This is a genomic window from Pseudoalteromonas maricaloris (genome assembly GCF_024746855.1).
In the GTDB taxonomy this organism is placed as follows: Bacteria; Pseudomonadota; Gammaproteobacteria; order Enterobacterales; family Alteromonadaceae; genus Pseudoalteromonas; species Pseudoalteromonas maricaloris.
In genome coordinates this window covers 3,797,501-3,855,171 of the sequence record NZ_CP024625.1, presented here as the reverse complement: position 1 = coordinate 3,855,171, position 57,671 = coordinate 3,797,501, and the positions used below count along the sequence as shown (strand labels likewise).

Annotated in this window: 47 protein-coding genes (2 of these 47 running past the window's edge); 35 read left to right on the top strand and 12 right to left on the bottom strand. The window is 45.1% G+C overall.

The features are described 5' to 3' along the window. Positions 1-793: the 5' portion of a polyamine aminopropyltransferase gene (speE, locus tag CTT31_RS17140; RefSeq protein WP_010378188.1), read on the bottom strand. The gene continues 68 nt to the left of window position 1, outside the view; only the first 793 of its 861 coding nucleotides appear in the window; the start codon lies at positions 791-793; its stop codon lies off the left edge, out of view. A 220-nt stretch (positions 794-1,013) separates the two neighbouring features. Between speE and speA the strand changes: the two genes are divergently transcribed. From speA to CTT31_RS17120, 4 genes are all read left to right on the top strand, one after another. Beyond that, positions 1,014-2,894: a biosynthetic arginine decarboxylase gene (gene speA, locus CTT31_RS17135; protein ID WP_130165100.1), complete on the top strand. Its 1,881-nt coding sequence runs from the start codon at positions 1,014-1,016 to the stop codon at positions 2,892-2,894. Positions 2,895-3,004: 110 nt separating this feature from the next. Next, a complete protein-coding gene (locus CTT31_RS17130; protein WP_010378193.1) occupies positions 3,005-3,880 on the top strand; it encodes an acyltransferase in 876 nt (291 codons plus the stop codon). Positions 3,881-3,895: 15 nt separating this feature from the next. Next, complete coding sequence (locus CTT31_RS17125) at positions 3,896-4,816, top strand: acetyltransferase (RefSeq protein ID WP_069023587.1); 921 nt, start codon at positions 3,896-3,898, stop codon at positions 4,814-4,816. Continuing rightward, positions 4,813-6,042, top strand: coding sequence for a mechanosensitive ion channel family protein (locus CTT31_RS17120; RefSeq protein ID WP_211858813.1), 1,230 nt, complete (start codon positions 4,813-4,815; stop codon positions 6,040-6,042). The genes CTT31_RS17125 and CTT31_RS17120 overlap by 4 nt, the downstream gene beginning before the upstream one ends. Positions 6,043-6,066: 24 nt before the next feature. Here the strand turns inward: CTT31_RS17120 and chrA are convergent, their stop codons facing one another. Continuing rightward, on the bottom strand, positions 6,067-7,197 hold the full coding sequence (gene chrA / locus CTT31_RS17115) for a chromate efflux transporter (protein WP_260491633.1): 1,131 nt from the start codon (positions 7,195-7,197) through the stop codon (positions 6,067-6,069). A gap of 102 nt (positions 7,198-7,299) precedes the next feature. Here chrA and CTT31_RS17110 point away from each other — a divergent pair, with 102 nt between their 5' ends. Both CTT31_RS17110 and CTT31_RS17105 read left to right on the top strand, forming a co-directional pair. Next, the gene (locus tag CTT31_RS17110; RefSeq protein ID WP_260491632.1) at positions 7,300-8,091 is read left to right on the top strand and encodes a substrate-binding periplasmic protein; all 792 of its coding nucleotides are present in this window, start codon (positions 7,300-7,302) and stop codon (positions 8,089-8,091) included. A gap of 83 nt (positions 8,092-8,174) precedes the next feature. Then, positions 8,175-8,801 (top strand): YiaD family glycine zipper/OmpA-like lipoprotein, encoded by a 627-nt coding sequence (locus CTT31_RS17105; protein ID WP_039493461.1) that lies wholly within the window; start codon positions 8,175-8,177, stop codon positions 8,799-8,801. Between the two features lie 35 nt (positions 8,802-8,836). On the opposite strand, the gene CTT31_RS17100 is transcribed toward CTT31_RS17105, so the two are convergent. After that, on the bottom strand, positions 8,837-9,181 hold the full coding sequence (locus tag CTT31_RS17100; RefSeq protein ID WP_010378206.1) for a rhodanese-like domain-containing protein: 345 nt from the start codon (positions 9,179-9,181) through the stop codon (positions 8,837-8,839). A 37-nt stretch (positions 9,182-9,218) separates the two neighbouring features. Next, positions 9,219-9,410: a YgaP family membrane protein gene (locus CTT31_RS17095; RefSeq protein WP_045987806.1), complete on the bottom strand. Its 192-nt coding sequence runs from the start codon at positions 9,408-9,410 to the stop codon at positions 9,219-9,221. A gap of 95 nt (positions 9,411-9,505) precedes the next feature. On the opposite strand from CTT31_RS17095, the gene CTT31_RS17090 reads away from it, so the two are divergent. From CTT31_RS17090 to CTT31_RS17080, 3 genes are read left to right on the top strand one after another with little or no spacing between them, the layout of a single operon-like run. Beyond that, positions 9,506-9,811, top strand: coding sequence for an ArsR/SmtB family transcription factor (locus CTT31_RS17090; RefSeq protein ID WP_010378211.1), 306 nt, complete (start codon positions 9,506-9,508; stop codon positions 9,809-9,811). Positions 9,812-9,826: 15 nt separating this feature from the next. Then, positions 9,827-13,132 carry an efflux RND transporter permease subunit gene (locus CTT31_RS17085; protein WP_260491631.1) on the top strand — a complete coding sequence of 1,102 codons (3,306 nt, stop codon included), beginning with the start codon at positions 9,827-9,829 and terminating at the stop codon, positions 13,130-13,132. Further along, a complete protein-coding gene (locus CTT31_RS17080) occupies positions 13,122-14,168 on the top strand; it encodes an efflux RND transporter periplasmic adaptor subunit (protein ID WP_260491630.1) in 1,047 nt (348 codons plus the stop codon). Before CTT31_RS17085 ends, CTT31_RS17080 begins: the two co-directional genes overlap by 11 nt. A gap of 17 nt (positions 14,169-14,185) precedes the next feature. On the opposite strand, the gene CTT31_RS17075 is transcribed toward CTT31_RS17080, so the two are convergent. After that, complete coding sequence (locus CTT31_RS17075; protein WP_069020419.1) at positions 14,186-14,863, bottom strand: nitroreductase family protein; 678 nt, start codon at positions 14,861-14,863, stop codon at positions 14,186-14,188. 151 nt (positions 14,864-15,014) lie between these two features. Here CTT31_RS17075 and CTT31_RS17070 point away from each other — a divergent pair, with 151 nt between their 5' ends. The 5 genes from CTT31_RS17070 (at position 15,015) to CTT31_RS17050 (ending at position 22,429) form a co-directional block, all read left to right on the top strand. Next, a complete protein-coding gene (locus CTT31_RS17070) occupies positions 15,015-15,896 on the top strand; it encodes an ABC transporter ATP-binding protein (protein WP_010378221.1) in 882 nt (293 codons plus the stop codon). 11 nt (positions 15,897-15,907) lie between these two features. Next, a complete protein-coding gene (locus CTT31_RS17065; RefSeq protein ID WP_260491629.1) occupies positions 15,908-19,477 on the top strand; it encodes an ABC transporter permease/M1 family aminopeptidase in 3,570 nt (1,189 codons plus the stop codon). Between the two features lie 59 nt (positions 19,478-19,536). Continuing rightward, entirely contained in the window at positions 19,537-20,493 is a 957-nt protein-coding gene (locus tag CTT31_RS17060) for an ABC transporter ATP-binding protein (protein WP_260491628.1), read from the top strand. Next, positions 20,483-21,679 (top strand): ABC transporter permease, encoded by a 1,197-nt coding sequence (locus CTT31_RS17055; RefSeq protein ID WP_260491627.1) that lies wholly within the window; start codon positions 20,483-20,485, stop codon positions 21,677-21,679. Before CTT31_RS17060 ends, CTT31_RS17055 begins: the two co-directional genes overlap by 11 nt. 87 nt (positions 21,680-21,766) lie before the next feature. Beyond that, a complete protein-coding gene (locus CTT31_RS17050) occupies positions 21,767-22,429 on the top strand; it encodes a fumarylacetoacetate hydrolase family protein (RefSeq protein ID WP_260491626.1) in 663 nt (220 codons plus the stop codon). A 34-nt stretch (positions 22,430-22,463) separates the two neighbouring features. Here the strand turns inward: CTT31_RS17050 and CTT31_RS17045 are convergent, their stop codons facing one another. From CTT31_RS17045 to CTT31_RS17030, 4 genes are read right to left on the bottom strand one after another with little or no spacing between them, the layout of a single operon-like run. After that, a complete protein-coding gene (locus CTT31_RS17045) occupies positions 22,464-23,717 on the bottom strand; it encodes an MFS transporter (protein WP_260491625.1) in 1,254 nt (417 codons plus the stop codon). Further along, positions 23,714-27,826 carry a non-ribosomal peptide synthetase gene (locus CTT31_RS17040; RefSeq protein WP_260491624.1) on the bottom strand — a complete coding sequence of 1,371 codons (4,113 nt, stop codon included), beginning with the start codon at positions 27,824-27,826 and terminating at the stop codon, positions 23,714-23,716. Before CTT31_RS17040 ends, CTT31_RS17045 begins: the two co-directional genes overlap by 4 nt. 3 nt (positions 27,827-27,829) lie before the next feature. Further along, complete coding sequence (locus CTT31_RS17035; RefSeq protein WP_260491623.1) at positions 27,830-34,141, bottom strand: non-ribosomal peptide synthetase; 6,312 nt, start codon at positions 34,139-34,141, stop codon at positions 27,830-27,832. A gap of 2 nt (positions 34,142-34,143) precedes the next feature. After that, positions 34,144-39,126, bottom strand: coding sequence for a non-ribosomal peptide synthetase (locus tag CTT31_RS17030; RefSeq protein ID WP_260491622.1), 4,983 nt, complete (start codon positions 39,124-39,126; stop codon positions 34,144-34,146). 162 nt (positions 39,127-39,288) lie between these two features. Here CTT31_RS17030 and purT point away from each other — a divergent pair, with 162 nt between their 5' ends. Together purT and CTT31_RS17020 are read left to right on the top strand one after the other, a co-directional pair. Further along, on the top strand, positions 39,289-40,476 hold the full coding sequence (purT, locus tag CTT31_RS17025) for a formate-dependent phosphoribosylglycinamide formyltransferase (RefSeq protein WP_010378237.1): 1,188 nt from the start codon (positions 39,289-39,291) through the stop codon (positions 40,474-40,476). Then, positions 40,473-41,366: an aldo/keto reductase gene (locus CTT31_RS17020; RefSeq protein WP_260491621.1), complete on the top strand. Its 894-nt coding sequence runs from the start codon at positions 40,473-40,475 to the stop codon at positions 41,364-41,366. The genes purT and CTT31_RS17020 overlap by 4 nt, the downstream gene beginning before the upstream one ends. A gap of 141 nt (positions 41,367-41,507) precedes the next feature. On the opposite strand, the gene CTT31_RS17015 is transcribed toward CTT31_RS17020, so the two are convergent. Beyond that, a complete protein-coding gene (locus tag CTT31_RS17015; RefSeq protein ID WP_211858799.1) occupies positions 41,508-42,179 on the bottom strand; it encodes a TorF family putative porin in 672 nt (223 codons plus the stop codon). Positions 42,180-42,429: 250 nt separating this feature from the next. Beyond that, positions 42,430-43,596: a hypothetical protein gene (locus CTT31_RS17010; protein ID WP_260491620.1), complete on the bottom strand. Its 1,167-nt coding sequence runs from the start codon at positions 43,594-43,596 to the stop codon at positions 42,430-42,432. A 199-nt stretch (positions 43,597-43,795) separates the two neighbouring features. On the opposite strand from CTT31_RS17010, the gene CTT31_RS17005 reads away from it, so the two are divergent. Together CTT31_RS17005 and CTT31_RS17000 are read left to right on the top strand one after the other, a co-directional pair. Beyond that, positions 43,796-45,739 carry an AsmA family protein gene (locus CTT31_RS17005; protein ID WP_260491619.1) on the top strand — a complete coding sequence of 648 codons (1,944 nt, stop codon included), beginning with the start codon at positions 43,796-43,798 and terminating at the stop codon, positions 45,737-45,739. A 239-nt stretch (positions 45,740-45,978) separates the two neighbouring features. After that, positions 45,979-46,443: a hypothetical protein gene (locus tag CTT31_RS17000; RefSeq protein ID WP_260491618.1), complete on the top strand. Its 465-nt coding sequence runs from the start codon at positions 45,979-45,981 to the stop codon at positions 46,441-46,443. Here the strand turns inward: CTT31_RS17000 and CTT31_RS16995 are convergent. Then, complete coding sequence (locus tag CTT31_RS16995) at positions 46,440-48,992, bottom strand: serine/threonine-protein kinase (protein WP_260491617.1); 2,553 nt, start codon at positions 48,990-48,992, stop codon at positions 46,440-46,442. The two genes, CTT31_RS17000 and CTT31_RS16995, sit on opposite strands and share 4 nt — an antisense overlap. 167 nt (positions 48,993-49,159) lie before the next feature. On the opposite strand from CTT31_RS16995, the gene CTT31_RS16990 reads away from it, so the two are divergent. From CTT31_RS16990 to CTT31_RS16910, 17 genes are all read left to right on the top strand, one after another. Continuing rightward, positions 49,160-49,999 (top strand): polysaccharide deacetylase family protein, encoded by an 840-nt coding sequence (locus CTT31_RS16990; protein ID WP_260491616.1) that lies wholly within the window; start codon positions 49,160-49,162, stop codon positions 49,997-49,999. 382 nt (positions 50,000-50,381) lie between these two features. Next, complete coding sequence (gene rplN / locus CTT31_RS16985) at positions 50,382-50,750, top strand: 50S ribosomal protein L14 (protein ID WP_010378257.1); 369 nt, start codon at positions 50,382-50,384, stop codon at positions 50,748-50,750. 10 nt (positions 50,751-50,760) lie between these two features. Next, positions 50,761-51,075: a 50S ribosomal protein L24 gene (gene rplX, locus CTT31_RS16980; RefSeq protein WP_010378260.1), complete on the top strand. Its 315-nt coding sequence runs from the start codon at positions 50,761-50,763 to the stop codon at positions 51,073-51,075. Positions 51,076-51,090: 15 nt separating this feature from the next. Next, positions 51,091-51,630, top strand: a complete 540-nt coding sequence (gene rplE, locus CTT31_RS16975; RefSeq protein WP_010378262.1) for a 50S ribosomal protein L5 — start codon at positions 51,091-51,093, stop codon at positions 51,628-51,630. Positions 51,631-51,640: 10 nt separating this feature from the next. After that, positions 51,641-51,946 (top strand): 30S ribosomal protein S14, encoded by a 306-nt coding sequence (rpsN, locus tag CTT31_RS16970; RefSeq protein WP_010378264.1) that lies wholly within the window; start codon positions 51,641-51,643, stop codon positions 51,944-51,946. A 20-nt stretch (positions 51,947-51,966) separates the two neighbouring features. Continuing rightward, positions 51,967-52,359 (top strand): 30S ribosomal protein S8, encoded by a 393-nt coding sequence (gene rpsH / locus CTT31_RS16965; protein ID WP_010378266.1) that lies wholly within the window; start codon positions 51,967-51,969, stop codon positions 52,357-52,359. 13 nt (positions 52,360-52,372) lie between these two features. Further along, positions 52,373-52,903: a 50S ribosomal protein L6 gene (gene rplF, locus CTT31_RS16960; protein WP_102057674.1), complete on the top strand. Its 531-nt coding sequence runs from the start codon at positions 52,373-52,375 to the stop codon at positions 52,901-52,903. A 9-nt stretch (positions 52,904-52,912) separates the two neighbouring features. Next, positions 52,913-53,263 (top strand): 50S ribosomal protein L18, encoded by a 351-nt coding sequence (gene rplR, locus CTT31_RS16955; protein ID WP_010378271.1) that lies wholly within the window; start codon positions 52,913-52,915, stop codon positions 53,261-53,263. A 9-nt stretch (positions 53,264-53,272) separates the two neighbouring features. After that, complete coding sequence (rpsE, locus tag CTT31_RS16950) at positions 53,273-53,779, top strand: 30S ribosomal protein S5 (protein ID WP_010606806.1); 507 nt, start codon at positions 53,273-53,275, stop codon at positions 53,777-53,779. A 6-nt stretch (positions 53,780-53,785) separates the two neighbouring features. After that, a complete protein-coding gene (gene rpmD / locus CTT31_RS16945) occupies positions 53,786-53,965 on the top strand; it encodes a 50S ribosomal protein L30 (protein ID WP_010378276.1) in 180 nt (59 codons plus the stop codon). A gap of 4 nt (positions 53,966-53,969) precedes the next feature. Beyond that, positions 53,970-54,404, top strand: a complete 435-nt coding sequence (gene rplO, locus CTT31_RS16940; RefSeq protein ID WP_095728863.1) for a 50S ribosomal protein L15 — start codon at positions 53,970-53,972, stop codon at positions 54,402-54,404. 11 nt (positions 54,405-54,415) lie between these two features. Then, positions 54,416-55,744: a preprotein translocase subunit SecY gene (secY, locus tag CTT31_RS16935; protein WP_010606805.1), complete on the top strand. Its 1,329-nt coding sequence runs from the start codon at positions 54,416-54,418 to the stop codon at positions 55,742-55,744. Positions 55,745-55,766: 22 nt separating this feature from the next. Continuing rightward, positions 55,767-55,880, top strand: a complete 114-nt coding sequence (gene rpmJ / locus CTT31_RS16930) for a 50S ribosomal protein L36 (RefSeq protein ID WP_002959476.1) — start codon at positions 55,767-55,769, stop codon at positions 55,878-55,880. A gap of 131 nt (positions 55,881-56,011) precedes the next feature. Beyond that, a complete protein-coding gene (gene rpsM, locus CTT31_RS16925) occupies positions 56,012-56,368 on the top strand; it encodes a 30S ribosomal protein S13 (RefSeq protein ID WP_010378282.1) in 357 nt (118 codons plus the stop codon). Positions 56,369-56,381: 13 nt separating this feature from the next. Next, complete coding sequence (gene rpsK, locus CTT31_RS16920) at positions 56,382-56,768, top strand: 30S ribosomal protein S11 (protein ID WP_010378285.1); 387 nt, start codon at positions 56,382-56,384, stop codon at positions 56,766-56,768. 21 nt (positions 56,769-56,789) lie between these two features. After that, complete coding sequence (gene rpsD / locus CTT31_RS16915) at positions 56,790-57,410, top strand: 30S ribosomal protein S4 (RefSeq protein WP_010378286.1); 621 nt, start codon at positions 56,790-56,792, stop codon at positions 57,408-57,410. A gap of 24 nt (positions 57,411-57,434) precedes the next feature. Then, positions 57,435-57,671: the start of a DNA-directed RNA polymerase subunit alpha gene (locus CTT31_RS16910; protein WP_010378288.1), read on the top strand. It continues 750 nt past the right edge of the window; the window shows 237 of its 987 coding nt (coding positions 1-237); the start codon lies at positions 57,435-57,437; its stop codon lies off the right edge, out of view.

The following is a 57,671-nucleotide window of genomic DNA, read 5'->3' as shown; positions in this document are numbered from 1 at the left end:
AGTACTCAGTATCAAATGTTGCGTTATCAACGTCTTGCTCGCGGAATCCGGCAAACTTTTGATCTTTACGCGCCATTGTTGCTGACCACAGGCCGCTTGGGTAGATTGGCTGTGGGAAAGGCAGGGTTTGCAGATCAACAAAGCCTACTTCCAACATTGCATCGCGCATTTCTAGTAGCAACGGCATGTGCATCAGTGGTGATTCACTTTGCTGGATCATGATACCACCAGTGCGAAGCGCTGCTAAACAGCTCTTGTAGAATGCGTGGTTGAATAAACCTTCACCAGGGCCAACAGGATCGGTGCCATCAACGATGATAACGTCGATAGACTCTGCTTCGGCTTCACGCATATATTTGATGCCATCATCAAACATCACAGTTGCGCGAGGATCGTTATTAGACTCACAAAGCTCAGGGAAGTATTTCAAAGACATTTGCGTCACAACTTCGTCGATATCAATCTGCGTTACTTTTTCAACGCCAGGGTGCTTTAATACTTCACGCAATGTGCCACAGTCGCCGCCGCCAATGATCACAACATTTTTAGGTGCTGGGTGCGAGAATAGCGCCGGGTGACTCATCATTTCGTGATAGAAAAAGTTTTCACGCGTGCTCACCATAGTGCAACCGTCAATGATCATCAGGTTACCAAAATCCGTCGTTTCAAACATTTCTACTTTTTGAAATGGTGATTGGATTTCGTCTAGTTTTTTGTTGACTCTAAGTGAAAAAGCGCTGCCATCGCGGTCGCTAATTTCTGTAAACCAACGGTTTGCTTCTAAGTTTGCCATGATTGTGTTCACACTTGATAAAAATTAAGGCAATTTTGCCAGTGCTTGCGCCTTTGCTCAATCAATTTTAGTCAACATTTTGTACTTTGCCTCATATTAGTCCTAATCAAGCATGGGCTATTTATCAGGTTTGTAAGCTAATGAAAACGCAACTTTAGGTCGCATTGACTAGCCTCGCGTATTAGAATGAAGCTTTATAAAGAATTAATTGAGAGCAGCAATGACTTGGGGTCTGCAAACAGCACGTTCTATCTATAACGTTACTCACTGGAGTGACGGCTATTTTGATATCAATGAACAGGGCCAGTTAGTGGCGTTTCCTGATGGTGATCGCACTAAGCCACCAATTCTTCTTCCAGAGTTAACTGAGCAATTTAAAGCACAGGGGCTAACTTTGCCGGTTTTGGTGCGTTTTACCGACATTTTAAAACATCGTGTCGATACCTTGACTCAAGCATTTACTGCCGCACGAACTCAACGTGATTACCAAGGTCAGTACACTTGCGTTTACCCAATAAAAGTGAATCAGCAGCGCTCGGTTGTCAGCAAGTTATTGGCTCATCCAAGCGGTCTTGTTGGCCTTGAAGCCGGTTCTAAGCCTGAGTTGATGGCAATTTTGGGTGTGGCACACCAACCTATTACCATTGTCTGTAACGGTTACAAAGACAGTGAGTTCTTGCGTTTAGCTTGCATCGGTCAAGCGATGGGCCATCAAGTAAACATAGTCGTTGAAAAGCTCTCTGAACTGGATACCTTATTACAAGAAATCGACGATTTAGGCATTGAACCGTCGATTGGTATTCGTATTCGTCTTAATTCAGTTGGTAAAGGCAAATGGCAAAATACTGGTGGTGAAAAAGGCAAGTTTGGTCTTACTGCTAGCCAAGTGCTGCAAGCGGTTGAGCTACTTAAGTCGCATAATCGTTTGCACTTAATGCAGTTGGTACACTTCCATATCGGCTCGCAAGTTGCCAATATTCGCGATATTCAACGTGCGCTTAAAGAATGTGCGCGTCACTATGCTGAGCTATACCAACTAGGTGTTCCGCTGCGTATCGTTGATGTTGGCGGTGGCCTAGGAGTGGACTACGAAGGCTCAGGTTCTCGTAGTTCATGCTCCATGAATTATACGGTGGCGGAATACGCTAAAAATGTGGTGCATGCTTTTCATGATATTGCGGAGCTCAATAGCATTCCGCATCCGGATATTATTACTGAATCTGGTCGAGCATTAACTGCCCATCACGCGATGCTGATCACGGATGTGATCGACGTAGAAAAAGCGCCAAATCAAGTCGAACCGGTGCAACCACAAGATACCAGCCCACTAGTATTACAAGAGTTATGGCATTCGTTGTCACAATTAACCCCTCGCATGGCCTTAGAAACTTATCATGACGCTATGCACTTGTTCAGCGATGCACACGACCAATACGTGCATGGTTTGATCAGCATGCAAGAGTGGGCGCAGCTTGAACAGCTTTACTTCACGACACTTCATAAAGTGCGTGAGTGCTTAAATGAGAATGCGAGAGCACACCGAGAAGTATTAGACGACCTCAATGAAAAGCTGGCTGATAAACTGTTTGTGAACTTCTCGTTGTTCCAATCACTGCCGGATGTGTGGGGTATTGACCAGCTATTTCCGGTGATGCCTATCGACAAGCTCAATCAACCGTTGACGCAAAGGGCGATTATTCAGGACATTACCTGTGATTCTGATGGTCAAATCAACAGTTATGTTGAGGGTGCGGGTATTGAGTCAAGTCTACCCATTCCAGAGTATGTGCCGGGAGAGCAATATCACGTTGCGATGTTCTTGGTGGGGGCCTATCAAGAAATATTGGGTGATTTACATAACTTATTTGGTGACACAGACTCAGTACACGTTGAGCTTTGTGATGAGGGTTATAAACTCACTAATGCAATCAAGGGCGACAGTGTTGAAGATGTACTGCGCTTTGTTCATTATGACAAAGTGGTGCTATCTGAGAACTACGCACAGCAAGTCGCGGCCTTGTCGTTGCCAGAGTCAATTAAAGCTCAGTATCTACAAGAGTTAAACGCTGGACTTGAAGGTTATACTTACTTCGAAGATTGATTTTCAAATAGTGAAATGGAATAAATTATAGCCGACCAACTGGTCGGCTTAATTGTGTGTGATTTTCAAGGTATGATACAGCTCTGCCGTAAAACACGATGAGGGAATGAATGTCGTTTATTCGTAAAGTGATCAGCATCTTGCTGTATGCCGTTAACACTATATTTTGGTTTATACCGATCTTTATTTGTGGCTTGATTAAGCTCCTGCCCATCCCACCATTGCAAAAAGCCATGAGCTATATTGCTAAAGCGTGCGCGAGTAACTGGGTCGCGTGTAATTCAGTGAGCCAAAACCTCATTGCGCCGTATACGCTCAATGTTAGCGGATTGGATGAGCTAAAACGCAAAGACTGGTACTTGGTTATCGCTAATCACCAAAGTTGGGTGGATATCTTAGTGTTGCAGCGAGTGCTTCATGGCAAAATCCCGTTTTTGAATTTCTTTTTGAAAAAAGAGCTGCTGTACGTACCCGTGCTAGGCCTTGCTTGGTGGGCGCTCGATTTTCCTTTTATGACGCGAACCAGCAAGTCGCAATTAAAGAAAAACCCTAAATTGCGTGGTAAAGACATAGAAACGACGCGAAAAGCATGCGAAAAGTTTAAAACAATGCCAGTGAGTATTGTAAACTTCGTTGAGGGTACGCGTTACACCGAATCCAAGCATAGTAAGCAGAAAAGCCCATTCACACACCTGCTTAAACCAAAAGCGGGAGGCATCGCATTTGTGATGCAGGCCATGGGTGAGCAAATCAGCAAAGTGGTGAATGTCACCATCCATTATCCCGGTGGTGTACCAACTTTTGCAGACTTTATCGCTGGTAAAGTGAAGTCAGTAGATGTTCAGGTGGAAGTAATGCCGGTCAGTGCAAACTTGGTCGGCGACTACACGAATGATCCCGAATTTAGAGTGCGTTTCCAATCCGAATTAAACGCCTTGTGGCAAGCCAAAGATGCACAACTTGTGGAGCTTGCCGATAAAAAGTAGTAGAAGGATGTTGTGATGTTAAAACAAATACTACCTAAGTGGTTTCTCGGGCTATCGGCCAGTGTGTGGCTGCTGGTGAATACCTTTGTATGTGGTTTATTGGTGCTATTGTTTGGCATCATAAAATTGCTTGTGCCAGTTAAGTTTATCTCTACAGCACTGCACTTTTTTTACGGTATGTGGTGTAAAGGCAATTACCTTGGTTTGCGTATCGCGTGCGACAAAATCCAAGTGGGCTTGCCAAAAGAATTACACGCTCAAGGGTGGTATTTATTAATTTCCAATCATCTTAGCTGGCTTGATATCGTTGTGCTTAGTGCCATGGAGGTACTACCTGCACCTAAATTTTTCCTAAAAGATGAATTAAAGTACGTGCCTTTCATTGGTACTGGTGCATGGGCTATGGGCATGCCATTTATGAAACGTGCGAGTAAAGCGCAGATCGCCAAAAATCCTAAGCTTAAAGGGATGGATGTAGAGCGTACCAAAGCCAGTTGTCGCAATTTTCGTGATCATCCCACAACGGTAATTAATTTTGTGGAAGGTACTCGTCATACTAAAGCCAAACATGCGCATCAAAATAGTCCGTTTAAGCATCTGCTCAAACCAAAGGCGGGTGGTGTAGCGTTTGCCCTTGAAGTGTTATCTGAGCAACTTGACGGCATGCTCAACGCGACTTTGGCTTATGAGTTAGAAGGTGAGCATATTTGCCGTGCATTTACGCTTGGACGCTTGGACGCAATTGATGTAAAAATAGACTACATCGCGATGGAGAAAGTGCCGCTTGGTAACTATCAAGCCGATAAAGCTTATCGTGTACAGTTTCAATCTTTTATGAATGAAGTTTGGCAACGCAAAGATTGCCAACTCGAAGCGCATTGGCTGCATTCGACTGAGCCAAATGACACGCTCAATGAGGAGCTAAAACAGCTATGAAGTTTGATCACCTTCATGATGTCGTTCAACCGTGGTTAAAAGAGTTACCGCAAGGCACTGTGATCAGTGCGTTATTCACCAACGGTGTCGCGGTTGTTGGGTTATTGTTTTTATATTGGGTGATCCGCCGTTTAGTGCTACCCAATGTAGAAAACCTCGCGCGCCATATTTCACCACGTAAAATTGGTCACCTAGCCCCTCAGTTAAGTAAATTTAGCGGCCGCTTTGCCTTTGTATTGTGTTTACTGGTTTTTTCCGCCTACCACGAGCGTCTATTTGTCGCGCCAGCTTGGGTGTTTATCGTGATGGAAACACTGGTGTACGTCATGTTGGTGGTGGCATCTGGGTTTTTATTTAGCAGTTTAGTCAATTTAGGTAATGGCGTTTATAACCTCTTTCCATTCGCCAAAGAAGTGCCGATCCAAGGGATTATTCAAGTAATTAAGTTACTGATATTTATAGTTTGTTCTATATTGGTGGTCAGTATCTTGGTGGATAAATCACCGACTTATATTCTTTCTGGTTTTGGTGCTATCGCGGCAGTCATTATTTTGGTATTTAAAGATACGATTTTGGGATTGGTTGCGAGTATTCAAATAGCAGCCAATCGACTGGTAACCACTGGTGACTGGATCCAAGTTGACGCATTTGGTGCAGACGGCGAGGTGATAGATCTGGGTTTAAATACCGTTAGGGTACGTAACTGGGATAACACCGTCACCACCATACCAACTTATATGTTGATCTCTGATTCATTTAAAAACTGGCGTGCCATGCAAGAGTCAGCAGGACGTCGCATCAAACGCGCCATTCATATTGATTTTACTAGCATTGAGTCGTTGGCTGAGCAAAAGCGAGCGTTGCTAACCGAGCAATATCCACTACTGGAAAAGCTTGACGATGTACCAAGCGATATCACCAATTTAGGCTTATTTAGACGCTATGCAGAGGCCTACTTGAAGCAGCATGATGCCATTAATCAAGATTGTTTATGTATGGTCAGGGAGCTTGCCCCCACGCAGCATGGTTTGCCTCTGGAGTTTTACTGTTTTAGTCGCGATAAACGCTGGGTGTTTTATGAGCATCTACAAGCCGATATTTTGGACTACATGCTAAGCGTAATGCCAGCATTTGGGTTACGTCCATACCAAAGTGTGAGTGACTACTTTGGCGCACACCGCGTGAAAGTGCGCGCCGGTAGTAAACCTGACGCAACTGTAGAATAATCACCAAGGCCACAGAAAGGTGGCCTACACACTTCCAGCGATAACCCCAAACACCATAAAGGCAATAAGCAATTGCCATATCGCGGGCTTTAGCCATTTAAGTGCTGCAAAACCTAATATCACCGCGATGATATCGAGCAAACTATGCACCGCAGAAAGCCAAATTGGTTGATAAAACGCAGCGGCTAAAATTCCCACAACACCGGCATTTAAGGCCGCGCTGATGCTTGCAAACCTTGGCAATGCAATAAGTGATTGCCACTGTTGGTTAAACGCCCACATTAACAGTAGGCCCGGCAAGAAAATAGCGAGCGTTGCAATTGCTGCGCCCAAAATGGGATGGGTATTATCGACAACGGTGCCTAAAAAGCTTGCGATGGTAAACATCGGCCCTGGAATGGCTTGCGCGGCAGCATAAGCTGTTAAGAAGGTTTCTTGCGCGACTCCCTCAACACTAGTTTGTAGTAGCGGCAGCACGACGTGACCGCCGCCAAAAACTAAAGCACCTGCCTGATAAAACTCGGCAAATAGTTGATTTGGTAGCGCGGCAAAGGTTAACGCAAATAGGCCAATAAAGAGCGCAAATACAGACCAGTTGATTTGGCTTTTTGATTGACTCGGTTTACTTGGCGCATTGCTGAATGAGTAAAAGTAACCAGCAACGACAAGCACCATAAGTACACCCAATTGTGCGCTTAAGTTCGGCAGCATCAACAGCGTGAATGTGGCGAAAAATGCGACGAATTTGAGTGCTGTGGTTTTACAAAAGCTTTTCGCCATACTCATTACCGCATCGGCAACGATGACAACAGCAAACAATTTCAACCCATCGATGACATTCAACGCAGTGCCCGAAAGCTGCTCAGTGGTTAATGCCAGCATGATCATGAGCAAAAAAGACGGTAGCGTAAACCCTAAGAAGGCGGCGATCCCTCCTAGTATTCCAGCTTTTTCTAAACCAATCGCGAATCCAACTTGACTAGACCCCGGTCCTGGCAGTATTTGTGACAGACTGATCATACTGGCATAGCGCTCGTTACTCAGCCATTTTAAGTTATCGACAAAGTGTTTTTTAAAGAACCCAAGGTGGGCTGCAGGTCCTCCAAAGCTCGTACATCCTAATAACAAAAACTGGTAAAATATTTTCAGAAACATAGTGTACCTTGTGATATTGTTAACCTTATATCTTCACAATTTTATATGACATATTTATGACTTTTGGCGCGAGTGCGCCTCAGTTGGATAAGTATTATGCGAATGACTTTTTTATCGCCGTGTTTACTTTTTTTGTTGGCGAACTTCTCTTGTTTTGCTCAGCAAATTAATGTCGCTGTTGATCATGCGCCACCGTATAGCATTATTGAAGACAATGGTGAAGTGCAAGGTTTAATCTTAGATATATTGGCAACGGTGCAGGCTCAGGCTGGTGTTGATTATCAAATAAATGCCGTTCCCTGTCCTTTCTCTCGCTGTATGCGGATGATAGCGCAAGGTGAGGTAGACGTCATGGGTGGCTTGATCCGTACGCCTCAACGAGAAAAGTTAATCGACTTTGTCGAACCCGCCTACATGGCGCTGACATCTTCGTTTGTGTTCTATGCTAAGCAAGACAGCGATATTCGGGTGGAACAATATACGGATCTTTATACCAAGCGGATTGCGGTGATGCGTGGCGGCGTTTTTTACCCTCGCTTTGATGAAGACCGTCAACTCAATAAAGTCCCAGTGTTTAGTGAGCAAGTGGCGTTTGATTTATTGCTTAAAGGACGTGTTGACCTTGTGATCGCAGTTGAAGACACCGCTGAGGTGGCGATGGAAGTGCTTGGTCAGCCCATTGAAAAGTTGAAAAAAGTCTCCTATCACCACGCTCAGCCGATTTATGGCCATATGGCAATGAGCAAACGCTTCAGCGGCACCGAGCTTGCGCAAACCATTCGTTTAACGATGAAGCAATTGGCTGAGAGAAAGCAGCTTGATGCTGTGGTTGCAAAATATAAACTGCCACCAGTTTCTGAGCATATAAGCGACTTAGTCCCTGCTCATCCTTAAAAAAACCAACAAGGCTTCAGCCAGAGTTAATTGTTTATTGCAACAATATAGACAATCAAGTTGAAACGAACTCAGGTGGGAAGATGATTGCAAGAAATATGTTAATTGGTGCAGCCGTTGTGGTTGCTTTGTCTGGATGTGAAATGAATAACACAGGTAAAGGTGCGGCGATTGGTGCTGCAACCGGTGCGGTGTTAGGTAAGGCTACTGGTAACCACAAAGATAAGCGTCTTGCCATTGGTGCTGCGGTTGGTGCAATTGCAGGTGCCGCAATTGGTAACTATATGGACAAGCAGGAAGCCGCTTTTAACCAAGAGCTCGCGGGCACGGGGGTTGAGGTTGTTCGTGAGGGTGACCAAATGCGCTTAGTGTTGCCATCAAACATAACCTTTGCGACGGGTAAGTCAGCTATCAGCCCTGGTTTTTACAATACGCTTCAAGGCATCGCGCGTGTGATGCAGCAGTACGATAAGACATTCTTAACGATTGTCGGGCATACAGACTCTACTGGTTCAGCGAGCTTCAATCAGACTTTGTCTGAACAGCGCGCGAATAGCGTAAAGCAGTATTTATTATCACAGCAGGTACTTCCTGCGCGATTATACGCAGAGGGCATGGGTGAGTCTCAGCCAATCGCGAGCAATGATACTGAGCAAGGTAAGGCACAAAACCGCCGAGTAGAAATAAAAATTATTCCAAACCGCGCATAAGAAAAGTGCAAGGAGTGCTGCACAGCACTCCTTTTTTATAAAGTGTCACACACCACTTCAGCTTTGCAGGTAATTACGCTGACATTGGTGTAACCGATACGTGTTAGTTGCTCTGCGGCAAAAATAGCACGGCCACCAGCAGCACAGTGTAAATAAATTGGCCTGTCTGCGTCTTTTTCCAGCTCTGGAAGCTTAAACTCTAGCAATCCTCTTGGGATATTTACCGCGCCGTTGGCTGCCTTTTGACTATGTTCAGCCGGCTCTCTCACGTCGATAACCAGACCATTGTTTTGTGCAATCTCTGATTTTGCTTGTACCGCGTCAATGCAGCGTTGATTAGGCTTTACTGTCTTTAATACATCTTGGGCAGATATCAGCATATATAGCTCCTTATTGGGTTATCGGTTTCATTATGACTCACCTTTCCTGAATGCCAAGTTTCTTCAATATAACGATCATAGGGCACCAGTTAGTAAAAGCAGACTGCACTAAATTGACACAAATAAACACGCTAAACCAAACCCAATGTGGGTTGACAAAATGTGTGAGCAGTAAAGAAATGGCAAACATAACACCAGCGATTAATCTAAGTAGAGGATGTAAGGTCATAATGAGTGTTACCTTCAATATTAGATATTTCTAATATTAGACATTGCTAATGTTTGTGTCTATACTTTAAGCGCATTTATTTTTTGGGAGTCAACATGGAACTGCAGCAAATGGCGCAAAATGCCGAACAGGCAGAAGCCTTGTTAAAGCTTATGGCGAATAAAAATCGCTTGATGATTTTGTGTGCATTGCAAAAGCAAGAGCTCAGTGTTAGCCAGCTTAATGAAATGGTGCCGTTAGCGCAGTCTGCCTTATCACAACATTTAGCCAGCATGAGAAAGGCACAAATCGTGGCGACTAGGCGTGAGGGGGCGACGATTTATTATCATGTTAAAGATAGCCGAGTCGCTGTACTACTCGATAGTTTATATCAGCTGTTCTGCGCCTCAAGTGCAGAGTAACTAGGAACGAATGAGATGCAAAAGTTAGATGGTGTCATTCGGTATGCTCTACAAGGCAGCTTGCCAACGATTATCTTCTTGTGCGCTGTGGTACTTGGATTATTTGCATTGCAAATGACACCACGAGAGGAAGAACCACAAATAGTGGTGCCTATGTTGGATATTCATGTGTCGGTACCAAATACTGCCTCACCAGAAGTAGCACGATTGGTCACCACTCCACTTGAAAAGTTACTGCTGCAAATTCCAGGCGTTGAACACGTCTATTCTACGACCCAAACCGGCGGCACGGTTGTTACTTTAAGATTTCATGTGGGTGAAGACAGAGAGAAAGCCATTCTCAACACCTACACTAAACTGTATGCCAACCAGCATACTATGCCGGGAATTGTCACTCAGTGGCAGATCCGTCCAATAGAAGTCGATGACGTTCCAATTTTGATGCTTGGACTGACAAGTTCCAAGCCGCAACTATATGATGACTACGCGCTAACGCGCTTTGCACAAGAGCTAGCTATCCAGTTACAGAGCATCGCAGACACCAGCGAGGTTTCAGTTATTACCGGGCGCACGAGAGCACTTAGGGTTGAGTTGAACTTAGCTGCGCTTGCTGCACATCAAACAACACCAATGGATGTTTTAGGTGCTATCCAAAGTAGTAATCTAGTGACACGAGTCGGGCAAGTGACGGCAGGCAGTAACACGATTGCCTTTGAATCTGGTGATGTCCTTCGTAATAAGTCGGTACTTGAAGGTCTCACGGTGAATGTAATCAATGGCCGTGCCATTGTTTTAAAAGAAGTTGCTCAGGTTATTGATGGTCCTAGTGAACCCGATAGCTATCAGTGGTTAGCAAGCAGCGACAGTCAGGCTGATGCACCATTAGTGACGATTGGCGTGGCGAAGCAAAAGGGAAGTAATGCGGTAACGGTTGCAGAGCAAAGTTTAGCGCTTGTAACCCAGCTACAACAGGAGATCCTTCCCGCTGAGGTATCGGTAAAAGTACTAAGAAACTATGGCGAGACGGCCAATGACAAAGTCAATAATCTTACCTCTAGCTTGGCCTTTGCGGTATTTACCGTTGTGATATTTGTCGGTGTATTTTTAGGTTGGCGGCCTGCCATCGTTGTTGGTCTTGCAGTGCCAATTTGCTATGGCATTACACTTGGGTTGGACTTTGCGTTTGGTTACACCATTAATCGGGTCACCTTGTTTGCGCTTATTTTGTCGCTGGGATTGTTAGTCGATGACCCAATCACTGGGATCGATAATATTAGCCGCTTTATTCATCGCGGCGCGGCAGCTGACACAGATCATAACATTGTCGCTGCTATGGTCGAGATCAAATCTGCGCTTTTGATGTCAACGTTAACTATCATCATGGCGTTTATTCCATTGGCATTTATTACTGGCATGATGGGCCCATATATGGCACCCATGGCATTTAACGTCCCCATTAGTGTCATTGCCTCGACGTTAGTGGCTTTTTTAGTGACGCCTTGGCTGTCTAAAAAGTTACTCAAAGCGGATACAAAAACAAGTGAAGTCGCGCCTCAAGACTCGTACTACAGCAAAATCATGCTGCCAATTTTACAAAACCCCCGCACAGCCAAGTGGTTATTATGGGGCGTGTTAGGGTTATTTGTTGCGAGTGTGAGCCTCCCTATTTTTAGAGCCGTACCACTGAAATTGCTGCCGTTTGACAATAAAAGTGAAATCCAAGTACTGATAGATATGCCCGAGGGAACCAGCCTTGAGCAAACGGCCGCAATGACGAGGCAAGTACAGCAAATCGTTTGGTCAGAAGCTGAAGTGACCGACATCGCCGCTTTTGTCGGTAAGCCTTCCAGTATGGATTTTAATGGTATGGTGCGAGGCTATTATCGTCGTAGTGGTACGCATCTTGCCGAACTTAGAGTTTTACTGGTGGACAAGCGTGAACGCGAACATCAATCTCACGCCATCGTCATGCGACTGCGTGAAAAGCTTCAGCCTTTTAACCAAACTTTGACGCAAGTAAAAGTGGTGGAAGTGCCGCCGGGACCTCCGGTATTAAGTACACTCGTTGCTGAGGTTTATGCAGATCCGTTTGTTGCTCGTGAAACGCAAGAGCAAGCAGCCCAGAGGTTAGCGCATCGTTTAAGGCAGGAGCCACATGTGGTTGAGGTTGACACCTCAATGGCTTCGCCAACATGGTTAAAGCGGTTTGTGGTTGATAAACAAAAGGCTGCGTTATCAGGTGTGGCCACAGAGGATATTAATCAATCTTTAGTGGTTGCAAGCAGCGGCATGTCAGCAGGCTTTTTATATACTCAAGGTGAAGTCGCAACGGTGCCCATCGAGTTAGGTGTGAGTTACGCGCAGCGTAATCAATGGCAAAACGTATTGGCGATGCAAGTTCGTGGTCGTCAGGAGTTGGCTAAAACCACTCAAGAATATGGCTTAGAGCAGGCCGCGAGACCCCTTGTAGCGATTGCCGAACTGGGCGAATTAACAGCTATTCCTACGGCTCCCGTGATCCTTCGAAAAGACCTACAAGAAGTGATTTATGTGTTTGCGGAGCTAAATGGCCGTACCCCAGCTGAGGTGATTGCCGATGTGATTGCGGATGAAAACCAACAGATAACACCAAGCAATTGGGCATCTCGCACCTTTTTACACAGTGGCGGAGGAGTCACTTGGTCAATGTTAGAGGGAACTCATTATACCTTTAAAGGTGAAGGTGAGTGGCGCATTACCATAGATGTGTTTAGAGATATGGGGATCGCATTTGCATTTGCACTGGTGGCGATATTTATCATCCTGCGGATACAAACGGCATCTAGTAGCTTATCACTTATCATTATGTCGGCAATTCCCCTCACCATGATAGGGATTATGCCGGGCTTTTGGTTACTCAATCAATTTGGTGAGCGTGTGATTGCAGGTGCGCCAGAGCCTGTGTTATTTACAGCGACCGCGATGATAGGGATGATAGCGCTGGCCGGAATCGTGGTGAGAAATTCCCTGATTTTGGTGGAGTTTATTAATCAGTCTCGCGCGGCTGGTATGGCACTTATCGACGCATTGATTGCGGCGGGAAGTGTAAGAATGCGACCGGTATTACTTACTGCAGGCACGACGTTATTAGGCAACTTGGTGATTATCTTAGATCCTGTTTTTAGTGGCCTCGCCCTTGCTATTATCTTCGGGATCATTGCTTCAACGTTATTTTCACTGTTAGTCGTGCCTATCGTTTATTACTTAGTATTCAAAGAACCATCGACACCTAATCAATCTCTTAATGCCTCATCAGTTCAGGAGTTTTCTCATGTCTCGTAATAAAATCGCTATTCCTGTTCTTGCTATTTTTTGCCTATTATTGATGGTCGTATGGCTTGCTGGTGGATTCCAAAATAAGCTAGCTCCTGGTAATAAGTCTGAACTTCCCGCCTATCAAGGAGCACGTTATACCGTGCAAAAGTCGCTGATTGCGGTGATTGAACAAGTGCCTGCGAGCGTAGTCGCAAAAGAAAATACGTTAGTGTCCAGTCGGTTATTGGCGGAGCTTAAAACGCTTAACGTCAGAGCTGGTGATAAAGTCACTGCGGGACAGCTGATAGCAACACTCGATGATGCCGAGCTTAAAGCAGAGCTGCAAAGAGTGGCGGCGCAGCAAGCGGCGAATTCAGCCAAGCTAGAGCAAGCAACTAAGCAGTTAGTACGCAATAAATCTCTTAATGGAAAAGGGCTTATTGCGATTAACCAAGTGGATGAGTGGCAAGCCACAGTGAACGAGTTACAAGCGCAAGATAAGGCATTGCAAGAGGCGTATCGCAGTGCAGAAGTCGCGCTGGGTTACACGCAAATCACAGCCCCTATTTCGGGTAAAGTGGTAGCGCGCTTACAAGAGCCGGGCAGCATGGTTAGCCCCGGTGGCGCCATTATTTCGCTATTCAATCCGTTACAATTGCAGATTGAAGCGCCAATTCGCGAGAGCCAAGTTAAGCATATTCAGTTAGGAAGCGAGATTAAGGTGCGCATACCTGCGCTAGACATAAGCCAAACCGCGCGTGTATCGGAAATGGTGCCAATTGCCGACAGCCAAGCGCGCAGCTTTATTATTAAATTGGATATGCCTTTGCTGAAAAATGTGGTGCCTGGCATGTACGCGCTGGTTGAGCTTGTGCTTGGCGAGCAGGCGGTTATCCAAATTCCAACTAATATGATCAGCAAGTATGGTCAATTGGCGATGGTTGAAGTAATAGAAAGTGGCCAGCTTCACAAACGCTATCTCAGGTTGGGCGAAGAGACTGGTAATAAAACGATTGTTATTAGTGGCCTAAACGAAGGCGATCAGCTAGCTGTGCAGCGATAGTTAGCTGATCTGAACTTTTAAATAAACGAAGCGATTTCGGCGAGTGATTTTTTCACTGTTGCGTGCTCTGGAATAGTTGCATCTTCACTTGGATAGCCCGCAATCAATAACATATAAGGACGTTCGTTATCTTTATCTCTACCGCACAACTCGCTTAAAAAGCTCATAGGTTTAGGAGTATGGGTCAGTGTGGCAAGTCCTGCATTATGGAGGGCTTGGATAAGAAACCCAGTAGCTATCCCAACCGATTCATGGACATAGTAGTTGGTATTTTTGTCTTCCGCGTGGATCCCACCTTTTTTCTGACTAAAAATAGCGATAAGCCAAGGTGCATGTTCTAAGTAGGGTTTTTGTGCATCTGTGCCCAAAGGTTTTAACGCGTCCAACCACTCATCTCCGGCACGGCCTTGGTAAAACGAGCGCTCGAGGTCTTCGGCTGCAGCTCGGATCTGCTTTTTCTTTTCTGCGCTGCCAATCGCCACGAAATGCCATGGCTGATGATTTGCACCACTGGGGGCTGTGCCCGCTGCTTTGATACAGGTTTCGATGATTTCTTGCGGTACTGAGCGGTCGCTAAAAGCACGGATGCTATGACGTCTCTTACTGTTTTCCAAGAATGCTTCCGCACGACTTAGCATTTCTTCGTGAGGGTATTCAATAAAATCCGTCAGTGGGTGGTTGGCGTGATCTTGCATGTTAGTTTTCCTTGGGTTTTGTAAACTAAGAACGTTTCTTAGTGTTTCAGTGTTTACTTTTATTTGCAATTGATATGTTTATGTTAATTGTCACTAACCTAGGTAAATGTTATAAAAAGGACAATAATAAAAATCCGGAAAGGAAATAAAAATGCTCGAAATATCAGGACTTTCAAAAACCTATGATAATGGTGTTCATGCTTTGAGAGGTGTAAACCTGACTATTCCAAAGGGAATGTTTGGTTTACTCGGACCCAATGGCGCTGGAAAATCATCGTTGATGCGCACGATTGCTACATTACAGTCGGCGGATGCTGGCACCATACAGTTCGACGGTGTGAATGTCTTAAAAGAGCCCAAGGCACTCCGCGCACGTCTAGGCTATCTGCCGCAAGATTTTGGTGTTTACCAGCGCGTTAGTGCGTATGATTTATTGGATCATATGGCAATCCTAAAAGGGTTAAATAATAAAAAAGAGCGTAAAGAAGCCGTGGACGGATTGCTCGCACAAACTAACTTATATGATCACCGTAAAAATGCGGTAAGCGGATTTTCCGGAGGTATGCGTCAACGCTTTGGTATTGCCCAGGCATTACTTGGCGATCCTGATTTACTCATTGTGGATGAACCGACAGCGGGATTAGACCCAGAAGAACGTAATCGTTTCCACAACCTACTCGTTGGCTTAGGTGAGAGTAAAGTAGTTATCTTATCGACGCATATCGTGGAGGATGTATCTGAGCTATGTCCGAATATGGCCGTACTGGCGAGCGGACAAATTTTACTTGAAGGTAATCCAATTGCGCTCACTGAGCAGCTACAGGGGAAAATCTGGCGTAAGTCGGTCACACTTGCGGAAGCGAAAGAAGTAGAGCAAAACTTACCGGTTATTTCTAAACGCTTATTCGCGGGACAGACCTTACTTAACGTATTTGCAGATCAAGCACCTGAAGGTTTTGAAGCGGTACCTGCCGATTTAGAGGACGTCTATTTTTCTACTCTGCATACTCATCGAAATAATCAAGCAGCGTAAGGAGTGGGCAGATGCTATTTAAAATGATGCGTTTTGAGCTGCGGTATTTTGTCCGTCAGCCTTCCTTTTATGTGACTTCTCTGATTCTATTTTTGCTCACCTTTTTTGCCTCAGTTTCGGACTCGGTACAGATTGGTGGTGGCAGTAACGTCAATGTAAACTCGCCCTATGCCATCTTGCAAACCGTTGCCATCATGACCATTTTTTCCATCTTTTTGGTGGTTAACTTTGTTGGTAGTGCGGTGATAAGAGACGATCAAAGTAAGTTTAGTGAGCTTATTTTGAGTAAGCCTTTGCACTTAGCGCAATATCGATTGGGTCGATTTTTCGGAGCATATCTTGTCACCTTGTTAGTATTTTCAATGTGTTTAGTGGGGATCTGGGTAGGTTCTGGTATCGGCGGGTTAGTCGGTTGGCTGGATACCGAACTGATCGGGCCTAATAAACTCAGCTATTATCTAACGCCACTATTTTTCATTGCTGCCCCGTCACTGTTTTTTATGGCGAGCCTATTTGCACTAGTGGCGCAAAAATTCAGAACCATGATAGCAATGTACTTGGTTGCTGTAGGTTTGTTTGTGACTTATCTTGTGGCAAATAGTATTTTTTCAGATATTGAATACCGTACTATTGCTGCGTATGTAGACATGTTTGGCCTATCAGCTATTTCGGCGCAATCAGAATATTGGACCATTGCAGATCGCAATACGTCAGTCATAAGCCTGGTTGATGAACTGCTCTATAACCGCTTAATTTGGATGTCAGTTGCATTGCTCAGTTTAGGTGCTTTAGCTTTAAATACTTCTCATTATTTACCGCAAAAACAAAAAACCAAGAGTAAAGCCAAAGAAGATGGTAGCCAGGCGTCGGCATTGCTGAATCGTTTTGATTTTAAAGCGAGCGTAGGTAGTAGTTGGGTGCACTTTTGCACCAGAACCACTTTTGAAGTAAAGCAAGTGCTTAAAAGCTATCCATTCTTAGTGTTATTAATTTTGGCGGTGGCAACCTTAATACCTGCATTGGTTGGCTCATTTAATTGGTATGGCACAGAAGTATGGCCAGTGACCTTTAGAATGGTGGAGCTTATCCACGGCAGCTTCTGGCAATTGTTGGTCATTGTGTTGGTGTATTACAGCGCTGAGCTAGTATGGCATGACCGTGATTCGCGAATGGGAGATATTGTTGACTCTTATCCTGTTGCAAACTGGGTATTTTGGGGCTCTAAATATATCGCTCTAGTTGCGGTGATGACGCTGCTATGTGTATTTGGTAGCTTGATAACCATTAGCTATCAATTATTGTCGGGTGTGACACAGATAGATCTCGCCCAGTATATTGTGCGCTTGGGATATTTATATGTGTTAGGTTTTGCCTTCCAAACCACCTTAGCATTTTTGATACAGGTGATGAGTCCAAGCAAATATATGGGTATGGGAATATATGTCGTTTACTTCATTATTTCGATAGTCCTGAGCAACTTTGGCTTTGAGCACAATATGTACCACTTAGGTGAAACTTCCTCAGTGCCGTACTCAGATATTAATGGTTATGGTCATTTCCTTAGTGCGGCACATTGGTACAATTTGTACTGGTTTGGTTTTAGCATGATGTTAGCGACACTAAGCTATGCACTTTGGCCTCGTGGTGCGGGGCAAACGCTGAAAGCACGCATTGCACTGATGGGCTATCAGTTAGGTAATGCAGGTAAAGCATTATTAGCTTGTGGTGCTTTAATATTCGTGGGTAGTGGCAGCTATATTTACTACAACACGCAAGTGGTCAATGAGTTTATTACGCAAGATGAAGCTGAAGATATCGCAGAGCAATATGAGCAACAATTTGCCCAGTATCGAGATGACCCTGTACCAGTCACGTTAGATGTACAGCTCAATGCTGAGATATTTCCAAAGACACGTCGTATTGAAGCGCAAGTAAAGCTGTTGGTTGAAAACCGCTCAGATAAAGAGATTACTCGCTTCTTGGTCAATAAACCTGATCATACTTTAGCGTGGCAAGTGGAAATGGCTGGCGCTACGCTTGGTGAAGAGGATAAAACCTTTAAGCACGCTTGGCTTGAGCTTTCACAACCAATGACACCGGGTGAGCAGCGTGAAATTACGATGTCAGTTGTACGGCAAACGCTTGGCTTTGTAGATAGAGGCAATGATGAAACCTTAGTGAATAATGGTACCTTCATCGATAACACGACCTTGTTCCCGACATTTGGTTATAGCATCTATAAGCAAATTCAAGACAAAAGTGAGCGTCGTCAGCGCGGCCTTGAACCACTAAAACGTGGTAATAAGATTGAAGAAACACACTATCATCATGAACCATTATTTGCGGAAAATTTCGTCACATTCGCCGCAACGGTGACGACGGATGAATCGCAAGTTGCGATGGTGCCAGGCTATTTGCAATCGAAACACAGCAAAGACGGCCGCACGACCTATGTCTATGAAATGGATGCTCCAATGCTGCACTTCTATAACATCTTGTCGATGGATCTTGAGGTGAAACAGGAAGAATACAAAGGCATTGCGCTCGAGGTTTACTATCATAAAGATCATGCTTGGAATGTAGACACCATGCTGCAGTCGACTAAAGACTCTATTGATTATTTCACTCGAGAGTTTGGGCCTTACCAACATAAGCAAATGCGTATAATTGAGTTTCCTCGTTACCGAGACTTTGCGCAAAGTTTTGCCAATACAGTGCCGTACTCGGAAAATATTGGATTTTTAACGGACACCCGTAATACTGACAATATCAATGTACCTTACTATGTGACGTCACATGAGCTGGCACACCAGTGGTGGGCGCATCAGGTGATTGGTGCTAATGTGGAGGGGTCAAATATCCTGTCGGAAATGTTGTCGCAGTATTCTGCCATTATGGTGATGAAAGAAAAGTACGGCGAGCATAATCTCCGAAAATTCTTGAAGTATGAACTAGACACCTATTTAAGTGGACGAGGTTCTGATCCGTATGAAGAGCGGGCGTTATCCAGAACAATCGGTCAGCAATATATTCACTACAATAAAGGCTCTGTTGTGATGTTAGCGCTGCACGATTTACTTGGAGAAACGCGACTCAATAGCGCATTAAGAAGCTTCTTAAATGACTATCGTTTTAGAACAGATATCTACCCAACGACACTCGACTTTTTGACTTACTTGAAAGCGGGGGCTTCAGAGCAAGAACAGGTATTTATCGAAGATCAATTCAATGCGATTACGTTGTATGAGCTTAAGCTTGCGGGTGTTGAAGTGCAAGAAGCGACGCAAGCGGGAGAGCTACATACGGTGACCTTAACGGTTGAGGCGGCGAAAAAGCATGCAGATGGTGAAGGTAACGAAGAAGAAATCCCGCTTAATCAAGAGATTGATATAGCTTTATTCTCTGCTGATCCTAACAACATTCAAAGTGACGAAACGCTGTTATATCTACAAAAGCACGCGATCACATCGGGTGAAAATAAGATTGAGTTGAAAGTAACAGAGTTACCGAAATTTGCGGGAGTTGATCCGTTTGTAAAACTGATTGATAAGAAAACCGCCGATAACATCAAGGCACTCTAATCGATACATGGTAGGAGAGGGCTTTTTCGAAAGCCCTCATTTGTTTTTAAAGGAAAGTTATGCCAGATTTATTGCAAGTAACAGGAGTGTCGAAGCAATATGTTTCGGTAAAAGCAGTAGACAATCTAAGTTTTAGCGTTAAACAAGGTGAGATCTTTGCATTACTGGGTCCCAATGGTGCGGGTAAATCATCCCTTGTGAGAATGTTGGTTGGATTTACCTATCCAGATAGCGGCACAATCGCTGTGAATATTGATGGGCAAGCATATCAATCAATCCCCCATCAAAGTTTAGGTTATCTCCCTGAAGATCGAGGGCTGTACGCTGAAAAAACTGTGCAGCAGAATTTGCTCTATTTTGCCAAGCTACGCGGTGTTGAGAAAAACGCAGCGCTAGCACAGATTGAGTCTTGGCTAACGCAGTTTGACTTAAGTGATAGAGCGCATGAGCGGTTGAAATCGTTGTCAAAAGGCAATCAGCAAAAAGTACAGTTAATATCGGCAGTGTTGCACAAACCCAAGGTTGTATTGCTTGATGAGCCTTTCTCTGGTCTTGACCCCATCAACCAAGAAAAGGTGGTGGTGTTTTTAGAAGCGTTAAAAGCGCAAGGCATGACCGTTATTTTAAGCGCACATCAGATGGCGATGGTAGAAAAGCTTGCTGATAGAATGCTGTTAATGAATCACGGGCAAGCTGTGCTTTATGGCACATTAGCCGAAATAAAACAGGACGTTGGTGTTGGCATCGATATCACAGTGAGTTTCAGTGAGGCAACGAACTACGCAGCGCTCAATTTTGGTAACTACAAGGTCGCGTGTACTCAATTAAGTCAGAGTAAAATTAAGTTTGAGTTGAGTGACTCCTCAGAGCTTAATTTACTGCTCGCCGATTTGTCTAAATCAACGACTTTGCAAGGAATAGAAACCAAAACGATGGACTTGCATCAACTCTATCTTAAAGCAATCGAGTCTCATCAAGGCAAAGTGCAATCTCAGGAGCATGCCCATGTCTCATAAGCTGCAACAGATACTGCAAGTGACCAAATGGGAGTTTATGTACTTTTTTAAACTCAAGCAGGAGCTGATCGGTAAAGCAATTATGCTGGCGATAGGCTTGCTTATCTATTTTTGGCAAAGCACTTCGTTTTTTGAACCTGAGCAATATGTTATCGCAACACCGTCCGCCATGAACTTAACTCAGTTACCTGAGCCTTTGCTTCTAAAGCGAGTTGATGCTTCAAAAGCTGAACTTCTGACTCAGTTAGAACAAGAGGAAATTGACGGTATTTTGATACTTCAAGCCCAAGCGGGTGAGGCGTTACAGTTTGAACTGATTACCACAGGTAAAATGTCTTGGCAGAATGAAGTTGAGGTAGCGCTTACGCAGTTTTACAGCAACGAACTCGCACAGAGCTTTAATTTATCTGCGGCTCAGCTTGCCTTGTTACAGCAACCTGTGAGCGTTTCCAATCAATACACAAAGGATGCGGTTAAGGAGGCGCACAACCAGTCTTCGATGACCGCATTTGGCGTGATGCTATTGATGCTCATCGGTATTTTTACGTCATTTGGACAGATCTTCGTGTCTATCACCGGAGAAAAGCAGCAGCGTGTTACCGAGCAATTATATTCTTGTATGAGTGCGCAAACTTGGATTGACGGCAAAATATTTGGTCAAATGCTCCATAGTCTAAAGGCTATGTTAAGTACGTTATTTTCATTTTTGTTGGCGATGGCTTTTATACAAGTCGTTGTAAAAAACGAAGCCTTGGACTTTACGATGATAGACTTTGCAATGTTGCCTTGGTTTACCCTGTTTGCGATAGTAGGTCTTTATATGGCAACAGCCTTTATGGCAGCAATAGCCGCAGCTATTGACGATCCTAACCATAGTGGCAAGACTGGATTTATGATGATCCCTATATTGCCAATTGTTATCGCGTTTATGATTGTTGATAGTCCAAGCAGCCTTGCCGTGGATATTTTGAGTCTTTTCCCGCTTACCGCATTTGTGGTGATGCCAGTAAAAATGGCGTTAATTGAAGTACCCATTTGGCAAGTGTTATGTGCGTTGGTCAGCGCATTACTTGGTTGCTACCTTATCCGTGTCGCTGCGGGACGATTGTTTAAAGCGGGTATGGTGATGTATGGTAAGGAACCCTCAATTAAGGATATGGTGCGCTGGGTCTGTAAACCGGAATAATACAGTTTATATGATAACTTGCTAGCACAACGCTTTGGTTATGGTACGCTCCATAACCGGAGCTTATGGCAGTACAGAGAGGGTGAAATGTATCAACATATTGATAATGAAAACAATAAAATAAGTCTACCAGCGGGAAAAATCGTTTGTGTTGGTAGAAACTACGTAGCGCATGCCAAAGAGCTAGATAATCCCATTCCAAGCAGTCCGCTGTTGTTTATCAAACCAGCAACGAGCTTAGCACCATTTAATAATAAAATGATGTTGGACGCCGCACTTGGCGAACATCATTATGAGGCCGAGCTTGCACTATTAGTAGGCACCAAAATTGATGCAAAAACCCCTGCGCCTCTCAAGCATATCGCTGGAATTGGGCTGGCACTCGATTTGACATTACGAGACTTGCAAAGTGAGCTAAAAGCACAAGGGCACCCATGGGAGCGGGCAAAGGCCTATGATAATAGCTGCCCAATGACGCCTTTTGTACCATGTGATGAAAACACCTTTGCTGAGTGTATTGAATATCGTTTTTGGCAAAATGGAGAGCTTAAACAGCATGGCGATTCTAGCTTAATGATTTTTCCAATCGCTGAGTTGCTAAAGGACATTGCTCGTTACTTTACGCTTCAGCCAGGAGATATTGTCTTAACAGGAACGCCAAAAGGGGTAGGGAGCCTAGCGCATGGCGATGAACTTACGCTACAGCTGAAAAGCCATACTCCTTGGCATGGCAAACTTGCGATAGATTAGATTCTCGCTTTTATGTACATCGCTGCGTAGTCTGTTACGACTGCGCAGCAATGAGCTCAGCTTCCGGTTGATTGATTGTGCTCGAGCAGCACAGCATGATAGCAACGAGTGAAATTGCGCCTAATATTATCCAGCTGATAGCCAGGCTGACGTAGCCCAACAGTAAAGCGGTTAACGCAGAGCCGAGCAAGCCGCCAAAGCGAGTGGTCAGTGACATAATTGACTCCACACTGGCTCGCACGTTATCGCTACTCAGTTGATGTTGTAGTTGCAGTTGTGCCGGTTGCGCTAGTCCCATACAAAGATAAAAGCACAGCAGGGCTACAATCAGTAATGGTAGTGACGTAACCCAAGCAAGTAACAGCACAAAGGCTAATTTGGCGAAATGAGCGAACGCCATAACATACCCTAAGCGTTGACCAAATAGAGAACAGATCGGAGCGCTGATCGCAGCAGCGACGCCATTTAATACAAATCCAGCTGCCATCATTGCTGGGAATATCCACGCAATAGAGTCAACTGGTGCACTACTATAGCGCTCTGCTAGAGCAGGCCAAAACTTCTCTATGCTACTGGCAACAGGAATTGCAAAAACAATCACCAACAGCAGCCTTTGCATACCACTTTGCTTACAAGTTGCCAGCATGGTCTTAGCTTGGCTAATCAGGCCTTTCTCAACCACCTCTTGCTGAGGTCTCGTTGACTCTTTCACCACGACAAAAGTACATGCAAATACCACACACAATACCACTATCGAAACCAAGATTAAGGCTTGATACAAGTGGTTGAGCTGTTGTGTCGGGCTAGTCGCAAACGCCAAAAAGAGGGCGGCAAATAAAGCGGCGCTGGCGCCGATAAGATAGCCAATACCATACACTTTACCGAACCCTTTATTCAGTGGTTCGTCTCCTTCAAGCTTTTGATAAGTTTCAACAAACCATGCGTTGAGCGTGCCAGTTAACGATGCCTGACTTAATCCCCAACATGCCATGGCTAAGCTGACGTGCCAAAAGTCTTCACTCAACAATAAAAGTAAGTTGCATACAGCGGCAAACACCAAAGAAGCTAAAAATACTTTGCGGCGACCAATGGCATCTGCCGCAATACCACTTGGTACTTCAAACACCACGATAGTGATAGCCATGACCACCATAGCCAAGGCCACATCTTGCAATGCTAGGCCTAAGTTCAGCATGTAAGGTGTAAAAATAGGGAGCACCAGCATACTGGCAAACATAGTTAACCCAAGGTGGATGCCGTATCGTGTAGCAAATTGTGAACGAGTCATGCGCGTTGCTCCACAGTGGTTGCGGCGCTATTCGTTTGCTGCATTAACGCATTAATGTGTGACGCGATGATAGATAAGTCTTTAGCGTCGGTCATGATTTCATCGTGTGCACTTTCAAGCGTAATATAGTCTGCATTGGCAAGTAAATTTTCAAAACCATTTCTGTCACTTGCAAACGTCCGCTTATACAGCGCAGGTATGTCTTCCACTTGATGGATCAACCTCAGTGCCGGAAGTGGAATGGCCTCATCACTGACATGATCGGCGATAAAGAAGCTCACAGGGAAGGTAAACGCCGTCGCGGTTTGAAAGTATTGAGTAAAGTCTAAAAATGCTCGGGCGATAGGTTTAGCGTCATCGTCTTGCGAACGGATATACTCTTCTTCGGCGGCCTGACGCGCTGCTGAAGTAAGTCTTGGTAAGACGGGGTCAATCAAAAAGCAGTGGACAATTTCTCTACCCATTTCGGCCAAGTAACGCGCCACTTCCAGTGACAATGCCGCACCTTCACAAAAGCCGCCCAAGTAAAGTGGGCCAGTTGGCGATACCTCTGTGATACGCTGAGCATAATAGCGCACCATAGTATGCAAGCTGATATGTTTGCCTGTGAACAGTTTGATATTTTCTAATGCGTGAATGCGCAGGTCGGGCGCAAGTTTTTCACACAGAGGTGCAAAGCTATCAGCGGTTGCTGCTGCGGGCATGAGGTGAAGCAGAAACTCACTCTGTGGGGCATTGAAAAAACGTGAAGGAGCGAAATGCTCATGGGCAAGCGCAGCGTCAATTGCTTGATCTTCACTCATGGTGGCAAAATCAAGTCGGGTCTGATTATCAATAAATCTTGCCAGTTGCTGCACTGATAGGTGTTCAAGGATAAGTTGTGGAGTTAGCTGCCAATTACGCTTGCTTGCTGCACCACAAAAGCTTAATAAACTAATGGAGTCGGCACCTTGCTCAGTCACTGCCGTCGCACAACAAAGTGGACTCTGGCCTAAAACATCCTGCCAAATGGCTTGCACTTCCTTCTCTGTGTTGGTTTGTGGCACAACGAGTTGGTGCTGCTTTAGCTCAGGTTCTGGCAACTTAGTTTTGTCGAGTTTGCCGTTGAGCGTTAACGGTAACGCCGAAAGGACAGTGAAGCTATGTGGCATCATATAACTGGGAAGTAACTTGGTAAGCTGAGTTTTACAGTGGCTGAGTGCCGCAGCTTGATCGGCTGCGGGTTTGATGACCAAATAAGCATGCAGCAAGGTCTGAGCCTGCTGCTTTTTAGCAATAACCGCACAACTATCTATATCCGCCAGCTGATTAAGATGATGCTCAATCTCTGCCAATTCAATTCTAAAGCCTCGCACTTTGACTTGTTGATCGCCACGGTTGATATAACACAGTTGCTGTTGTGCATTCCAATACACTAAGTCGCCCGTGCGATAGTACTTTTGCATTGAGCCAAACAGATTTAGGGATACAAACTTTTCGCTGTTGAGTGTTGGGTTATTGAGGTAACGTGCAGCCACGCCATGTCCACAAACCACTAACTCGCCGGGACAGCCAAGTGGCAGTAATTCGTTATTGCGACCGACTACAGCCACTGCTCGCCCTGGGATTGGTTTGCCGATTGCTATCTCAGACTGCTGTTTAGACATCGTTTGCACTGTGGTAAACGTGGTGCACTCAGTCGGACCATAACCATTGATAAAGTGTTTTGGACAAGATGTGGACGCCAGCAATTTATTTACCATCGACTCTGTTAATGCTTCACCACCCACGAGTAAATGAGTCAGAGAAGCGAAAATATGCTCGTCTTGCAGCAATAAAGTGTCGAACAGTGAACGGGTTAGAAACATCGAAGTGATATTCAGCGTCTGCAATGTTGCACTGAGCTGCGCTGCAGAATTAAGGCTGTCCTGATAGCCTAAGTGCACCTCGGCACCGTTGAGTAATGCGCTCCATATCTCAAATAGAGTGGCATCAAAAGCTGGGTTTGCGAGTTGAATAAAGCTATCTTGGGGCTGATGCTGGTAGCTATGATTATCGAGTGCCAAAGAGCTAATTGCGGCGTGAGAGAGCAATGTGCCTTTAGGATTTCCTGTCGTACCTGAGGTATAAATAATCGTCGCGACTTCGCTAGGTGCGATGCACATAGGCTCAAAATCCACCGTGATATCAGTATCTGCCAGACTGGTATCACAGAAAACTTCAGCGATATTGTTGTGGTTGAGTGTTGCCAATGTTTGGCTATGTTCACGCAAGGTGACAATTACATCGGCATTACTATCACTCAGTTGATATTGATGACGCGCCACTGGGTCTTTGAGCGATAGTGTTGTGTATGCCGCGCCGGTTTTTAGTACCGCCAACATGGCAATCACAAACTCAATGTCGTTTCGCATGTAGAGTGCGACGACTTTGGGTTCAGGGCAGACTGCCAAGATTGCATTGGCAAGTTGCTTGGCTTGGTTATCAAGCTCTTGGTAGCTCAAGGTTTTATGGCGATTACTGATAGCGGCTTTATCTGGATAACGCGCTACTATTTCAGCAAACTGGTCGGTGATACTTGCCACGCTCGGATAGGCGTGTTGCATTCCACTTAATTGATATTGTTTTTGCTGCGCCGTGTTACTCAATAAAGGTAGGCTATAAAGAGGCTGTTGGGCGTTTTCAGCCGTTAGATATGCCTGTAAAACTGTTTGATATAACTCGAGGATCTGCTGCGCGTATGAGCTGGAAAAAAGTGCCGCGGCATAAGTTAACCCTAACTCAGTGGTCTTCCCTGCACTCAAGTGTAATGTTAAATCAAACTTCGCTTGGCACTGCTGGCTAAGATCAAGGTCAACGCTTTGCCATAAGGTATGATGTTGCTCAGGAGCAAACTGACTACTGCTAAACAACGTTTGAAATATCGGGTGCATGCTCGTGTCGAGCGGCACGTCTAAGCTATTCTTAATGGCCTCAAACGGTAAGGCCTGATGTTGCTTGGCTTGATTAACGACTTGATTAACTTGAGTGAACCAGCGCTCAAGTAAAATCGTCATGTCGATATCCGCTTTAATCGGCAATGAGTTAACAAAATATCCAAGTATGTTTTGCTGCAGTGCCGTTGGACGGTTCTCGCTTGGAATACCAACAACAAATTGATGTTGATGACTGAGTAGCGCAAGGGTGTGATACCAAGCCGCAAGCCCAAGTGTATTAATACTAATGCGGTGCGTTTTCGCTGTTTGTTGTAACTTTAGCGTCGTACTTTCATCTAGTACAATGCTCTGTATCGCGCCGCGATGATCAAAGGTGGCTGGGCGCGACTGAGTTTGCGCAAGTTTTAATGGTTCGTAATCAGCCAATTGAGTTTGCCAGTAACGTTGGCTTGTTGCTTGTCGCTCACGTTGGCCGGGTGTTGCCATGTAATAAGCATAATCACTAAATTGTAGACTCAGAGGTCGATTTTCCCCCTCATAGAGTGACGTTAATTCTTGTAAAAACAGTCCCAAAGACCATCCGTCAAAGGCGATATGATGCCAGACAAAAAACACATGTTGCTGCTCCTTTGAGGTGATGACATAGGCACGAAATGGTCGAGAATGCTGTAAGCTAAACGGCTCGTTAAAGAAATGCTCGCACTGCTCATGCAAGTTTAGATTACCAAGCTCATGATGCGTCACGACAAACGTCTCATTGGCAGGCTGTTGTATCGTCTTTCCTTGGTGATCATAGGCCACAACCATATCTAGCGCACTGTGGCGGATCACCAGTTGTTCTATTGCTGCTGTGAGTTTTTCAATATCGCAGTGCTTGGCGATTTTGAGTAGGCATGGAATATGATAAGTACTTGCCGCGTTGCTCACTTCTTGCGTAAACAGTAGTTGTTGCTGCCCAAGCGTAAGCGGAGCGCATCGCGTTTCCAACGGCAAGATAGACAGTTCATCAAAACGAGCTTTGCTATCTATGCCTTGCCTTGTGAGGTAGCGTAACAATTGTGGCTTATTCTGTTTTAACTGCTCAACAATTGCTTGGCCTTGTAAATTCACGTTGCTAGCAATTTTTAATTTATCCTCTTGCTGCCAAACGCTTATCCCACTTTGTTTTAGTTCATAAATAAATGATTCGATCATGCGTTATAACTCCATTTCAAATTCGCAGTCTTCGCTACTGGCGAGCGCGTTTAGCTGTTGTTCTACTTGCGTGGCAAATGCGTCAAGTTGTGGGTAAGTCAGTAAGGTCGCAACGGCAATTTCGTTGCCGAGCGCTTGACTACACAGAGCGGTAACTTGTGCTGCCTGTATGGATGAGCCACCCAAAGCAAAAAAGTCGTGTTGTAGGCCAATCTCTGATACTTCAAGCACTTGCTGCCAAGCATTGGCGAGTTGTTGTTGTAGTTCCGTCTCTGGCGCGATATAGGTAATACTATCTTGCAGCGTTGGAATGATGAGCTGAGCGGTATCAAGTTTGCCATTTACTGTCATTGGAAGTGCGTCAATCTGTGATATCGCAGCAAGCTGCATATAGCTTGGGAGTTGTTGATTCAACCATTGGCGAAGGTCGTTTACATCACACTTAGTGTTGGCGTTAAGTACGACATAACCCAACAGCACTTTGCCTGTTTCACTTAAATGTAAGTGTGCAACGGCATGGTCAATATCTGGGTGCGCTTTGAGTTTATACTCGATTTCGCCTGGCTCGACGCGGTGACCATGTAAATCCCACTGTTTGTCAGCTCTGGCAACAAACTCGAATTCACCTTGCTGATTTTTACGCACTAAGTCTCCGCTGCGGTAGAGCTTTTCGTCAGAAAAGTGGTTGTTGTCACAGCGAAGGTGATAGTCAATATAGTGTTTTGCCGTTTGCTTTGGTGACTGCCAATAGCCCAAACCGACGCAATCACCGGCGATGTATAGCTCACCCAACGCACCGTCCGGTAAAATCCGCATAAAAGAGTCCAACACATAGCAGCGAGTGTTACGAATAGGCTTACCAATAGTGATAGGTGTATTGGGGTGCACTTCACTAAGTGTTGCGGTAACACTTGTTTCACTTAACCCATATTCATTGAAATGATGCTCTGCCAACTTGTGGCTGACTGGGTCTAAGCGAGAACCACCGGCATACAATACGGTTAAGTTAATATCCGCTATCCAATTTGGAAACTGATTGATAAATACCGTAGGAATAAACGCGACGTTGACCTGTTTAGCTTTGAGATAGCGGCACAGCTGTTGTGGATCTTTGCGTATTGGCTCTGGAATGATTTCCAGTTTGGCGCCGGCTGCTAGGGCTGGGAATATCTCGCAAATACAGGCATCAAAAACATATTCAGCATATTGACTGGTGACTACCTGCGTATTTCCCTCTAATTTATGGGTGTTGCGCTTCTCGGTGCAGAGGTTAGCAAGGCCTTGGTAAGACAGCATCGCCCCTTTTGGTTCTCCCGTCGTCCCCGAAGTAAAAATGAGGTAAGCCAGCTTGTCTGTTGCATGATTGTTGGCTGAGAATGGCCGTAGTTGAGTACTTTGCTGTAGTGTCTGTACATCAAAGGTCAGTGTTGGCAACGTATTCCAGCTGAGTGGTGTGCGGCTAAGGAGCAGTTTTGCCTGCGCTTTTGCCATAATCTCTTGGCGCCGAGCAACGGGATGATTGGCTGAGAGTGAAACAAAGGGCATGCCCGCTTTTAGCGCCGCTAGCATTGCAATGGGGGCTTCTATACCTTTATCAAAATATAGTGCAACTGGTGAGCCTTCGTCATTGGATGCAATCAACTGTGCTGCTAAGTGATCAGAAAACAAGTCTAGCTCGCGGTAACTCACGGTTTGCTCGGCGAAGCTTAATGCTGTGCGTGCTGGATACGCTGCTACTGTCTTCGCAAATTGCACTAAAAAAGCGTCATTTGGTTGTGATAATCGAGTTTCTGAGATGACTTGCTGTAGATACTCAGTACTAACTAAAGGACATTGCAGTAAAGGCTTCTCGTTGTACTGACAGAGATTTTCAAGATAACGGCAGAAAAAGTGCACAAATTGTTGGCAGCGGGAAGACTGATAACGACTGCGAGCAACAATAAGCTGACCAATCAGTTGGTCTGGCATATCTTTAATCACCAAATTCCAGTCAAACTTGGCTGGGTGGTATTGGTTTTGCTGGGCGGTGTCGCTGGCGACTTCAAAATGTTGATATTGCGCTGTTGGTAGTGAGAACTGATCAAAGGTAAAAAACACTTGGAACAGTGGCGATACACCCACTTCTCGGATCAACCCAAGTTGCGCGGCAATTGACTCTAATGGCAATTGTTGGTGAGATTTTGCCGCAAGTAACAGCGTTTGGCTTTGTCTTAGATAGTCAGAAAAACTCTTATTTAAGTCGACATGCAGCGGCATCGGTAAGGTATTAACAAAGTAACCTAGCGTATCTTTAAATGCCGAATCGCGGTTATCGGTGGGGGAGCCAACGACAATACTTTCACGACTATCCCATGCACATAATGCGAGCTGAAAAGCGCACAGTAGTAAGTTGTACATAGATACCTGATGTGATTTTGCCAGCTCCCTTAACTCTGCTGTTAGTGTTGCTGAGAGGGTAAAGGGGAATGCTTCACCTTGGTGATCAAACAAAGCCTGTCTTGGCTCATCGGTTGGCCATGGGGTGACATCAATATCAATCAAGTGTTGCTGCCAAAATGCTGCGGCTTCGTCGTATTGTTGTGTTGATTGCCAATATGCATAGTCGCGAAATTGCAGTGAGGTTGGGGTAAGCGTCTGTCCCGATAGCAGCGTGTTCAGCTCATCCAACAATACTTGTGTAGACCAGCCGTCGAAGGCTATGTGATGAAATACCAGTAACACGCCAAATTCATCACCTTGGTGATACAGTCCGAGCCGCAGCGGCGCATCATTTTCAAGGTCAAATGTCTGAGCGATAAATTCACTATGCGGCGTGTTTATTAGAGTTTCGCATGTTGGCACGCCTTGCTCATCTTTATATGCCCAGCGACCTTGTTGCTGTTGAGTATAGCGGGTGCGCAAAATAGCATGACGCTCAACCAGCTGATAGATTGCGTGTTGTAACGCTTGCTGTTGTAGCCCACTTTGGCATTTTAGCTGTAGGGGGATATGAAAAGCGCCAGATTGTGTCGCTAATTGCTCGCTGGTGAGCATCGCTTGCTGCTGCGCGGGCACAATGATTTCATCAAGTGATTGTGATGTTGATGCGACCGGTAAAGGCTCACTGGCGTTGCTAGCTTGCTGTGATACCAGTTGCGCTATCGTTTTGCTTTGCAAAAATTGACTCAAACTGATGTTAACGTTACAGCTAGAGTGCATTTTAGCCACCAATGTCATTGCACTTAGAGAATGGCCGCCTAGGGCAAAAAAGTCATCATCAATGCCTACTAGCTCAACCTCAAGTTGCGTCTGCCATAAAGCACAAAGCTGCTGCTCTAATGGCGTGCGCGGTGCTCGGTATGGTGTCTGTGATACCAGTGCGACGCTCGGTAAGCTGCGGCTGTCCACTTTACCAGAGGCGAGCACAGGCAATTGTTCGAGCCAACAAATGGCATTTGGCAGCATATAATCTGGTAATTGCGGTTGTAGCCACTTCACAATCTCGGTGTGAGAGAGGGATTGCTCACCAGTAAAATAAGCAATGAGATGGTTGTTTTGCTGTACTTTGACGCAAGCTTGGTTGATTTGCGGGTGCAGGTTAAGTAGGTGTTCTATTTCTTGTAGCTCGATGCGATAGCCACGAATTTTTACCTGCTCATCGGCACGTCCTAAAAATTGGATCTCGCCGTTTGCCAGATACCGCGCCTGATCGCCCGTGCGATACATACGTGTTCCGTGCCAGTTAATAAAGCGCGACGCCGTCTGCTCTGCAAGGTTAACATAGCCTCGTGCGACACTTGCGCCACCAATCAGGATCTCTCCTTGACAAAAGGGTGGCAGCGCCTTGAGGTTGGCATCAACGATTTGAATATCAACATGAGCCAGCGGTGCGCCAATATTATTGAAATAGCGTGAGTGTAGCGGCTGATGGTTTGCTGTTGCCGTTACCGTGGTTTCGGTTGGACCATATTCAATATGAAGAAGAGGCGTCCATGCCTCCATGAGATTGCGGTCACAAGGCTCACCACCCGTGATAACACGACGTAGGGCATGGTGGTCGGGCGGCGTACCGATGGCACTTAAAAATGCCGGAACTGAGACTAAGTGACTGATCTTTTGGCTAACGAGCGCGTCACGTATCACGGCTGGCGACTTTGCACTTGCCTCATTCATGATCATCCAGCAAGCACCATTGAGCAGTGTTAAAAATAGTGGCTCTACGGACGCGTCGAAAAAGTACGGAGCCAGACTTAGTGTTTTTTCACTTGAGTTAAAATTGTAAGCCGCAGTTGCGCTTTGAACCAAAGCCTGAACTTGCCGCTGTTCTACCATAACGCCTTTTGGTTTGCCGGTACTTCCAGAAGTATAAATAATATATGCAAGTGATGAATGGCACGGTGAGTGTGCTTGATCTGAATTGAAAACAGGAGCTGGTTGTTGTGCTAACTCGTCAATGTTTTGCACCTTTGTGATTGCGCTAAAACACATAGCCGTATTCAAGGTTTCTTGATGACAAAGTAGCAGGTTGGCACCACTGTCTTGCAACATAAACTCACTACGTGCTTGGCCTTGCTCTGGATTGAGCGGTAGATATCCAGCACCCGCTCCAAGTGTTGCTAATATGGAGACTATCATCTCTGGACTGCGCTCAAACATCAGCGCGACAACAGGATTTTGCTCGTGGGTCAACTGTGCTTGGAGTTGCAAAACCAGGTGCTGAACACGCGCAGCGAGCGTTTGGTAAGTAATGACCTCATCGTTGATTTGTAATGCTGGTGCATCTGGAGCTGCTGAGGCGCAGGCTAAAAATTGTTGATATAGCGATAGGGTTGGAGCTTGCTTAACGGTAGTCGCTGGTGGCTTTGTACTTGGGTGAGAAGTTGATAATTGCTCAAGGGCGACGTCGCTGTGCTCTACCTGCTGTACCAATAATCGCTGATAGGTGTGGGCAAATTGCTGTGCAAACGCATCATCAAACTTATTGGGATCAAGACTTATCTGTCCTTGCAGATTTGTATTGCTATCATCAAATGCCAGACGGAAATCACATTTAATCGGGTTATATAAAGACTCGTTAGTAAAAGCATCAACCGCTGAAAATGGTAACGTAAACTCGTCCATAAGCTCGCTGGCAAATCTCTGTACACTAAACATCAGGCTTGGCTGAGGTGAGTGTTTGCCCTCACTCAAACAGGCAACTTGTTGATCATAAGGATAACTTTGGTATTGTTTTGCGGCGCGCACAGTCTCATGAACTTGCTGCACGAGGCTGGCAAAATTTTGGCGGTAATCTAGCTTCACTCTAAGCACTAAGGTGTTGACAAAAAAGCCAATCATTTCTTGCGTTTGCGGGTGATCTCGATTATCCGATGGCGCACCAATCACAATGTCTGTTTCACCGCTATGAAGTGCCAAAATATAACAGTAATGGGCAAGCAACACGCTGTACACTGTGGTATTTAATGATTTTGCTAGGGCACGCAATGCCTGGCTTTGCTGTGGTGAAAGTGCAAAATAGTGCGTGAGCGATTCGGTTTCATGTGTTTGTGTAGCGAACAGTGGTGCAATTTGTGTGGCATGAGCGCCTGCAAGTTGCGTTTGCCAATAACTGTGTGCAGCGCTTTGTTCTTGCCTTTGTTGCCACTTGGTATAGTCAAAATAGCTTAATGGCTTAATGCTTCCTCCTCGTAGCAAGCTAACTAGATCGCGCAACATGACTCGCATTGACCAAGCATCAAAGACGATATGATGCCAAAGGAAAAGCATAAAACGCCTTTGCTCAAGCTCAATAATACAGACTCTAAAGGGAGCTTGAGTATGGAGATCAAACGGCGTGTGAATGTGCTCTCTTACCAGTGTTTGTACATGAGCCAAAGTGGTTGCTCGGTGATACTCGACCGCAAGAGGTTGTAAGGTTGCTCGGCAGTTAAAATGCTCAGCATCGGTTTCAATCACACTTGTTAGGATAGGGTGATGGACAAGCAGCTGTGCTAGTGCCGAGATTATGTCTTGTTGCTGCGCTGGATCATTCAGCTCAACCAGCATTGGAATATGATAAGCACAGGACTTTGGTGCACGTTTGTCTACATACAGCAACCTTGCCTGGGCATTGGAAAGCGGCACTGGTTTTAATAATGGCCAACTTAAAAAGGCGGCTTCGGAGCAGATCTGGTGGGCGCTTAGTAGCGTCAATAGTTCAGCTTTATGCGCTTTGAGTGCCGTTAGCAAAGTTGGCGCTACGTTACCCTCATATCCCAGTGCCAAGGTATTTTGCTCAGACACCCACACGCGCAACTGCTGCGCGTGAAGGTCGTTCAGTAAAGATGTTAACTCCATGACTATAGCTCCATCACCTGAGAAGAGGTGGTGGCAGGTGCGTCTTGAGATTGGGTGATATCACCCAGCTCTATGGTGTCTAGGTATTGCGCCAGAGCCGCAATCGATGGGTTGGCAATGATCGCTGATAACGGGATCGCAATCTGGTGCCATTTCTGGGCATTGCGCACGAGCTGCACTGCTAAGATGGAGTTACCACCTAGACGATAGAAGTTATCATGGATACCGACTTGTTCCAGTTCTAATGTGGTTTGCCAAATTTGGCAAAGCGTTTGTTCAAGCGCTGTGCGCGGCGCGGCGTATTGGTTTGATGATGACATCTGCGGTAGCGGTAGTGCTTTGCTATCTAGCTTTCCGTTTACGGTGAGTGGCATCGCCGTGAGTTGGATGATGCTATCCGGTACCATATATGCTGGCAGCTGCGTTCGTAGATGGTTAAGTAATAGCTCGGCGTCAAAATAAGCATGGTTTTCCATCACAGCATAGCCACTTAGCGCCGTTTGATTTTGGCGTGTATAGGTGATCACTGCTGCTTCTTTAACACCGCTACAGCTGAGCAATTGGGATTCGACTTCACCAAGCTCGATACGATGACCCCTGATCTTCACTTGGTTATCCAAACGACCTAGGTATTCTAAATGACCGCTTGGTAATAATCTGGCGTTATCACCGGTTTTGTAAACGCGGGTGAGTTTGCCATTGAGCGTTAGCTCGAAAAAGCGAGTGGCGCTCAGCTCTGGTTGGTTCAAATACCCAATCGCCAAACCTGCACCAGAGATAAACAGCTCTCCAGGACAACCCACAGGTACGGGACGTAACTGACTATCCAGCACCCAAGCCTGCATATCATTGAGCGGCACGCCAATGTCAGCAATCTGGGTATTCATGTTAGGGTGTAAAGGTTGATAGGTGACATGTACCGTGGTTTCAGTAATACCGTACATATTGACCAATTGAATACGCTGACCAAAGCGTTGCCACCAAGGACTCAGTTTATCGTAGTTGAGCTGCTCACCACCAAAGATCACAGTACTAAGGCTATCGAGCGACGCCACCGCAGAAATGGCAACGTCACTAAAATTATAGAATGCACTGGGAGTTTGGTTAAGCACGGTGACAGCAAATTGCTCACACTGCTTTACAAAACCAAAACTGTCTCTTGCTTCTTCGTAGCTTGGAATAAACAACCGACCGCCATGACACAGTGCTCCCCATATTTCCCAAACACTAAAGTCAAAAATCGTATCGTGATAAAGCACCCAAGTATCTTCGCTATTAAAGTGGTAAAGCGGTTGACTGGCAGATAGCAAGCGCGCAACATTTTTATGGCTTTGAATAACGCCTTTAGGTTGGCCCGTCGTACCTGAGGTGTAAATTATGTAGGCTGCAGAATCAGGCGACGGTTGGCAAAGTGCAATATCGCAAGGCGCGAATGTATTATCCAAGTTTAACAGTGGCCAATTTGATTGCTCATTTTCGCTCAAGCTTTGCTGACTTATGGTGTTAGTTAATACTAACTTGAGTTGAGCATCGTCAATAATAAAAGCATTGCGGGCAGCTGGCGCTCTTGGCGATAGCGGCACATAAGCGGCGCCAGCTTTCATGATGGCGAGCATTGCAACCACTGTGTCAATGCCGGGCTGCAGGTATAGGCCGATATACTCAAGCGTGCCATACTGCTTAAGAATATGTGCAGCAAGGCTGTCTGACCGAGTACTTAACTCCTGATAGCTTAACTCCGTTTGACTGGTGATAAGTGCAGTTTTCTGGTTGCGAGACTGCGCGTGATGCGTAAATAGTGACAGCAAATCTTGGCTTTGGTGCTGCGCTATTTGAACATCGCGCTCAATATGGTTTTGTAAACTCAACTGCTCAAGTGGTAATTGCCCATCAACGCTGATAAGTTGCGCGAGAATATGACTAAAGTTGTCACTTAAGGCATCGATAAACCAAGGATCGTAGCGATTTAAGTCAAACTCCCATAACATAGTGACCGAATCATCCTGATCTTGCCCCATACGGGTAAGCACCACGATATTTATCTCAAACTTAGCCGCTTGACTGCTGATCGCCTCGAAATACTCAATATCACCTAATCCCGGAAGCGTGAGCTCTGGGAGTGGTGAATCATGGAAGCTAAAACAGATCTGGAATAACGGGTTGACGCCTTTGATGCGCTCAGGGTTTACGTCCGCAACGACTTCAGTAAATGGTAGGGTTTGATTGGCCAGCATATCGTTACTGACTTCAAAACAATGCTGTACCAGTTGTTCAACAGACATTTCTGGTGTTTGCTGAACTCGCGCCACTACGGTGCTGACGAGCATACCAATGGTATCATCCACATTGGTGTAGCCTCGGTTTGCAACGCCAGAACCAATACAAATATCCTGATCGCCACTAAAGCGCGAAAGGACAATATTTAATGCCGCAAGGGCAACGGCGAATGGCGTGATCTGATGCGTTTGGCTGTAGGCTTTTAAATTGTTCCATAGCGAACGAGGCAGTTTAACCCTGTGTGCGCGACCACGTTCGGTTGCGGTTTCGCCGAGACGAGAAACAGGCAAGTTAATACGGCTCGGTGCGTCTTGAAGTTGTGCCTTCCAAAATTGACGTTGCAACTCGGCTTGCTCTGTTCCCAACCATTGATGCTGATAGGCTGCGTAATCGGCGTATTGTGTGATCTCAGGCAAAGTACCTTGGCTTGCGCCATTCAAGCGCTGTTTATAACAACTAAATAGGTGATCAAGGAAGATGTTAGAAGACCAACCATCATGTACTAAGTGATGTTCAATATGAATAAGTACATGTTTACATTCGCTAATTTTTACAATTGCCCAGCGTGCCAGCGGTAATTGGTCAATCGCAAAAATATCATTCATATGACCATTAACGAGTTTATCGACCTCAGCTAATGCTTGTGCTTCTTGATACTCACTAAAGTCAAAGTAAGGCACGTCTTGCTGGTAGTGCTTTGCAATATACTGCAGCGGCTCATGTAAGTCGTAGCTAGTACGGAAAATCGCATGGTTATCAACGATATCCTGTAATGCACCTTGTAGTGCTGGTACATTTAAATCGCCACTGAAGGTGATTGTACACTTTGCATGATAGGCTTTATCGCTTGGATCGGCTTTGGCTAAAAACCAAATCGCGCGTTGTTGCAGTGATAGCGGGGCGACTTCCTCAAAATCAGCACCGCGCTTTGGAATCGCAATGGTTTCAAAGTGTTGAGTTTGCATTGCCTGCCATACTAGTCCAGCACTACGATAGCGATAGATTAGATGTGTTGGCACGCTTAAGCCGAGCTGCTGAAATAACTGGTTGCTAAGGTTTATTGCGGAGATGGAGTCTCCACCTTGTTGGAAAAAATCTTGTTGCCAGCCAAGGCCAGGTAAACAGAAACCTTGAAACTGCGCTAAAAAAGCTTGCTGTTCTTGGCTAAGCTGATCTTGCGGTTGGTCTTGTTGGCTACTTAATTCGTAATTAGCGAGTGCGCGGCTATCTACCTTCCCGTTTTCGGTCATGGGTAATGCGTCTAAACATTGATAGTGATCAGGCAGCATATAGTCTGGCAGTAGCTTTTCTGCTAACTGGCTGATGTGTTGTCCAAGGTCTGCTGTAGGTTCACTATGAGGAACGATAAATGCGACCAAGAACTTAGCATTACCTCGTTGTACTACTTGGCAGCTTGCAAGTTTTACTGCCTCATGTTGGGCAACAACTTTTTCTATTTCACCTAACTCAATACGAAATCCGCGTAGCTTAATTTGGTTGTCATTACGACCAACAAAATGATAATTATCACCGTCAAAACTTACTAAGTCGCCAGTTTTATAAAGTCTAGCGAAGTGCACAGGGTCGACTTCTGCTTGATAATAGGGGTTGGCGATAAATCGAGATTTTGTGAGTTCAGGACGGTTTAAGTATCCTTTTGCTAAACCTGCACCACTAATATAGAGCTCACCGATAGCGCCATTGGCTACTTGTTGCAATTGCTCATCTAGCACATAAAGTCTGGTATTCACAAAAGGTTGACCAATATTAAATTCGGAGTCGGCATTGGTATATTCATTGGCGCAGGTGCACACGGTATATTCGGTAGGACCATAACCGTTAAACACTCGAGTGACTTCTGAAAGTCGAGAAAGCATTTCTAGGTTTGGGGTTTCTCCTGCGACGATTAATTTGCGCATAGAGCGCAAATCTCGGGGATCCATCAAAGCCAGCAATGCAGGAGGGATAGCGCCAAATTGAATCGCATTTTTTGAGATCAATTGGCTTAGCGCTTTGGCATCGCGTCGCTCGGTTTCTGTCGTTACAAATACAGTTTGGCCCAACATGATATGCACGAGCAGCTCAAATACACTGGCATCGAAAATATAAGAGGCAAACATCATAACGCGGTCAAGTTGCTCTAGTTCAAAGCGGCCAATTTGTGACTCGGCTAAATAAAGTAAGTTTTGGTAAGGTACTTCTACGCCTTTTGGCGTGCCAGTGGTGCCCGAGGTGTAGATCACATAGGCAATATCACTCATTTTATAATCAGGAGTAACAAAGGCTTGCGTTGCAGGAGATTCGATCAACACTTGAGGTGTGTTGCCAAATTGTGGCAGCGCTTGATAATGCCCATGGGTGACGATAAGCGCCGGTTGGCTATCTTCAAGAATAAACTCGCAGCGAGCTTTGGGTGCCTCAGTGGAGATAGGGATATAACCCAATCCTGATTTGATTGCCGCTAAGATCCCCACGACCATATCAATGCCGCGCTCGAGATATAGTGCCACATAAGGCGATTGAGATTGGCTCAGATTCGCTTGTTGCTGAATATTCGCGGCGACTCGTGTTACCTGCTCTTCAAGTGCTTGATAGGTGACTTGCGTACCGTTAAATACCAGTGCAACTTTATTGGCGTATTGGCTGAATGCCTGCGTTAATAAGATCTGCGGCTGAGTGCTGTAATCAATAGGAGACTGGGCGGTCATTGAAGTAATCCTTTAAATATAAAAATGCTCTTTGTGTACAATATGTAAAGAATGTGTTTGAAATGTGTATTTTGTGATTTTGAGTTGGATTGCCGTCTTCTCAGCTTTTGCATATGACAAAAAGTCGCTACCATGGGGCATCAAACCAACCAAGGAATCATCATGAAAATCAAACCTCTGGGCACGCCCTTTTCGGCAACTGCTTGCAAAGTATTACTCTGCGGTGGTGGCGAGTTAGGAAAAGAAGTCGTTATCGAATTTAAGCGCTTGGGTGCAGAAGTGATTGTCTTAGATCGCTACGACAATGCGCCAGCGATGCAAGTGGCAGATCGCAGCTATACCTTGTCTATGTTGGATGGTGAAAAACTCAAAGCGATTATTGAACAAGAACAACCTGATTATATCGTGCCGGAAATCGAAGCCATTGCGACGGATAAGCTGGTGGAATTAGAGACTGAAGGTTACACGGTTGTGCCAACCGCCAAAGCGACTCAACTGACCATGAACCGAGAAGGGATCCGCCGTCTTGCCGCTGAAACGCTTGGGCTTGCGACTTCACCCTATCAATTCGTTGACACCTTGGCAGACTTTAATGCTGCTGTCGCGCGTATCGGCATGCCGTGTGTGGTTAAGCCTATCATGAGCTCGTCAGGTAAAGGGCAAAGTGTGATTAAAAGTGCCGCGGATATCGAAGCGGCTTGGCACTATGCTCAAGAAGGTGGGCGTGCAGGTCAGGGCAGAGTGATTGTGGAAGGTTTTGTTGATTTTGACTACGAAATTACGCTGCTAACCGTACGCCATATCGATGGTACGAGTTTTTGTGAGCCAATTGGACATGTGCAACAAGACGGTGATTATCAGCAAAGCTGGCAGCCGCAGCAGATGTCAGCACTCGCGCTAGAGCGCAGCAAAGCGATGGCTGAAAAAGTCACGGCAGCGCTGGGCGGTCGGGGTCTGTTTGGCGTTGAACTCTTTATTAAGGGTGATGAAGTTTACTTCAGCGAAGTCTCACCAAGGCCACATGATACCGGCATGGTCACGCTTATCTCGCAAGACTTAAGTGAGTTTGCGCTGCATGCTCGGGCAATTTTAGGTTTGCCTATTCCTACCATTCACTTCAATGGGCCATCAGCATCTAGCGTGATCCTTGTCGAAGGGGAGTCAACACAATTACAGTTCAACAATCTTGCACAAGCGCTTGCAGAGCCACTAACGGATATTCGTTTATTTGGTAAACCAGAGGTGAGTGGCAAGCGCAGAATGGGTGTGGCGTTAGCGCGCTCAGACTCGGCTGAAAGTGCTGTCGAGAAAGCAAAGCAAGTGGTTGCACAAGTAGGAATTACGTTATGAACGCAAATACCCGCGTACTTGACCCATTAGTATTGGGGTTTTGGCGGCTATTAGATTGGCAAATTACGCCGCAAGAAAATTTACGCTTTTTAAAGCAAGCGATTGAGCTTGGAATACGCGATACTGATCATGCTGATATTTACGGTGAGTATCAGTGTGAGGCGGAGTTTGGCAAAGCCTTAGCGCTTGAGCCTAGTATTCGAGAGCACATTCGGATCATCACTAAATGTGGCATTAAGCCCGCATTTCCGAGCTTGGGATTAGCGGGAAAGGCGAACCACTACGATTCGAGTAAGACGCATATCATTGCCCAAGCGCAGCAATCACTAAAGCATTTCGGCACGGATAGGCTAGATGTGCTGTTGATCCATCGCCCGGATTATCTGATGGATGCTGATGAAGTTGCCGATGCGTTTCATACCCTCAAACAAAACGGCGATGTGCTGCATTTTGGGGTCTCGAACTTTACACCCAGCCAGCTTGCCTTATTACAATCGAGACTCGATTTCGCTTTAGTGACTAACCAAATTGAGTTTTCACCTTATGAGATGAAAGCGCTTGACGATGGCACGCTTGATCAGTGCCAACAACTAGGCATAAACCCTATGCTGTGGTCGCCGCTGGCGGGGGGCAGAATATTCTCCAGTGAAGATGAAAAAGCCAAACGCCTGCGTGCGGTGCTACAGCAAGTGGGTGAAGAGATTGGTTGCACTGAAATTGATCAAGTGATCTACGCATGGCTTGCCATGCATCCATCGAAACCCGCCACTGTGCTTGGAACGGGAAATATCACTCGAGTTGCCAGCGCGTTTGCTTCACAGTCACTTAGCATGAGTCGCGAGCAGTGGTATCGCATTTGGACAGCATCTACTGGGCATAGCGTACCATAAAACGTTACATACGTGGATTGAAGCCAATTTACGCGACAGCCTTATAAATTCAGCCACAAAAAAAGGGCCTTTCGGCCCTACGTGTTGCAGCAAGTAAAAATAAGGTGATGCGGCTGTCACAGGACCGCTCACCTTTGGTCATCACAGATTAAAATCTAATCCATAACTTACGTATGCTTTGATATCGTCATTACTGTCTAGGTCGGTTTTTACTAATCCAAAGGTAAAGCCTTGCGTAGATAAACTCACCCCGTAATCCATATAAGCATCGTCTTCACCTGTCCACTCAAGCACTGTGTCTCCGCTGGAGCGACCAATATGTAGAGTTAATTCACTGTCTTTAAAAATGGGGAAGCTGGCCGACACTTCGGCATATAGCATGTCTTCTTCTGTGGTTGAGTCGCTTTGCGCTGTAGCTAGGTGGCTGAGTTTAAACGTAAAGTATTGCCAGCCAAGCGCGGCGTAAATCTCGCCAAAATCAATATCTCCACTGGCATCGGGATAGGCGTAGTGGATATAACCGAAATCAAAACTCATGCCCTTGATTTCGCCAGCGTAACCCGCGTACAGATCCATTTCGTAACTGGCGGAGTCGCCAAAGTCGATGTTAGAGACCCAAGTGCCTGCATAAAACCCAGACTCATTACTATAATCCAAGCCGCCAGACACCGCTGCGCCGTCATCAGTCTGGGTGATACCACGCCAGTAATAATTTGAGCTTGCCGCAATATTCGCGGTCACTTCCGCCTGAGCAGAGACACAAAAGCACGCAGTCAGGCCGCCGAGTAGCATAAGCAAAGGTTTGTTTTTCATTCTGTTTTCCCCATTGAACACAGAGTTATTATTCGGTTGTTGTCATTGCATTTTCTGCAAAGAGTAAGTGCAAGAGGGAGGCCAATGTCAGGAAATGGCGGAGAATTTATTCTATGTTGTTAAAAATATTGGAATTTAATTTCTGAGTTTCGAAAGTAGGACATAATGATTTGCATAAGTGTTGCACATGGCTGGTGCAAAGTACCACAGCCTGCACAGTAATAATGCAAGCTGTGTTTGGAGTCAGTCGTTATCCAAAGATGGTGCGCATTAAGCTGATGGTTTCATCAACACTGCGGCCTTTTTCCACTTCAGCGACTATCGAGTCACGTTTGGTGCGAATATGCTCTGGAATAGACTCATCCGCGAGTGCGCGGTCGACTAACACTTCTGCTGACTCTTTACCGCGGCGTAGTGTTTTTTTGCCACCACTGGTGCCGCTGCGCTGAGGTTTATGCAGTAGCTTAAAGTAATTGGAGTTAGTGGCGGTGTCTTTATCCGCGTAATAAAACAGGCATGGTAGCAGCGCTTTAATTTCAGCAAGTTGCGTTTCAAACTCATCCACAGGAGCGGCCATCGTATACCATGGCATTGCTTTAATGGTGCTGACGACATCGGTCCAGTAACGCTCAAAATCGCGATTGTTTAGCTTAGCAACACCAAGCGCTTGGCATAAAGCGTCAAGCTTGCTCGAGGTTATTGGTGTGAACACATCTGGGCGACGCATTGCTAATAGGCGAGTAGCTGGTGCAAGCGTTGGCTTTTCCTCGCTGCCAGCAAAGGCACTTAAATACCCGACCATAAATGATTGGTAATGCTCGAGCGTCACGTCACCTTCTGCCGGGATTGCGGCTAGCGCTTCATCAAAAGCACCCGGAAGGTCGTCTAATAACTGGTGAAAGCCTTTTGCACTTTTGGTGGAGGCAAACCACTCTACGTCAAATTGATACACGCTGGTATCTAAATTTGCAGCATGCTTACCGCTAAAGGCAAGGCGATCTTCTTTGATCATGTCTTTAAGTGGGGTGCTGCGCATTGGTTTAAGGTATTCAATCAGTTTTAATTGCTCATCTAGTGCAATTACTTCTTTGTGACTGGTAATAAATGCAGCCACCATAGGCCAAGGCGCAATGCGTAACGTTTTGATTTGTAAAAAGCTAATCGCTGCGATGAGCAGATCTTGTAGCTTTTTCACTGTGGGTAATTGATGGTCATCCAGTAAATCAAAATTGATACGATTTTTCGCCACATCAAGCAGTTCATAACACCAACCAAGAAAATCTTCAGGGTGATTTTCCACCTTAACCGCCATCAGATTAAGGCTGATCTCCGTGGCCTGTTTGAGGATATTTTGATAGATCTGACTTTCTTGTTCGCCCAAGGCCATGTTTGACGGTGATATGAGCAGTTTCTTCATGCGGGTTAGATACTCCAAGTTTGATTAATAAACCAACCAGTAAAATATAGCTAATGACGCTAAAAACTGGCAAGGGCGAGGATCATACCGATTAGTCAAAAGGTTGCAATCGCTCAGTACAAATTATTTGCCTTTATTCATGGTATATTCGACTACAGCCGTTATCATAAAGAGAACCAAGCCTTACGAAGGAAAAGCAATGAACCGGCTAGTTAAAATCGTAGGCGCCATTGTCGCGCTTATTATTATTCTTGTTATCGCAGCCCCGTTTTTAATCCCCAAACAGGCAATTATTGACCAAGTCACGTCACAGGTTGAGTCAGTGACAGGTAGAAAACTGTCGATCGATGGCGACTCTGACATCGGTATTTTCCCAACGCTGCACATTGAGCTAAACCAAGTGCGATTTGCCAACATGGCAACGGGCAGTCGCCCAGATATGTTTGCCATGGAGCAACTTACCGTGCATATTCCGTGGTTAAGTGCGCTGTCTGGTGAAGCTAAGCTTGAGCGCTTTGTGATCAATAATCCTAAAATTATCCTAGAAACCGACAAACAAGGTAATGCTAATTGGCAGTTGCTACCCACCAGTGCAGAAAACGCGCCAACGGCGCAAACCAGTTCACAAGGTAATATGCAGTTACCGGAAGGCTTAGATGTTAGCCTTGGCGAAGTGGCGATTTATGGTGGCTCGGTGACTTACCTTGATGGTGTGACAGGCGCTGAATATCAGGTAACTGATTTAGACATTAGCGTGATGCTATCGTCACTGTACCAACCACTAGAAGTCGACGGTAAGCTGACTTTTCAAGGTCAAACTTTTAACCTAGTTACTACACTCGATAATCCAGCAAAGGCGATAGAAGGTGAAGCCTTTAATGTTGAACAACAAGTAAAATCAGCGCTGTTCAACCTTGACTATAAAGGTGAAATTGCAGAGCAAGGTAAAACCATTCGCGGTCAATTAGCCTTGACTGGCGACTCGGTAAAAGCGCTAGCTAAGTGGCAGGGCGTTGACCTAAAAGCCAAAGAAAATGCGTTCAATGACTTTGGCCTAAACGCCAAAATGACGATGCAAGGGCAAGTCTTTACTCTCACTGCCTTAGAGGCAACCTTGGACGAATTGGTAATAAAAGGTCAAAGTAAAGTCACCCTCTCAGGTAAGCCAGATATTACCGCGAGTGTTGACCTTGGCATGTTAGATCTTAACCCTTATTTGCCAGAACCTGTGGAAAAACCACAAACGCAACCTGAGTCAGAAGGCGCACCAGCACAGCCTATCGTGTGGGATGACACTGCAATTGATTTGTCAGCACTTAATAGCCTCAATGCGAATGTGAAGATCACCTCTACAGGGCTACGTGCGAGAGAAATTAAGCTTGGCGAAAACCAAATCAGTCTAGTACTTAACTCAGGTAAGGCAACATTGAGCCTAGATAAATTCCAAGCCTATGAAGGTCAGGGTAAAGGTAAGGTTGTTGTAAATGCAGCAACAAAACCTTATGCCATCAATACTGACTTTGCGTTAACGGCAATTAATGCCGAGCCACTACTGACTGATGCCATTGGCTTTGACAAAGTATTGGGTAAAGGTAGTCTTAATTGGGCGTTAAACACACAAGGTGTCAGTCAAAAGCAATTTGTGAATGCTCTAGGTGGTAAATTAGGTTTTGAGTTCAAAGATGGTGGCGTAAAAGGCGCAAACCTTGCTGAGATGATCCGTAAGGGCAAAGAGATGCTCAAAGGTGACTTCTCTTCGGTATCGCAAGGACTCAATGCCAATTTCGACCCAGATCAAAAAACCGACTTCTCAGCCATGACTGGCACCTTTGTCTTTACCAAAGGCGTAGGTCAAAACGATGACTTCTCGTTGGCAAGCCCGTTACTACGAGTGACAGGCAAGGGCACCGTTGATTTACCACAAACTTTAGTTGATTATCGTGTGGTGACTGGAATTGTTGATACCATTGAAGGGCAAGCCAGCAGCGATGACAGTACCGGCTTTAAAATTCCGGTGCGGATCAAAGGTCCATTCCACAAAGTTGAAACTAGCTTAGACCTAAAAGAAGCGGCAAAAGACAAAGCCAAAGACAAGGTTAAGGATAAGGTAAAAGACAAACTTAAAGGTTTGTTTGGTGGATAGATCTTTATGACGCTTCAATAAACAGCTCATCTGTTTGTTTTAAATCAATTTCAGCTAAACAAGGGCTTGCCGATGGTAGCCCTTGTTCTATATTTATCGCGAGTTAATTATCTATATGCAGTTATAGTGAGCTTATGATGGCTTATGCCTATAAGTTGTAACCAGCTGTAATAGAATTACTGCTATTCATGTGCTTAGATAGATGCGAATAGCTCTATAAACAAACGAAGGATAAAAGAATGAGTACACCTATTTTACTCGAATACACGGTGACGCCAAAAGCTGAGGGTAACTGGATATTTTCAAACGACGATAAACCAGTTGAACTTAAATTAGCTCAGGGTGAAAGCGCTGTTCTAACTTATAAGCTCGTTACTGATGAAGCCGGCTGGAGCTTTGCTGAAAACGGTACTTTTTTTACCGAAGCGCAAGACAATTTCAATTATAACCTTACAAGCACATTAAAAGATGAGTTAACGGTTGAGGTGAAGATTGAAGCATTGAATGTTGCGAATACGCTAAGTGAAGATGATATCGAAGCGCTTTCAGCTAACCCTGATGCGAGAGTTGTTACACTCGTAGAGAATAACAACTCGAAAATTGAGTTCAGACTTGTTGCTCAATATGATTCCGCAAATGGTGCTGTGCGTTATTTTTCTCAAGATCCAAGGGTGATAATTGACAACCCAGATGCTCCAGTCTAATTCATAATTTGCACTTGGCACAGATAGGTAAAGTGTTCTGTGCCAATTCTTAATTCAAGTGATGGCGAGTGACATAGTGTCTTGAACCATGACAAGCGATAAAAAGACGGGCTCCAGCCTAAATCAATGCTTTTTTTCAGTGAAGCCATCGCGGAATACTTTTCTTCTATCAGTGTTTGAATTAACGATTTTACGTAAAAAGCTTCAGCTGAATCGGGATACTTTGCCAAATATTCATCAATTGCTATTAATGCCTCTTGGTGCCGACCTAGGTGTGCTAGAGCTTGGATGCGCACGACTTCAACTTGGTTTGCTGGAGCACTGGCTAAAATTTGCAGATACACTTCACTGGCTTTCGCCTTCTCGCCCATTAGTGAGTATATGTCTGCGTAGTTAAGCAAGATTTCTACATTGCTGGGCGCCAACTGAGTTGCTCGTTCAGCAAACTCGAGTGCCCGCTCTAAATCACCTAATAGCATCAATACAATGGCATAATTGTTAAAGGTAGCAGTACTTGTATATGAGCGATTAACTAGAGCTTGATAAGATTTCTCTGCGTCATGGAGCTTACCAAGTAGAAGAGAGATATCGGCAATGGCCTTTAGTGTTTTCAGATTATCAGGACCGTAGTGGCTGGCTGCTCGTAAGTAAGGTAAGGCCTCTTCATATTGGCCAAGCTTCATGTTGAGCAAGGCTGCATTGCGGATGACTTTTAAGGTTGGCCTAAGTTCATAGGCAAGCTCAATGTGATGAAGTGCCGAAGCGTAATCGTTTATTAAATGATAGTAGATACTGATAAGTGCATGCTTTTGATACTCGTCCTTGACTGAATTCTGGATTGCTAAAAAGGTTCCTGTGGCACGGATTTTGTCTTTTGCAAACGCATAAAACTCGAGATAGGAAGTTTGAATAATTGTACTTGCCTTTAACCTCTTGGGGGCTTGCTGTAATACTTGCTCCCAGTTTAGAAGTACTTGATCATTTGAACTATCTTCATACAACTGAATTGCGAGTTCAGAGTAAAGTGAATACAGCGGCAGGAAGTCCGGCGCAGTATCAATCAGCGTTGTTAACTCTTTTAATATCGCAGCGCGGTCTGCTCCCTTTACTAAACTAGCATCATGAAGTGTAGCGTAGTTATTTAGCAATGTTTTATTGCCAGTGGCTAAATCAGTTGAGCGTCCAGTTAATGCAGTGAGGGCCGAAGCTGTAATAGCAAAAACATGGCTGTAGTTTTCACTCGACGTCATCGTTCTAGCACTATTAATCAAGGCTCCATTAGACGCATCAACTAAGTCGATAACGATGTCACAGCTTTGAATATTACAGTCTAGTTTTATCGTAACGAGCTCATTACTATTTAACGCTCGCCCCAATGCCTTTAATGGTGCGTCAACACCAATAAATTTTTGTGTTTGATCTACTTCTCTGTCTGAAATGAAGACGTAATCATTGTTACTTAAAAAATGTTGTTTAAGTGCATCGTTAATTGCTAACTCAATGTTTTGTTGATGCGCTTCAAGTAGTTGAAAAGAGTTTGTGAATTTTATCGGCAACGCTGCAATATAGATCTTAGGTTTGGTTTCCTGCCAATAGCAGTATCCACCAACGACTAAGCACACTAAAACGGTGAAAAGTGCTGCAATACTTAGCTGCTTTTGACGTGCTTTGGCTTTGCTCTTAGCTCTATCTTGTAACTCTATTTCTTCAAGGGATAATGTCGCTTCGCTATTATCATAGCTAAGGGTGTGCAGAATTTGTTTTAACTGTTGACTGACTTCGCCTGCGCTGCTCGGGCGAGCGTTTTTGTCGTATTGCAATAAGCGATCAATAAGCTGTGCCAGTGCAGGGGGAATATCTAAAATACGTTTAGCACTGGCTTTTAATGGCTGAAACTTGATCTGTTCAGCAATAGACTTGTCACTGCCATCGTCAGCTTGCTCGAAGTAAGGATGGTGCCCAGCTAACAGTTGATAAGCGATTAGCCCAAATGAGAATAAGTCACTGCGGCTGTCTAGTGTTTCATCACGCAGTTGCTCTGGTGACATTGCTGTAAGACTACCGTAACTGGTATGTGGACGAGAGGCTTGGTTGTCTTCTAATTGTGAAATACCAAAGTCGGCAATTTTGGCTATGCTCTGTTCATTCACCAGTATATTGCCAGATTTTAAGTCTAAATGAAGAATGTTCTGGCCATGAGCTGAGGCCAGGCCATCGGCAATATGGCTTAATAGTTCGACTTTTTGCTCGGTAGTTAATACGTGTGTTTTTGTGTAGTGCTGTAGAGTTGCACCTTGCACATACTCCATTTCCAAAGCCATTTGGCCATCGCTTTCAAATACATCATAAATTTGTACTATATTTGGATGGTTAAAACGCGCTAACAGTCGGGCTTCGTTGAGTGCATCTGATTGCGTGTGCTGAGTTAGTGACATCACCTTTACCGCCACTCGGCGGCCTAATTTTTTGTCGGTAGCAAGGTACACTTTGCTCATTCCGCCTTCGGCGAGCAAGATCACGTCCTGATAGTATTCTTCTAACTTCAACACAGCGCTGTCTTTCTCTTTTATTATTGGGGTTAGTGTATCGCTAAAAATACTAAATTAGTACCATTTGCGTTGGGCTTAGTCGCAAATAACAAGTTGAAAATTTAACACTTTGTCATACTCACAGCCTCATATAGGTTATAAGGATAAATAACAATAAGGACAAACAAATGGCAAAGTTATCTTCTAATTTAGTTTCTCACTTCAGTTTGGCTGCCATGATGGCAAGCGCTCTGCTCGTAAATACGTCTAGTATAGCGGCTGATAGCAACCAAACCTTTAATTACCCCAATAATGCTCGTAACGCAATAAGCCTTACGTTTGATGATGCAAGGCCAAGCCAAGTTGATGTGGGAGTGCCGCTACTCAATCGCCATAAGGTGAAAGGCACATTTTATGTTATGCCATCACAGGTGGAGGAAAAGCTCGGATTGTGGCAAGCCGCGGTGAAGCAGGGGCATGAAATAGGCAACCACACCAGTGAACACTTATGTACGGGTAACTTTGCCTGGCTGAGGGAAAAGGACAAAGGGCTGGAACAAGTTGATTTGGCCTACATAGAACGCGATGTAGTAAGCACCACAAAATATATTGAAAAGCATTTGGGCGTAACCCCCAGAAGCTTTGCATATCCTTGTGGTAATACCTTTGTTGGTCGCGGCGCTGAAGTAAAAAGTTATGTGCCTGTGATTGCGAAGCACTTTGACAGTGGCCGTACGTGGTTAGATGAAACCGCTAACCACCCAACTTATACTGACTTTGCGCAACTCACCGGAATCAGGATGGATGGTGTTAGCTTTGAAGAACTAAAAGGGCTGCTGGAGCATCTTAGGGCAAATAACAGTTGGATCATCCTTGCTGGACATGAAGTGGGTGAAAAAGGCATGTACACCGTCGATACCAAAATGTTAGACCAACTTATTCCTTACTTACAGGACCCTAAAAACGGTTATTGGTTAGACACCGTAAGCAATGTGGGTGATTACATCAAAAGTAAAAGAGAGCCGTAGGTCGAGATTTATCTCGACTATTTTCTTTAAATATCGTTTTTGATTAAATTTTGAGTTTCTCAGATTTAAAATTCGAGATGTTTTTGCTCAAAGCATCTGAGTAAATAATAATCGAAACAAAATTTCCGTTGTAAAATTTGTTCAATATATGCGCAAGTGGTTGAATTCTCGATTGCTTGTCGCCATATCCCCAAACTGTAATTGGTACGTCATGTTAACGCGTTAAATTAATTAAAAATTGAACTATCTTTGATGCGACATTGCTGGTACAATTGCCCGCCCTTGAAAGACATAATCACAGTTTTTTGAGTGGAATTTAACCTAAATGCCTTGATTTTGAACGAAATCTAGGCGAGTTGTAACTACACCGGAGGTCATTAAGATGATCCAAATGCAAACTCAGCTGGACGTTGCTGATAACAGCGGCGCTCGCAAAGTGCAGTGTATAAAAGTCCTTGGTGGTTCGCACCGTCGCTACGCAGCGGTTGGCGACATCATTAAAGTTTCTGTTAAAGAAGCGATTCCTCGCGGCAAAGTGAAGAAAGGTGATGTTAAAAACGCAGTAGTAGTGCGTACTAAAAAAGGCGTACGTCGTCCAGACGGCTCTTTAATCCGTTTCGATAGCAATGCGGCTGTTATCTTAAATGATAACTTACAGCCTATTGGTACTCGTATCTTCGGCCCTGTGACTCGTGAACTTCGTACTGAAAAGTTCATGAAGATCGTTTCACTAGCACCAGAAGTACTATAAGGAGTCGATCATGGCAGCAAAAATCCGTCGTGATGACGAAGTAATCGTACTAGCCGGTAAAGACAAAGGTAAGCGCGGTAAAGTGCTTTCAGTTGTTACTGAAACTGGCCGAGTATTTGTTGAAGGCGTTAACATCATCAAGAAACACCAGAAGCCTGTACCACAACTACAGCAAGCTGGCGGTGTTGTTGAGAAAGAAGCGTCAGTCGACGTATCAAACGTAGCGATTTTCAATGCCGAAACTGGCAAAGCGGATCGTGTAGGTTTTAGATTTGAAGACGGTAAAAAAGTCCGTTTCTTCAAGTCTACCGGTAAAACTATTTAATAGTTGGAGTAGACGATGGCGAAACTGCATGAAGTGTACAAAGACAAAGTGGTAAAAGAGCTTCAAGAGAAGTTCGGTTACAGCTCTGTCATGCAAGTCCCTCAGATCGAGAAGATCACACTTAACATGGGTGTGGGCGAAGCCCTAGCTGACAAGAAAATTCTAGAAAACGCAGTAGCAGACCTAGAATCAATCTCTGGTCAGAAGCCTCTAGTGACTAAAGCACGCAAATCAGTTGCTGGCTTTAAGATCCGTGAAGGTTACCCAATTGGCTGTAAAGTAACCCTACGCGGCGAGCGTATGTGGGATTTCCTAGAGCGTTTAGTCTCTATCGCGATGCCACGTATTCGTGACTTCCGCGGTGTTAGCGCAAAGTCTTTTGACGGTCGCGGTAACTACTCTATGGGCGTACGTGAACAAATCATCTTCCCAGAAATCGATTATGATAAAGTAGACCGCGTTCGCGGTATGGATATCACAATCACTACTTCTGCGAAAACAGATGACGAAGGCCGTGCGTTGTTAGAAGCGTTCAACTTCCCATTCAAAAAGTAAGGGTAGGGTTATGGCAAAGAATTCAATGAAAGCACGTGACGTAAAACGTGCTAAATTAGTTACTCAGTATGCTGAAAAGCGTGCTGCGTTAAAAGCTATCATCAGCGATGTTAATGCATCTGATGATGAGCGTTGGGATGCAGTGTTAAAGCTACAGTCTTTACCACGCGATTCTAGCCCTTCACGTCAACGTAATCGTTGTAACATCACGGGCCGCCCTCATGGTTACCTTCGCAAGTTCGGCTTAAGCCGTATTAAAGTTCGCGAAGCAGCGATGCGCGGTGAAATTCCTGGCCTTAAAAAGGCTAGCTGGTAATAGAATCACGGGAGTAAGACATGAGCTTGCAAGATCCAATTGCGGATTTGTTCACACGTATCCGTAACGGTCAGTCTGCGAAGAAGGTATCTGTTTCAATGCCAACTTCAAAGCTGAAAGTAGCTGTAGCTAAGGTACTTAAAGACGAAGGTTATATCACTGACTTCGCAGTATCTGGTGACGTAAAAGCAGAATTGACTATCGAACTTAAGTACTTCGAAGGCAAAGCTGTAATCGAAAACATCCAGCGTGTTAGCCGCCCTGGTCTACGTATCTATAAGAGACGTGACGAATTACCTAAGGTAATGGGTGGTCTAGGTATCGCTATCGTATCAACTTCTAAAGGCCTGATGACAGACCGCGCTGCGCGTACCGCTGGCGTTGGTGGTGAAATCATTGGCTTTGTAGCTTAATCGGAGGGGAACTATGTCTCGTATAGCGAAGGCTCCAATCAATGTTCCTGCCGGTGTTGAAGTTACAATTAACGGCCAGGACATCAAAGTTAAAGGCAAGAACGGTGAATTAACTCGCACAATCAACGATGCGGTTGAAGTTTCACTAAACGACAACGTTATCACTACAGCTCCTCGTGAAGTTGCTAATGCTTGGGCTCAAGCTGGTACTGCACGCGCGCTAATCAACAACATGATTGTTGGTGTTAACGATGGTTATGAGAAGAAACTACAGCTAGTAGGTGTTGGTTACCGTGCGGCAGTTAAGGGTAATACATTAGATTTAACCCTTGGCTTTTCTCACCCAGTGAACTTCGAGATCCCAACAGGTATCACTATCGAAGCTCCAAGCCAGACTGAAATTGTTGTTAAAGGCGCAGACAAGCAGTTAGTTGGTCAAACAGCTGCTAACATCCGCTCATACCGTGAACCAGAGCCTTATAAAGGTAAAGGTGTACGTTACGCTGATGAGCACGTGCGTCGTAAAGAGGCTAAGAAGAAGTAAGGTAAGACGATGGATAAGAAAACAGCTCGTCTACGTCGTGCTAAGCGCACTCGTAGAAATATTATCGAACAAGGCACAACACGTCTTGTTATCCACCGCACGCCACGTCACATTTACGCTCAAGTAATCAATGCTGAGGGTAATGTACTGGCTGCTGCTTCTACTGTTGAAAAAGCAATTGTTGAAACAGTTAAAGGCACAGGCAACATCGAAGCGGCTCAAGCAGTTGGTAAAGCAATCGCTGAGCGCGTAGCTGACAAAGGCGTTGAAAAAATCGCTTTTGATCGCAGTGGCTTTAAATATCACGGCCGTGTGAAGGCGCTAGCTGATGCTGCGCGCGAAGCCGGTCTGCAATTCTAGGAGTAGACAATGGCTAACGTAGAAGCAAAAGCACAACAGCCTGAATTGGCTGAAAAGCTAATCGCGGTAAACCGTGTGTCTAAAGTGGTTAAAGGTGGTCGTATCTTTAGCTTCACTGCACTAACAGTAGTTGGTGATGGCGCTGGTAAAGTAGGTTTTGGTTATGGTAAAGCACGTGAAGTTCCTGCTGCTATTCAAAAAGCAATGGAAAAAGCACGTCGCAACATGATCACTGTTGAACTAAAAGGTAACACGCTACAGCACCCAATCAAGGGTCGCCACGCGGGTTCTAAAGTATACATGCAGCCAGCATCTGAAGGTACAGGTATCATCGCAGGTGGTGCGATGCGTGCAGTACTAGAAGTAACTGGTGTACAGAACGTACTATCTAAAGCATACGGTTCAACTAACCCGATCAACATCGTTCGCGCAACTATCGCAGCGCTAGAGAATATGAATTCTCCAGAAGGTATTGCTGCGAAGCGTGGTCTTAGCGTTGACGAAATCTTGGGGTAAGACACCATGGCAAACACAGTAAAAGTAACTCAAGTACGTAGCTCAATCGGTCGTTTACCGAAGCATAAAGCTACATTACGTGGCCTTGGTTTACGTCGTATCAATCACACTGTTGAGCTAGAAGATACGCCAGCAGTTCGCGGTATGATCAACCAAGTTTCTTACATGGTTAAGGTTGAGGGGTAATTCGATGAACTTGAATACACTTTCACCTGCTGCAGGTTCAAAAACAGCTGGTAAGCGTGTTGGCCGTGGTATCGGTTCTGGTCTTGGTAAGACTGGTGGTCGTGGTCACAAAGGTCAAAAGTCACGCTCTGGCGGTAAAGTACGCGTTGGTTTCGAAGGCGGTCAAATGCCTATGCAACGTCGTCTACCTAAGTTTGGTTTCACTTCACGCAAGTCTCTTGTGTCTAAAGAAGTGAATCTATTCGAAATCGCTAAAGTTGAAGGCGATGTGGTAGATCTAAACGCGTTACAGGCAGCTGGTATCGTTAAAAAGAACATCCAGTTCGTAAAAGTTGTAAAATCTGGCGAAGTTTCACGCGCTGTTACTGTTAAAGGCATGAAAGTGTCTAAAGGTGCACGCGAAGCTATCGAAGCTGCCGGAGGCAAGGTAGAAGACTAAGGAAGTACGCTATGGCTAAACCAGGTCAAGATATGCAAAGTGCACAAAGTGGGCTTGCGGAACTGAAGCGCCGATTACTATTCGTATTGGGTGCTATCATTATTTACCGTCTGGGCTCTTTTGTGCCAATCCCTGGGATTGACGCCGCTGTACTTGCCGAATTCTTCGAGCAACAAAAGGGCACCATTGTTGAGATGTTCAACATGTTCAGCGGTGGTGCGCTTGAGCGTGCATCGGTATTGGCGCTAGGTATTATGCCGTACATCTCGGCTTCGATTATTATGCAGCTATTAACGCACATACATCCTGCGATGATAGAGCTTAAGAAAGAAGGTGAGCAAGGGCGTAAGAAAATCAGCCAGTATACGCGTTATGGTACGCTTGTGCTTGCTACATTCCAATCGATAGGTATCGCTACTGGTCTACCTAACATGATGGAAGGCCTAGTTGTGAATCCAGGCTTCGGCTTTTATTTCACAGCTGTAGTGAGCTTAGTCACAGGAACTATGTTCCTTATGTGGTTGGGCGAACAAATCACTGAGCGTGGTATCGGTAACGGTATCTCAGTTCTAATATTTGTTGGTATTGTAGCTAACCTGCCGTCTGCAATTGGTTCGACAGCAGAAATGGCGCGCCAAGGTGATCTGCATATTTTAGCATTGTTATTGATTGCGGTAATCGTATTCGCCGTAACTTACCTAGTTGTGTTCTTCGAACGTGGTCAACGTCGTATCGTTGTAAACTATGCGAAGCGTCAACAAGGTCGTCAGGTATTTGCTGCTCAAAGCACGCACTTACCACTAAAAGTTAACATGGCGGGTGTTATTCCACCAATCTTTGCTAGCAGTATCATTTTGTTCCCTGGTACAATAGCAAGCTGGTTTGGCCAAGGTGAAGGTCCGGTCGCTGATGTGCTACAAGCTATCTCAGCAGTATTGACTCCAGGTCAACCACTGTATGCGATGGTATTAGCTGCGGCTATTATCTTCTTCTGCTTCTTCTACACTGCGTTGGTGTTTAACCCGCGTGAGACAGCAGATAACCTGAAAAAATCTGGCGCTTTTATTCCAGGCATTCGTCCAGGTGAGCAGACATCTAAATACATTGATAAAGTGATGACACGCCTGACATTGGCAGGTGCTTTGTATATAACCTTTATCTGTCTGGTGCCCGAGTTTATGACTATGGCATGGCAAACGCCATTCTACTTCGGCGGTACATCGATTCTGATTATCGTTGTTGTCATCATGGACTTTATGGCACAAGTACAGACTCATATGATGTCACATCAATATGATTCTGTGCTGAAAAAAGCGAACCTTAAAGGCTACGGCCGTTAAGGTCAGTTTACGGAGTTGAGTAATGAAAGTACGTGCTTCCGTTAAGAAAATTTGCCGTAACTGCAAAGTAATCAAGCGTGCAGGTGTTGTACGTGTGATCTGCAGTGAGCCAAAGCACAAGCAAAGGCAAGGCTAAGCAAATTAAGTCGTGCAGGCTGAGTAACTTTACTTAGCCTGTTTCTTTGGTAAAACTTGAATGTCGGTTGGGTATCCTATACGGGCTTTCCAGCAAGATGATAATCAAGTTTATTTATAGGAGATATGTTAGTGGCCCGTATCGCAGGCATTAACGTTCCTGATCATAAGCATGCTGTTATCGGTTTAACAAGCATCTATGGTGTAGGTAAAACTCGCGCTAAGGCGATCTTAGCTGCGACAGGTATCGCTGAAACTACTAAAATCGGCGAGTTAAATGACGAAACACTTGACATCCTTCGTGAAGAAGTTGGCAAGTACACTGTTGAAGGTGATCTTCGTCGTGAAGTTACACTAAACATCAAGCGTCTTATGGACCTTGGTTGTTTCCGTGGCTTACGTCACCGTCGTTCGCTACCACTACGTGGTCAGCGTACTAAGACTAACGCGCGTACTCGTAAGGGTCCTCGCAAGCCTATCAAGAAATAAGGTGGGGTAAGTTATGGCAAAAGCACCAATTCGTCGTAAAAAGGTCAAAAAGCAGGTTGTTGACGGCATGGCTCACGTTCATGCATCTTTCAACAACACGATTGTGACCATCACTGACCGTCAAGGCAATGCTCTTTCTTGGGCGACTGCGGGTGGTTCAGGTTTCCGTGGTTCTCGTAAGTCTACTCCATTCGCTGCACAGGTTGCTGCGGAGCGTGCAGGTGTTGCTGCACAAGAGTACGGTCTTAAGAACCTAGAAGTATTCATCAAAGGTCCAGGTCCAGGCCGTGAGTCTGCTGTTCGTGCATTGAATGCTGCTGGTTACCGTATCACTAACATCACTGACGTGACGCCAATTCCACACAATGGTTGTCGTCCACCGAAGAAACGTCGCGTATAACAATAGGTTAGGAGAAAGAACATGGCAAGATATTTGGGCCCTAAGCTCAAGCTGAGTCGTCGTGAAGGTACTGACCTGTTCCTTAAAAGCGGCGTAAGAGCAATTGACTCTAAGTGTAAACTAGAAACAGCACCTGGTCAGCACGGCGCACGTAAAGGTCGTCTATCTGATTACGGTTTACAGCTACGTGAAAAGCAGAAAGTTCGTCGTATCTACGGTGTACTAGAAAAGCAATTCCGTAACTACTACAAAGAAGCTGCTCGCCTTAAAGGTAACACAGGTGAAAACTTGTTACAGCTTCTAGAGCAACGTCTAGACAATGTTGTATATCGCATGGGTTTTGCAAGCACACGTGCTGAAGCACGTCAGCTAGTAAGCCACAAAGCGGTTATGGTTAATGGTCGTGTTGTTAATATCCCTTCTTTCGTAGTTACTCCTGAAGATGTAGTAGTAATTCGCGAGAAGTCTAAAAAGCAAGCGCGTATCATCGCTGCTCTAGAGTTGGCTGAGCAACGTGAAAAGCCAACTTGGATTGAAGTTGACGGTAAGAAAATGGAAGGCACTTTCAAGCGTCTACCAGAGCGTTCTGATCTGTCTGCGGACATTAACGAACAACTAATCGTCGAACTTTACTCGAAGTAAAGTTAAGAGTTAAGAGAGGATAAAATGCAGGGTTCTGTAACCGAATTCCTAAAACCAAGATTAGTCGATATCGACGCTGTAAGCTCAACGCGTTCTAAAGTAGTTTTAGAGCCTCTAGAGCGTGGTTTTGGCCACACACTAGGTAATGCTCTACGTCGTATACTTCTTTCATCTATGCCTGGTTGTGCTGTGACAGAAGTTGAAATTGACGGCGTATTGCACGAGTATAGCGCGAAAGAAGGCGTACAAGAAGACATCATT

What these genes read in the sequence shown, in the direction of transcription:
- CTT31_RS17105 (WP_039493461.1), top strand. Translation starts at nt 8,175, where the DNA reads ATGATTGCAAGAAATATGTTAATTGGTGCAGCCGTTGTGGTTGCTTTG.
- CTT31_RS17050 (WP_260491626.1), top strand. Translation starts at nt 21,767, where the DNA reads ATGTATCAACATATTGATAATGAAAACAATAAAATAAGTCTACCAGCG.
- CTT31_RS17035 (WP_260491623.1), bottom strand. Translation starts at nt 34,141, where the DNA reads ATGGAGTTAACATCTTTACTGAACGACCTTCACGCGCAGCAGTTGCGC.
- CTT31_RS17045 (WP_260491625.1), bottom strand. Translation starts at nt 23,717, where the DNA reads ATGACTCGTTCACAATTTGCTACACGATACGGCATCCACCTTGGGTTA.
- CTT31_RS17060 (WP_260491628.1), top strand. Translation starts at nt 19,537, where the DNA reads ATGCCAGATTTATTGCAAGTAACAGGAGTGTCGAAGCAATATGTTTCG.
- rpsN (WP_010378264.1), top strand. Translation starts at nt 51,641, where the DNA reads ATGGCAAAGAATTCAATGAAAGCACGTGACGTAAAACGTGCTAAATTA.
- CTT31_RS17075 (WP_069020419.1), bottom strand. Translation starts at nt 14,863, where the DNA reads ATGCAAGATCACGCCAACCACCCACTGACGGATTTTATTGAATACCCT.
- CTT31_RS17090 (WP_010378211.1), top strand. Translation starts at nt 9,506, where the DNA reads ATGGAACTGCAGCAAATGGCGCAAAATGCCGAACAGGCAGAAGCCTTG.
- CTT31_RS17030 (WP_260491622.1), bottom strand. Translation starts at nt 39,126, where the DNA reads ATGACCGCCCAGTCTCCTATTGATTACAGCACTCAGCCGCAGATCTTA.
- rplX (WP_010378260.1), top strand. Translation starts at nt 50,761, where the DNA reads ATGGCAGCAAAAATCCGTCGTGATGACGAAGTAATCGTACTAGCCGGT.
- CTT31_RS17020 (WP_260491621.1), top strand. Translation starts at nt 40,473, where the DNA reads ATGAACGCAAATACCCGCGTACTTGACCCATTAGTATTGGGGTTTTGG.
- secY (WP_010606805.1), top strand. Translation starts at nt 54,416, where the DNA reads ATGGCTAAACCAGGTCAAGATATGCAAAGTGCACAAAGTGGGCTTGCG.
- rplE (WP_010378262.1), top strand. Translation starts at nt 51,091, where the DNA reads ATGGCGAAACTGCATGAAGTGTACAAAGACAAAGTGGTAAAAGAGCTT.
- rplR (WP_010378271.1), top strand. Translation starts at nt 52,913, where the DNA reads ATGGATAAGAAAACAGCTCGTCTACGTCGTGCTAAGCGCACTCGTAGA.
- CTT31_RS17000 (WP_260491618.1), top strand. Translation starts at nt 45,979, where the DNA reads ATGAGTACACCTATTTTACTCGAATACACGGTGACGCCAAAAGCTGAG.
- rplF (WP_102057674.1), top strand. Translation starts at nt 52,373, where the DNA reads ATGTCTCGTATAGCGAAGGCTCCAATCAATGTTCCTGCCGGTGTTGAA.
- CTT31_RS17110 (WP_260491632.1), top strand. Translation starts at nt 7,300, where the DNA reads ATGACTTTTTTATCGCCGTGTTTACTTTTTTTGTTGGCGAACTTCTCT.
- CTT31_RS17125 (WP_069023587.1), top strand. Translation starts at nt 3,896, where the DNA reads ATGTTAAAACAAATACTACCTAAGTGGTTTCTCGGGCTATCGGCCAGT.
- CTT31_RS17080 (WP_260491630.1), top strand. Translation starts at nt 13,122, where the DNA reads ATGTCTCGTAATAAAATCGCTATTCCTGTTCTTGCTATTTTTTGCCTA.
- rpmJ (WP_002959476.1), top strand. Translation starts at nt 55,767, where the DNA reads ATGAAAGTACGTGCTTCCGTTAAGAAAATTTGCCGTAACTGCAAAGTA.
- CTT31_RS17010 (WP_260491620.1), bottom strand. Translation starts at nt 43,596, where the DNA reads ATGAAGAAACTGCTCATATCACCGTCAAACATGGCCTTGGGCGAACAA.
- CTT31_RS17040 (WP_260491624.1), bottom strand. Translation starts at nt 27,826, where the DNA reads ATGATCGAATCATTTATTTATGAACTAAAACAAAGTGGGATAAGCGTT.
- CTT31_RS17120 (WP_211858813.1), top strand. Translation starts at nt 4,813, where the DNA reads ATGAAGTTTGATCACCTTCATGATGTCGTTCAACCGTGGTTAAAAGAG.
- rpsK (WP_010378285.1), top strand. Translation starts at nt 56,382, where the DNA reads ATGGCAAAAGCACCAATTCGTCGTAAAAAGGTCAAAAAGCAGGTTGTT.
- rpsH (WP_010378266.1), top strand. Translation starts at nt 51,967, where the DNA reads ATGAGCTTGCAAGATCCAATTGCGGATTTGTTCACACGTATCCGTAAC.
- CTT31_RS17085 (WP_260491631.1), top strand. Translation starts at nt 9,827, where the DNA reads ATGCAAAAGTTAGATGGTGTCATTCGGTATGCTCTACAAGGCAGCTTG.
- CTT31_RS17070 (WP_010378221.1), top strand. Translation starts at nt 15,015, where the DNA reads ATGCTCGAAATATCAGGACTTTCAAAAACCTATGATAATGGTGTTCAT.
- CTT31_RS17005 (WP_260491619.1), top strand. Translation starts at nt 43,796, where the DNA reads ATGAACCGGCTAGTTAAAATCGTAGGCGCCATTGTCGCGCTTATTATT.
- rplN (WP_010378257.1), top strand. Translation starts at nt 50,382, where the DNA reads ATGATCCAAATGCAAACTCAGCTGGACGTTGCTGATAACAGCGGCGCT.
- rpsE (WP_010606806.1), top strand. Translation starts at nt 53,273, where the DNA reads ATGGCTAACGTAGAAGCAAAAGCACAACAGCCTGAATTGGCTGAAAAG.
- CTT31_RS17130 (WP_010378193.1), top strand. Translation starts at nt 3,005, where the DNA reads ATGTCGTTTATTCGTAAAGTGATCAGCATCTTGCTGTATGCCGTTAAC.
- CTT31_RS16990 (WP_260491616.1), top strand. Translation starts at nt 49,160, where the DNA reads ATGGCAAAGTTATCTTCTAATTTAGTTTCTCACTTCAGTTTGGCTGCC.
- CTT31_RS17100 (WP_010378206.1), bottom strand. Translation starts at nt 9,181, where the DNA reads ATGCTGATATCTGCCCAAGATGTATTAAAGACAGTAAAGCCTAATCAA.
- CTT31_RS17055 (WP_260491627.1), top strand. Translation starts at nt 20,483, where the DNA reads ATGTCTCATAAGCTGCAACAGATACTGCAAGTGACCAAATGGGAGTTT.
- chrA (WP_260491633.1), bottom strand. Translation starts at nt 7,197, where the DNA reads ATGTTTCTGAAAATATTTTACCAGTTTTTGTTATTAGGATGTACGAGC.
- rplO (WP_095728863.1), top strand. Translation starts at nt 53,970, where the DNA reads ATGAACTTGAATACACTTTCACCTGCTGCAGGTTCAAAAACAGCTGGT.
- speA (WP_130165100.1), top strand. Translation starts at nt 1,014, where the DNA reads ATGACTTGGGGTCTGCAAACAGCACGTTCTATCTATAACGTTACTCAC.
- CTT31_RS17095 (WP_045987806.1), bottom strand. Translation starts at nt 9,410, where the DNA reads ATGACCTTACATCCTCTACTTAGATTAATCGCTGGTGTTATGTTTGCC.
- rpsD (WP_010378286.1), top strand. Translation starts at nt 56,790, where the DNA reads ATGGCAAGATATTTGGGCCCTAAGCTCAAGCTGAGTCGTCGTGAAGGT.
- rpmD (WP_010378276.1), top strand. Translation starts at nt 53,786, where the DNA reads ATGGCAAACACAGTAAAAGTAACTCAAGTACGTAGCTCAATCGGTCGT.
- CTT31_RS17015 (WP_211858799.1), bottom strand. Translation starts at nt 42,179, where the DNA reads ATGAAAAACAAACCTTTGCTTATGCTACTCGGCGGCCTGACTGCGTGC.
- purT (WP_010378237.1), top strand. Translation starts at nt 39,289, where the DNA reads ATGAAAATCAAACCTCTGGGCACGCCCTTTTCGGCAACTGCTTGCAAA.
- CTT31_RS17065 (WP_260491629.1), top strand. Translation starts at nt 15,908, where the DNA reads ATGCTATTTAAAATGATGCGTTTTGAGCTGCGGTATTTTGTCCGTCAG.